A 57,479-nucleotide genomic window follows, 5' to 3' on the forward strand; every position below is an offset into this window, starting at 1 on the left:
CCGCGTCCCACAAGGACGCACACCACAGTAGGAGCCAACCATGGGCGTATTCGCGAGCACCGACGACCCGGTATCGACCGGTCACGAACAGGTCGTGTTCTGCCAGGACAAGCAGAGCGGCCTGAAGGCGATCATCGGGATCTACTCCACAGCGCTGGGCCCGGCGCTCGGCGGCACCCGCTTCTACCCGTACGCGAGCGAGGACGACGCCCTCGCCGACGTGCTGGACCTGTCCCGTGGGATGGCGTACAAGAACGCGCTCGCCGGGCTGGACCTGGGCGGCGGCAAGGCCGTCATCTGGGGCGACCCGGAGCAGATCAAGACCGAGGCGCTGCTGCGCGCGTACGGCCGCTTCGTGGAGTCGCTGGGCGGCCGCTACTACACCGCCTGTGACGTCGGCACGTACGTCGCGGACATGGACGTCGTGGCCCGGGAGACCCGCTACGTGACCGGGCGCAGCGTGGAGCACGGCGGTGCCGGCGACTCGTCGATCCTCACCGCCTGGGGTGTCTTCCAGGGGATGCGGGCCGCGGCCGAGCACGTGTGGGGCACCCCGAGCCTGCGAGGCCGGCGGATCGGCGTGGCCGGGCTGGGCAAGGTCGGCAAGTACCTCACCGGGCACCTGCTGGAGGATGGCGCCGAGGTGGTCGCCACCGACGTCAACCCGAAGGCGCTGGCGTGGGTGCGCAGCAACCACCCGCAGGTCACCCTCGTCGACGACGCCAGCGCCCTGGTCGCCGCGGACATCGACGTGTACGCGCCGTGCGCGCTGGGCGGCGCCCTGAACGACGACACCGTGCCGGCGTTGCGCGCCAAGGTGGTCACCGGGGCGGCGAACAACCAGCTCGCCCACCCGGGCATCGAGAAGCTGCTGGCCGACCGGGGCATCCTCTACACCCCGGACTACGTGGTCAACGCGGGCGGCGTGATCCAGGTGGCCGACGAGATCGAGGGCTTCAACTTCGACCGGGCGAAGCTGCGGGCGACGCGGATCTACGACACCACCCGCGAGATCCTGCACCTGGCTGACGCGGAGGGCGTGCCGCCGGCGGTGGCCGCCGACCGTCTGGCGGAGCGGCGGATGGCCGACGTCGGCCGGCTGCGCGCGATCCACCTGCGCTGAGCGTTCCCGGGGGCGGATCGACGAGATCCGCCTCCGGGCCCCGGTGCCGGGCGTCACTGGGTAAGCTGAGCCGGGGTCAAATTTGATGCGGTTTGTCCGGTGTCACGGGTGCTAACCGTTCCGCTCCTTACCCGGTACACTGGGTGACGGCCGGATCGACGCGACGCGCAGAGCCGGCTGACGGTAACCCGAGGTGCCGAACGATGGCATCCCCATGTACCGTAAGAGCCACGAGAGATGCCTGACGTCATCGGGGCCCGCCTTCGGGCTGCCCCGCATTCTGTGCGAGGGGGTCGAGCCATGGGGCGCGGCCGTGCTAAGGCCAAGCAGACTAAGGTGGCGCGGGAGTTGAAGTACCACTCCCCGAACACCGACCTCACCGCTTTGCAGCGCGAACTGGCGGGTGCTGGTAAGTCTGAGCACCACTTCGACGACGACTCTAAAGAGTTCGTCGACGACGATGATGAGGATCACGCGGACGACGATCCGGATCCCTGGGTCCGTCCGACCCGCTGACCTCTCGACGCAGCTGAGCACGCGGTAACCCCCGCGTGCTCACGCACGTCCTGTGCAGGTGCAGTCGCCGACGATCAGGGGCCTGGCCCGACCGGATCACTCCGGCCGCTCGACAGGCCCCTGACAACGGCTTCCTCAGCGCGGGCGATTGTTCCAGTTGTAGAACGTCGGGATGTTCTCGAAGTGGTTCCAGGCGCAGACCGCGCTGGAGCCCTCTCCGCCCGACACCTCCGAACGCAGCCGCCGTGCGTCCTCGGCCTCCTGAAGCAGTGCGACGAGCGCGGGAGCCGCGTCCCGCACCCGTTCGGTGACTCCGTCGTCCGCTTTGCGCTCAGGCCGCCGGTGACTGGTGGTCTCGGGCATGCTCCAACACTCCCTCCAATAGGCGGATCTTGCTGTTGCGGCAGTGCTCGGTCTCCGTACCGTCAAAACGCCCCAGCTCGAAGTAACGGTTGGCGGCATGGCCACCACCGCAGAAGCCGAAGTACGGGCAGGACGCCCGACACGCCTCCACCCCGGCCAGGAACTCCTTCACCCACGGCGTCGTCGCCGCGTTGCCGAGGATCTGCGCCAACGGGGTGGTCAGCACGTTGCCGCTGCTGAAGTCGCCGTAGCGGGGGTCGGTGAAGCCGGCCAGCTCCGGGGAGAGCACGATCACCGAGCCGTCGTGACCGATCGTCGGGATCGGGTCCAGGCGGCGGGGCAGCACCCCGTCCGCCGAGTTGTCGAGCACCGCCGCGGCGTAGCGCAACGACCACTCGATCTCGCGGAGGTGGATCCGGGGCTCCCGGCGCCACGCCCCGACCAACTCCGCCCAGAACGCGGACACCGCCGCCGGGTCGTGACGGTTGTCGCGGGTGTTGACTCCCTCGGTCTCCTCGATGTTGATGCCCAGCACGTCGCAGCCCAGCTCGAGGAAGTAGTCGTACAGCTCGGTGGCGAGCCCCGGCTCGGGCCGGGACACCACAGCCAGCGCGGAGAAGGGCAGACCGCGCCGGCGCAGCACCGAGATCCCGTGCAGGATCCGGTCGTACGCCGGCTGACCGCCCCGGTTGACCCGGTCGCCGTTGCGCGCCCGGGGCCCGTCGACGCTCACGCTCACCCGCATCTCGTGCCGGGCGAAGAAATCACACCAGTCGTCGTCGATGAGGGTGGCGTTGGTCTGCACATGGTGCTCGACCTCTGGCCCGAACGGGGCGATCAGAGCGGCCAGGTGCTCTCGACCGGCGGCCAGCGGCTCGCCGCCATGCCACACCACGGAGAACCGACCGTCCGCCGCCCACGGATTGACGGCGGCCGCGACCGCCTCGGCCACCGCCACCGGCATCCGGCGGTCGGCGGCGCGAAACGGCAGGTAGCAGTACGCACAGTCGAGGTTGCAGAGGGTGGTGGGCTGCATGACGACGTACGACGGGACGGCGGCCAGACCGCGCATCCCGCTGAACGACTGTCCCCGAGCAGCCATCGCCCTCCTCCGCCTAGCCTGAGGGTGCCCTTCAGGCTAGGCGGCATTGGCCACTCGGGTGAAGCCCTGATCAGGTGCCCGTACGATCACCGGAAAGTGATCATCCTCGGGTGTGCTGACCGACCATCTGCACGTTGCCGGTGCCTTCGATGATCTCGCCGGCCTGCCACGCCTCGACGCCACGGCCGGTCAGGGTGGCCAGCGCCCGGTCGGCGTCCTCGGCCGAGACGATCGCGAACATGCCGACGCCCATGTTGAAGGTCGACTCCATGTCGTGGTCGTCGATCCGACCCTTCGTCTGGATCAGGTCGAAGATCGGCTGCGGCTTCCAGGTGGACCGGTTGACCACCGCGTCGACGTGCTCGGGCAGCACCCGGACCAGGTTGCCGGGGATGCCGCCACCGGTGATGTGGGACAGCGCCCGCACCTCGGCCTCGGCGATCAGCTTGAGGCAGTCCTTGGCGTAGATCTTGGTCGGCGTGAGCAGTTCCTCGCCGAGGGTCCGCTGCCGACCGAAGTCGTCGATCACGATGTCCAGACGCATCCGGGCCGCGCCCAGCAGCACGTGGCGGACCAGCGAGTACCCGTTGGAGTGCAGGCCGGAGGAGCGCATGGCGATCACCACGTCGCCCACCTCGACCCGGTCGGGGCTCAGGATGTCGGCTTCCTCGACCACGCCCACGCCGGTCGCGGAGATGTCGTACTCGTCCGGACGCAGGACGCCGGGGTGCTCGGCGGTCTCCCCGCCCAGCAAGGCGCAGCCGGCGTAGCGGCAGCCGTCGGCGATGCCCGCGCCGATCTCGGCGACCTTGTCCGGCACGACCTCGCCGGTGGCGATGTAGTCGAGCAGGAACAGCGGCTCGGCGCCGCAGGCCACCAGGTCGTCGACGACCATCGCAACCAGGTCGATGCCGACCGTGTCGTGAATGTCCATCTGCTGGGCGATCACCAGCTTGGTGCCCACCCCGTCGGTGGAGGACGCCAGGATCGGGCTCTTGTACTTCTTCGTGTCCAGCCGGAACAGGCCGGCGAAGCCACCGAGGTCACCGAGCACCTCGGGACGGCGGGTCTGCCGCACCTTCGACTTGAGCAGCTCCACGGCGCGGTCACCCGCGTCGATGGAGACACCGGCGTCGGCGTACGAGACCGAGCGTTTGCGCGCCTGGCGGCCAGCACCGCCCGTCCACGGCTGGCGGTCGCCGCCGGCGCCGGTCGGGCTGCTTCCTGCGCCGCTGCGCTCGGACACGTGCGTCACGGTTCTCCCCTTTGGTTCTCGGTGCCGCCGGCGGTAGCCGGGCCGCGCCGGTTGGTGCTACGGGCGGTTTGCGGTAACGCCACCCGGAGTGGCGACGGACGAGCCGTTGGTGTGCGGGGCCTCCGGCGCCGAGTTGGCGACGCGTCGACCCACCCCTTCGAGCACGTGCTTGCCGATCAGGTTGCCGGCTGGCAACTCGATCGGGTACTCCCCATCGAAACACGCCCGACACAGCCTGGTCTTCGGCTGCTCGGTCGCGGCGATCAGGCCGGGAAGGGAAACGAAGCCCAGCGTGTCGGCGCCGATGGAGCGCCGGATGCCGTCGTTGTCCAACCCGTTGGCCAGCAGCTCCGCCCGGGTGGCGAAGTCGATGCCGTAGAAGCACGGCCAGCTGACCGGCGGGGAGGAGATCCGGACGTGCACCTCCAGCGCCCCTGCCTCACGCAACATCCGCACGATGGCGCGCTGGGTGTTGCCCCGCACGATCGAGTCGTCCACGACCACCAACCGCTTGCCGCGGACGTTCTCCCGCAGCGGGTTGAGCTTGAGCCGGATGCCGAGCTGACGCAGGGTCTGCGACGGCTGGATGAAGGTGCGACCCACGTACGGGTTCTTCATCAGGCCGGCGCCGTACGTGATCCCGGACGCCTCCGCGTACCCGATGGCGGCTGGAGTGCCCGACTCGGGCACCGGGATCACCAGGTCGGCCTCGACCGGGTGCTCCTTGGCCAACTGCCGGCCGATCTGCACCCGCGCCGAGTGGACGTTACGCCCGGCGATCGTGGCATCCGGGCGGGCGATGTAGACGTACTCGAAGAGGCAGCCCTTCGGCTCCGGCGCGGCGAACCGGGTGGAGCGCAGCCCGTTCTCGTCGATCGCGATCAGCTCGCCCGGCTCGACCTCACGCACCACGCTGGCGCCGACGATGTCCAGGGCGGCCGTCTCGCTGGCCACGACCCAGCCGCGCTCCAGGCGGCCGAGCACCAGCGGGCGGACGCCGTGCGGATCGCGGGCCGCGTAGAGGGTCGACTCGTCCATGAAGACGAAGCTGAACGCGCCGCGCAGCTGCGGCAGCACCTCCAGCGCGGCCGCCTCGACCGACAGATCCGGTCGGCTGGCGAGCAGCATCGTCACCAGGGAGGTGTCGTTGGTCGAACCGTCCGCGATGAGGCCGCGCTCGGCGACCTCCTTCTCCAGCTCGGCCGTGTTGACCAGATTGCCGTTGTGGGCCAGCGCGATGGTCGTGCCGGAGGTGGTCGACCGGATCGTCGGCTGGGCGTTCTCCCAGTTGGACGCACCGGTGGTGGAGTATCGGGCGTGCCCGATCGCCAGGTGACCGCGCAGGCTCGCCAGGGTGGGCTCGTCGAAGACCTGCGCCACCAGGCCAAGGTCCTTGTAGACCACCACGCCGGAGCCATCGCTCACCGCGATGCCCGCCGCCTCCTGGCCGCGGTGCTGCAGGGCATAGAGGCCGAAGTAGGTCAGATTGGCAACCTCTTCGCCGGGGGCCCAGACGCCGAAGACGCCGCAGGCATCCTGGGGGCCAGGTCGTTGGGGGTCAAGGTCGTGGCTCAGCCGGCCGTCGCCTCGGGGCACCTACCGCTCCCTCATGCTGGTCTGGACCGGCCGGGCGGGGATCACGGGCGGATCCACTCTCCTGTGCCGGGACCACTGTCATCGCCTGACAGTGTACGCGAATCGACGTCAATACAGAAAGTCACCATTCCCCTGCTCACCGTCACGGCGAGTGGGACATCGGGACGACTAGAGGGGCAGATACGCCGAGAGGTCCGCGCGGTTGCCACTCATCTGGACGCGACCGTCGGTGACCGCCTCCGCCCAGGCAACCCTGCCGGTAGCCAGCTCCAACCAGGTGTCCGGGGCCATCTCGACCACGTTTGGTGGATTTCCCCTGGTGTGTCGAGGCCCCGGTACGCACTGGATCGCCCCGTATGGTGGAACGCGCACCTCCACCGATCGGCCGGGGGCGCGCTCCGCGAGGACGGCCAACAACGACCGGACCGCCTCTCGGAACACCGGCCGTTCGGGCGTACGCCCCTCGTCGAGCGCCGACAACGCGGCCGTAACGGCAGCGGACTTACTGTGCGGAGAGGACACGACGGGACGATACGACCCCCAGGCCAGACACGCGACGCTGGCCCTGGGTCGCGCTCATGCAGTCGGACAAGGCATAGTTGCCGACGGCGTATTCGTACCGTGATGATCCCCGGCCCGGCGCCCCGCCGGTCAGAGGGAAGTCAGCCCGGAAGGCGGTGGACGTGTCAACACACCGACGTGCCTGGAAGCAGCGGGCCGGTGTGGTCGTAGCGCTGGTTGCCGGCGCTCTGCTCGCCGTCCCCGCCACACCAGCCATGGCCGCGAAGATCAGCACAGCTGACAACTCCGTCACGATTGATGCTGGCAAGAGCAGCACAGTCAGCGTGGTTGTTAGACCCGACGTCGGCGAAGAGTCCGCAGACATCGACGTGAATGGTCTTCCTGACGGCGTCACCTGCGGCGGGTGCGGCCCGATCACCTTCGACCAACCACTCGCGCCGAAGAACCTGACCCTGACCCTGTCCGCAGCGGCCAACGCGCCCGCAGCCAACGGCACTCAGGCGAGGATCACCGTAACGGGAGACTCCAACTCCCGCACTCTCCGCGTCACCGTCAAGGCAGCCGCCGCTCCGCCGCCGCCGCAGAACCAGACCGTGCGGTCGGTCGCCGGCAAGGTGGTCTCGCAGGCCGACGGCAAGGCCGTGCCGAACGCGTTCGTGGTCCTCCAGGACACCGCCGGTCACCGTTACGACGCCACGAGCAACGGCAGCGGCGACTTCCGTTTCACCGGCACCACCGACAAGCCGATCGCGCCCGGACGGATCGACCTGGGCGCGTCGTTCGACAACATCAAGGCGTTCAAGGTTTTGAACGCCAACGCCGGGCAGGCGGTCACCGGGCAGCGGCTCAGCCTCGCGCTCAAGGCCGAGGCGACGCCCAGCGCCACCCCGTCCGCCACCCCCGAGGCCACCCCCACCGACGAGGCGACCGAGGAGGGCACCGCGGAGGAGCCCACCGAGGAGGCCAGCCAGGGTGCTCCGGCGAATGCCGCCAACAACGAGGACGGCGGCGGCATCGGCTCGTACCTGATCATCCTGCTCGGTGGTCTCCTGGTCGCCGCCGGTGTCGGCACGATCGTGCTGCTCTGGATGAAGCGCAGGGAGAACGGCGACGACGACGACGCTCCGGCAGCTGCCGGTGGCGGCGGAGTGGTGCCGCCATCGCGCGGCGGGTTCCGCGGTCCCGACGACCAGACCCGGGTGGTCGGCGGTCGTCCCGGCGGTGGAGCGGACCCGACCATGGTCGGCGGCGCGGCGCTGAGCGAGGCGCCGACGATGATGCACCGACCGGTGGTCGACGACGTTCCGCCAGACCCGTACGGCGCGCCTGCCCAGGCGTACGGCGGCGCGGGTCAGCAGGGTTGGGGCGGCGCCGGCTACGGCGAGGAGCCAGCGTCCGCCGGGTACGGTGCCGGCGGCTACGGCAACGCCCCCGCTTCCGGTGGCGGCTACGGCACTCCGGCAAGCCCGGAGGGCGGGTACGGCGCCGGTGCGGCCGGTGACGGTTACGGTGCCGCGCCCGGTGCCGGTTACGGCAATGCTCCGGCGCCCGGTGCCGGTTACGGCAATGCTCCGGCCTCCGGTGCCGGCTACGGGAACGCTCCAGCCTCCGGTGGCGGCTACGGCGGTCGTGATTACGAAGCCCCGGGCGGTACCGCCGCCTACCCGCCGGCTCCCGCTGGCGGAGCGGCCTACGGCGAGCGGTTCGACGAGCCGACCGGCCGGTACACCGGCGACAGCACCCAGTACCCGGCTCCGGCCGACCCGTACGCCACCGGCGTCTACCAGCCGGAGCAGGGGCAGGGGTACGGCCAGCCCGATGCCGCCCCGTACGGCGGTCGCGCCGCCGAGCCGACCGCGGGATACGGCGCTCCGGAGGCTGGCGGGTACGACCAGGGTGGCTACGGTCAACCGGCCGGCGGATACGACCAGGGCGGCAACTACGGCCAGGAGCCCCCGCAGCAGCAGCGCGGCGGCTACGACGACCGGGGTTACGACCAGGGCGGCTACGGCCAGCCCGCCAGCGGCGGATACGACCAGGGCGGCAACTACGGCCAGGAGCCCTCGCAGCAGCAGCGCGGCGGCTACGACGAGCGGGGCTACGACCAGGGCGGCTACGGCCAGCCCGCCGGGCGGAACCGACCGGACACCCCGGCGCCGACCGAGCGCGGCGGTCGCCGCCTCGACTGGCTGGACGACTGACCCCACCACAGCACATGGAAACGGCCACCCGGAGATCCGGGTGGCCGTTTCGCTGCAAGACCCACTCGCGGTCAGTGAAGTCGGGCCATCCCGAAGACCTGGGCACCGCGACTTCCTGAGAACCGAGTTGATCACAAGGCGCGGGCCTGCGCGGTCAGACGCGGTCCCGGCGCAGTCAGGCGCGGTCAGGCGGCGGAGAAGACGCCCTGGTGGAGCACCGGGACGACGTCCGACACGCCGATCCGGACGGCGACGTCGACGTCCGCGGCGAAGCCGTTCTCGGTCAACTCCCGACCGGAGACGCTTCCGCGCACCGCAGCGGGCAGATCCGGAGTGCTCGCCAGCGCGGCGAGCGCCATGGCCGCCTCCACCGAGAGCCCACCCGGCACGCCGGAGAGGGCGTCCAGCACCGAGGCGGCGCCGAGTTGGTCCTCCACCGACGGTCGCAGCGACCCGTCCGGCCACCGCTCCCCTGAGGCGATCACGCCGATCGGGGCGTCCAGCGTTCCGTACCCCTGGCGGCGCAGCCAATGCCCGACGGCGCGCGCGTTGCGCAGGCACGCCGCGACCACCGGCAGGCCGGTGGCGCTGGCGGCGGCGCTGATGGCCGAGCCGTTCGGGGAGGGCAGCACGAGGTCCGCCACCACGGGTGCGCTGCTCAGCGCGGCGGGCGAGAGCGACCACGGATGTTCCGCGGTCGTCTGCCGCCGCCCGACCGCAGCGGTCGCACCGACCCGGACGGCGTACTCGGCGGCCTGCTCACCCCAGGGGAACGGGTGCACCCGCATGCCCCGGGCGACCGCCACCTCCACGGCGGTGGTGAACGAGAGGACGTCCACCACCACCAGCGCCGCGCAGACCCGGCCGAGTTCGGCCGCCCCGGTCAGCCCCCAGTCGAACCGGGCACCCGATCCGGGTTGGCCGTAGACGGCGGCCGTCAACGCCTCAGCGCTCGTCAGGCGACGGCTCGGTGACACCGGGGTCAGACTCGGACGCCCCGTCGGGCTGCTCCGACCCGATCGGCTCGACCGCGCCGGTCTCCGGGGAAGGACCCGAGGAAGCGATCGGCTCGGAGACCACCGCCGCCGCGTCGACCGGCTCAGCCTGCGCGACCGGCAGCGGGACGGCCTCGACCGCACCCGCCACACCGGCGGCCGGCGCGGGCACCTCGACGGCCGCCGAGCCCCCGAAGAGGCGCGGCAACGTCTCGGTGTGCGCGGTGCGCAGCTCGTCCAGGCCGATCCGGAACTGGCCGTGCACCTCGAGCGCCCCACCGGACGGGTCGGTGACGCCGATCAGCTCGAACGGCACACCCCGCTCGGCGCAGAGCGCCGCGAACGCCTTGTCGTGGCCGCGTGGCACCGAGACCAGCGCCCGCGTGGCGGACTCGCTGAACAGGTAGACGAACGGCATCGACCCCTCGGCGAACTGCTCCGGCACCGCGACCCGGGCACCGACGCCGCGCCGCAGGCAGGACTCGACCAGGCTCTGGGCGAGACCGCCGTCGGAGAGGTCGTGTGCGGAGGCCAGGTGGCCGACCCGGGCCGCCTCGGCCAGCAGCTCGGCCAGCGCCTTCTCGCGGAGAAGGTCGACCTGCGGCGGAATGCCGCCGAGGTGCTCGTGCGTCACCCAGGCCCACTCCGAGCCGGACAGCTCCACGTTCGTCTCGCCGAGCAGGTAGAGCTGGTCGTGGTCGCCACCGGCGCGCGGCACGAAGCCCATCGGCACCCGGTCGGCGACGTTGTCCAGCACGCCCAGCACACCGACCACCGGGGTCGGGTGGATGGCCGCGGCACCGGTCTGGTTGTAGAAGCTGACGTTGCCGCCGGTCACCGGGATGCCCAGCTCCAGGCAGCCGTCCGCCAGGCCGCGGACGGCCTCGGCGAACTGCCACATCACGCCCGGGTCCTCCGGGGAGCCGAAGTTGAGGCAGTCGGTGACGGCGATCGGCTTCGCGCCGGTCACCGCCACGTTCCGGTACGCCTCGGCCAGGGCCAGCTTGGTGCCGTTGTACGGGTCCAGCCTGGCGTACCGGCCGTTACCGTCCACCGACAGCGCCACACCCAACCCGGTCCGCTCGTCGATCCGGATCACGCCGCCGTCCTCCGGCTGGGCGAGCACGGTGTTGCCCAGCACGTAGCGGTCGTACTGCTCGGTGACCCAGGACTTGTCGGCCAGGTTGGGCGACGCGATCATGCGCAGCACGGTCTCCCGCAGCGCCTCCGGGTCGGCCGGGCGGGGCAGCGTCTCGGCCCGGTCGGCCTGGAGCAGGATCAGGTCGGCCGGCTCACGCATCGGTCGGGCGTAGACCGGGCCGTCGTCGACCAGCGAACCCGGGGGCACGTCGACGACAAGGTGGTCCTGCCAGGTGATCAGCAGGCGACCGGGGCGGCCGTCCGGCTCCGGTGCGGTGACCTCACCGATCGCGGTGGCGAGGACGCCCCACTTCTCGCAGGTCTTGAGCACCGCGTCGAGCTTGTCCGGCTCGACGACCAGCAGCATCCGCTCCTGCGACTCGCTGGCCAGGATCTCGTGCGGGTCCATTGAGGGCTCACGCAGCGGCACCCGCTCCAGCCAGACCCGCATGCCGGTGCCGGCAGCGGCGGCGGTCTCGGTGAGCGCGCAGGTCAGACCGGCGCCGCCGAGGTCCTGGATGCCGACGACCAGTTGGCCGTCGTACAGCTCGAGGCACGCCTCGATCAGCAGCTTCTCGGTGAACGGGTCACCGACCTGCACGGCGGGGCGACGCGCCTCGCTGCCCTCGTCGAAGGTGGCGCTGGCCAGCACCGAGACGCCACCGATGCCGTCGCGGCCGGTCTTGGCGCCCATCAGGACGACAACGTTGCCCGGGCCGGCGGCGGCCTTGTTCTGCAGCCGGCTGACCGGCAGCACGCCCAGGCAGAGCGCGTTGAGCAGCGGGTTGCCCTGGTAGGAGGGGTCGAAGACCAGCTCTCCACCGATGTTGGGCAGGCCCAGGCAGTTGCCGTAGCCGCCGACGCCGGCGACCACACCGGTGAGCACCCGGGCGGTGTCCGGGTGGTCCGCGGCACCGAAGCGCAGCGGGTCCATCACCGCGACCGGGCGGGCACCCATGGCGAGGATGTCCCGGACGATGCCACCGACGCCGGTCGCCGCGCCCTGGTAAGGCTCGACGAAGCTCGGGTGGTTGTGCGACTCGACCTTGAAGGTCACCGCGAGCTCGTCGGAGATCTGCACGACACCGGCGTTCTCACCGATGCCGGCGAGCATCCGGTCGCTGTGCGGGGCCTTCTCACCGAACTGGCGCAGGTGCACCTTGCTCGACTTGTAGGAGCAGTGCTCGCTCCACATGATCGAATACATCGCCAGCTCGGACTGCGTGGGCCGGCGGCCGAGGATCTGCCGGATCCGGTCGTACTCGTCGTCGCGCAGGCCCAGCTCGGTGTACGGCTGAAGCTCGCCCGGGGTGCCACCGGCGCGCGGCACGGTGTCCACGCCCTCGGTCCAGACGGCGGCGGCCGGCTGGGCGGGAGCGGTCGCCGGGGCGACCGGCTGCGCCGGGTTCGGCTCGGCCGGCTGCGCCGGGGCGGAGTACGCCTCCGGTGTGTCCCGTACCGGGTCCGGATGGGTGGTCATGACCTCTCCTCGCTGCGCTCGTGCCCGCCAGACCGGCGGTTGAGCTGACCGATGATCGTGCCGCCGGTCATGCCGGCGCCCCCACCAGGTGCTTGAGGACCGACGTGAAGAAGCCGAGGCCGTCCAGCGAAGGGCCGGTGAGCGCCTCCACCGCGTGCTCGGGGTGCGGCATGATGCCGACCACGTTGCCGGCGGCGTTGGTGATCGCGGCGATGTCCCGCTGGGACCCGTTGGGGTTGCCGCCGACGTAGCGGGCGACCACCCGACCTTCGGCTTCGAGCTGGTCCAGCGTCGCGGTGTCCGCGACGTAGCAGCCCTCGCCGTTCTTGACCGGGATGAGCACCTCCTGGCCGGGCTGGAACGCGTTGGTCCACGCCGTCCCGGCCGACTCGATGCGCAGGACCTGGTCCCGGTTGCGGAAGTGCAGGTGCTGGTTGCGGGTGAGCGCGCCGGGCAGCAGGTGCGCCTCGCAGAGGATCTGGAAGCCGTTGCAGATGCCGAGCACCGGCAGACCACCCCGGGCGGCGTCCACGATCGTCTCCATCACCGGCGCGAACCGGGCGATGGCGCCGCACCGCAGGTAGTCACCGTAGGAGAAACCGCCGGGCAGGACGACCGCGTCGACACCGTGCAGCTCCGGGTCGCCGTGCCAGAGCCGGACCGGCTCAGCGCCGGCGATCCGGACGGCCCGGGCCGCGTCCCCGTCGTCGAGCGAGCCGGGGAAGGTGACCACACCGACCCGGGCGGTCACGAGCGGGCGTCCGCAGTCTCGTCGGCCTCGACCAGGCGGACGGTGAAGTCCTCGATGACCGGGTTGGCGAGCAGTTTGTCGGCAATCTCCCGAGCGCGGTCCAGGTCCGGTTCACCGGTGAACTCGATCTCGATCCGCCTGCCGATCCGAACCGAGGCGACGTCACCGACGCCGAGCCGGGGCAGCGCGTTTGCGACGGCCTGGCCCTGCGGATCAAGGATCTCGGGCTTGAGCATGACGTCGACGACGACGCGAGGCACTGGGCACTCCTGACTGTGTACGCAGTTGGGTGCCGACCCACAATGGGCGAGCGCAGCCAGCGTACCTGGCAGATATCGCCGCGGACGCACCGGCCGGGTGCAGTTCAGGCAGTGATCGACATTACTGACGCCCAGTCGGACCTGTCAGGCACTACAGGTGGCCCTAGCAGGACATATACGGCGCAGCGGGTGGCCGAATCGTTACATTGGGCAACCTCGATCAACTCCTTGATAACGATCGCGTCGCGTCCTACTCTACATCGACGCAAGTCGATTCCGCCGGCTCCGGGAACCCCCGCCGCCCGGCACCATCCGCACCCGGCGACCCCGGGCCCGCCCCGTCCAAGGAGTCCACCCGATGCGCATCCGCCCCCTGCTCGCCGTACTCAGCACCGCGCTGGTCGGCGCCCTCGGCGTCACGTCCGCCGCGTCCGCCTCCCCGCCCAGCCCGAACATCATCGGCGGCGGCACCGTCTCGTCCGCCCCCTGGGCCGCCGCGGTGCTCAGCAACGGCTCGTTCACCTGCTCCGGCAGCGTCATCGCCGCGCAGTGGGTGCTCACCGCCCGGCACTGCATCAGCGGCACCATGTCGGTGCGCGTCGGAAGCGTGAACCGCACCTCCGGCGGGGTCACCCGCACGGTCAGCGCCACCTACACCCGCAACGACCTCGCACTCATGCGGCTCTCCAGCACCGTCAGCACCTCCGCGGTGAGCCTGGCCAGCAGCAACCCGCCGATCAACTCGACGAACTCGATCTACGGCTGGGGCATGACCTGCTACAGCGGCTGCTCGGCGTCCACCCAGCTGAAGACCGCCACCGTCCGGGTGACCAGCAACAGCGCCACCGACGCGTACGGCGGCCAGGCGATCCGCAGCACCCGGATCAACGGCAACGCCTGGCGCGGTGACTCCGGCGGTCCGCAGTTCTACAACGGTCAGCAGGTCGGCGTCGCCTCCACCGCCGACGGGTCGAGCATCCAGAACTACGGCAGCGTTGCGTACAACCGGGCCTGGATCACCTCGGTGGCCGGTGTCTGACGGTTAGCGCCCCGCTCGGCGCGGATGGTCGGCCACGTGCCGGCCGTCCGCGCCGCGTCGTTTTGCAGCATCCGATCAGGTGAACAATGCACACGATCGGGTCGCGCCACTCCTGACAGCATCGGAACCGTGCTGGTCGTGACGACAGAGCAACTGCCCGGCTACGAGATCCGCCAGATTCTCGGTGAGGTGGTGTCATCGATGGCCAGGACGCGCAACCCGTACCGCGAGGGTGTGAAGAACCTGCGCGGTGGCGCGTACGACCCGATGGCCCCGGACAACCTGACGCGGTGGCGCACCGACTCGGTGGCCCGCCTCGGCGAGGAGGCCCTGCGGCTCGGCGCGAACGCGGTGATCGGCATGCGGTTCGACAGCCGGGACTGCGGCGAGATGTGGATGGAGATCTGCGCGTACGGGACGGCAGTGGTCGCCGTACCCAAGATGCCCGAGGTCATGCCGGCCGACCAGCCGGCGGTCGCCGCGGAGACCGCGGAAATCGCGGGCTTCACCGAGTCTCCCGGCGGCATCGCCGAACCGGCCAGCGCCCCCAACCTGAGAACCGCCGCCGAAACCCCAACCGGCGAGTAACCCACCCACCCACCCCGTTGATCATGAAGTTATTGCCCTGCGCACCGGCGTGTCGCAGCAACAACTTCATGATCAACGCGCAGAGGGTGGGTGGGTGGGTTAGAGGATGGGGGGTGGGCTGTAGGTGGCGGCTTCCGGGTGGGCGGTCACCACAGTGGTGATGCGGCTTGTCACCGCTGCCACCTGGGCTTGGGCGGCACCTACGAAGGCGTTGCGGTCGGCGACCAGGGTGTCGATGTCGGCGCGGGACAGGCCGAGTCGGCCGTCCGCCGCCAGGCGGTCGAAGAGGTCGTTCTCCGGTGAGCCCTTCTCGCGCATCGCCAGGGCCACCGCCACCGCGTGCTCCTTGATCACCTCGTGGGCGACCTCCCGGCCGACGCCCCGCCGGACCGCCGCGACCAGGATCTTCGTGGTGGCCAGGAACGGCAGGAAGCGCTCCAACTCCCGGTTGATCACCGCCGGGTACGCGCCGAACTCGTCGAGCACGGTGAGGAACGTCTGAAACAGCCCGTCGGCGGCGAAGAACGCGTCCGGCAGTGCCACCCGACGGACCACCGAGCAGGACACGTCCCCCTCGTTCCACTGGTCACCGGCCAGCTCGCCGACCATCGACAGGTAACCCCGAATGATCACGGCGAAGCCGTTCACCCGCTCGGAGGAACGGGTGTTCATCTTGTGCGGCATCGCGCTGGAACCGACCTGACCCGGCTTGAAGCCCTCGGTCGCCAACTCCTGGCCGACCATCAACCGGATCGTGGTGGCCAGCGACGACGGCGCGGCGGCCGTCTGGGCCAGCGCGGCCAGCACGTCGAAGTCGAGCGAGCGCGGGTAGACCTGCCCGACGCTGTCCAGCACCCGGGAGAAGCCCAGGTGCTCGGCGACCCGTCGCTCCAGCTCGGCCACCTTGTCGGCGTCACCGTCGAAGAGGTCGAGCTGGTCGGCGGCCGTCCCGACCGGTCCCTTGATCCCCCGCAGCGGGTAGCGGGCGATCAACTCCTCCAGCCGCTCGTACGCGATCAGCAACTCCTCCGCCGCCGACGCGAAGCGCTTGCCCAGCGTGGTGGCCTGCGCCGCCACGTTGTGCGAACGACCCGTCATGACCAGCTCGGAGTGCTCGTGGGCCAGCCAGGCCAACCGGGCGAGGGTGGCCACCACCCGATCGCGGATCAGCTCCAGTGAGGCGCGCACCTGAAGCTGCTCGACGTTCTCGGTGAGGTCCCGGGAGGTCATCCCCTTGTGCACATGCTCGTGGCCGGCGAGCGCGCTGAACTCCTCGATCCGGGCCTTCACGTCGTGCCGGGTGACCCGCTCCCGCTCGGCGATCGAGGCGAGGTCGACCTGGTCGAGCACCCGCTCGTACGCCTCGACCACGCCATCCGGCACCGGCACGCCCAGGTCGCGTTGAGCGCGGAGAACGGCGAGCCAGAGCCGCCGCTCCATCCGGACCTTCTCCTCCGGGGACCAGAGGGCGACCAGTTCGGGCGAGGCGTACCGGTTGGCCAGCACGTTGGGGATCGTCGTCACGTACCTCATTGTCCCGCACCGGCTGGTCGACACCGGGACCGGGCCGGGGTCGACCAGCGGGACCGGGCGGGTTGGTCAGGCCGTCAGGGGCTGTTCAGCTCGTAGACGGTGACCGAGCCGGCGACCAGCCGGACCTGGGCCAGTGCGGCCAGCTCCGGCGACACCGCGCCCGCCCTGGCGTCGGCGAACAACCACCTGACCCCGTGCTCGGTGCGGAGCCGGTCCAGGTCAGCCTGGGTCGGCGTGCGGAACACCCCGTCGTTGAGCGCGAGCAGCGCCGGGTCGGGGAAGTCCTGTCGGGCGTACCCGAGGTTCTCGACGCCGTGCGCGGCCACTACCGCGTCGGTGTAGCTCCAGCTCTCCACCACAGTGCGGTGCCCACCGAGGCCGGTCACCCAGAACGCACGGGCGTCGCAGTGCGGGGTGGTCCGCACCGGCTGGCAGTGCACGTTGGTGGCGACCACGTCGTCGTCGGCGGCGTTGTCGTCCAGCCACAGCGCCGCGCGCATCTCGTCGGCGGTCAGCGCGTACGGCTGCGGCCCGGTGGCCGGCACCGGCTCGGTCAACACCGAGCGGACGGTCCCGCCCACGACGACGGCGGCGCTGGCACCGAGCATCGCCGCGGTGACCCCGGCCAGGGCGATCGTCACCGCCCGCCGACGACCTCCCGAGCCCGCCGCCGAAGCCGCCGGCGCCGGGACGCGGCGCCGCCAGCGGGCGGCCACCCCGACGGCGAGCGCGGCGGCCACCGCCACGAACAGCACGTACCGGGTGGCCGAGAGACCCAGCACCCGCAGCCACCCCTCGATGGTCGAGGTGGTGGGGGTGCCGGGGCGGCTGATCCTCGGCACGGCGAAGCCCACCACAGTGCCGGCCGTGGCGATCCCCGCCAGCGCGCCGGCCACGGCGGGCACCACCAGCGCCGGCCAGGGCGCTCGGGCCTGGGCGAGCGACCAGGTGGTCAGCACGACGCCGACCGGGATGACGCCCATCCAGAAGTAGATCTGACTGATCGACGGGTGCTGGAACACCCAGGTGGTGGCAGCACCGGCCAGGACCGTGCCGGCGAGCAGCCAGACGGCCGGGTCGGCCCGCTGCCCGCCGTCGGCGAGCAGGCTCATGCCCACCCACCGGGGCGCCTGAGCCAGCACCCACCAGGCGACCACAGCGAACGCCAGCAGCCACCCGACAAGGCCCCCGTCGTTGATGCCCGGTGGCAACGGGGCGCTCGGCCAGATTCCGTCACCCGTTCCGAGGGTCTCGGAGTACGGGGCGATGAAGTGCAGCAACGCCAACGCCTGCACGCGCAGCGTGCCGGCCCCGCCACCGGCGAACAGTCGGAAGCCGAGCGCCATCGCCGCCCCGAGGCAGGCCAGCGCCACCAGGGCGGGTCGCGGGACCTGTCGCTTCCGCCACCAGAAAACGACGGCGGTGAGACCCAGGCCGGCGATCAACGGCGGCAACGCGCTGGACTTCGCCCCCGCACAGATCAGCCCGAGCACCGGAACCAGCGGCCAGGCCCGGCCGAGGGAACGCCCTCGGACCACGTCGATGATGAGCCCGGCGAGCAGCAGCAACGGCACCAGCACGTACGTCTGGGAGGGGCTGGCGTACGACAGCGGCATCTCGCCGGACGCGCCCACCGGCGAGCCGAGCGTGACCCCCGCTCCGATGAAGGCGGCGAGGGCGGCCACCGGGCCGGCCCAGACGGACCCGCTCAGGTCACGGGCGAGCCCGGCTGCGAGCAGCGCCGCGGTACCGACCACGGGCACCAGCCAGAGTCGCAGCAGCACCACCGCCGGCGAGATTCCGGTGATCATGCTGCCACTGGCGATGTGCGCGTCGGACAGGTAGTGATAGCGCAGGGCCTCCCCGGCGACGTGCGGCAACTCGAACGGCATCGCCCGGGTCAGCTCCTGCACCAGACCCAGGTGGTAGAGCACGTCCTGGTAGTAGCCGCCGTACACGGGAGGCAGCGGGACCATCCGCCACTGGGTGTATCCCCAGGCGAGCACCACCAGCAGCGCCGCGCCCATCCCCCAGTGCCAGGCGACTGGCAGCGGACGGCGCTCTTCGACCCGCCAGTGCCGGCGCAGCCGGGGGACGGCGGCGAACGCGACGAGGACGGGCAGCGGCCACCATCGCAGCAGGGACTGCTGACCGGTCGCCGCAGCCAACGCCCAGGCGATGATCTCCAGCAGCAGACCGGTGGCCGCGCCGTAGCCGAGGTCCTCCGGGAGGTTGCCCCGGCTGCCGCGCAGCGCGCGGTGCACCAGGGTGCCGGGGAACACCAGCGCGAAGACCCAGTACGCGGAGAACCGCGCGAGGTCCGGGGCGGGCACACTGCCGCGGGACCAGACCAGGAGCAGCGCGGCGATCACGAGCACCCACGGGAGCGCGCTGAGGACCGACCCGGGACCGTTCCGACCCGGCGCCGGGGCCGGGGCGTCCGATCGCTCGGCCAGTAGGAGGTCAGCCACGGACGCCGACCGCCGAATCGAGGCTCGGCGTACCGGAGACGTCACAGTTCCGGGCGAGCGGCTCCGCGTCCGGGGCTTCATCCCGCGAGTCGAACCCGATGTGGAACGCGGGCCGGTTCTGCACTGTGGCGTAGATCCGGCCGACGTACTCGCCCAGCAGGCCGAGGCAGACCAGCTGCACCCCGCTGAGCAGCAGTAACGCCACGAACATCGAGGTCCAGCCGGGGATGGTGGTGCCGGAGACGTGGGCGACCATGCCGAACACGATCAGCGCGAGGCAGAGCAGGAAGCTCGACATCCCCAGCCAGGTGGCCAGGCGCAGTGGCGCGGCGGAGAAGTTCGCGGTGCTCTCCCAGGCCAGGGCCACCATCCTGCGCAGCGGATACTTCGTCTCGCCGGCGGCGCGGGCCTCGCGGTCGTAACGCACCTCGGCGCTGGGAAAGCCGAGCGACGGCACCAGCAGCCGGTAGACCGGGGAGCGTTCGGGCAACCGGCGCAGGACCTCGATCACGTCCCGGCTGAGCAACCGGAAGTCGCCGGCCTGCGCGGGCAGGTCGACGCCGACGAGCCGGCGCATCGCCCAGTAGTAGCCACGGGCGCTGTTGCGCTTGAAGACCGTGTCGGTGCTGCGGTCGGCGCGAACGCCGTAGACCACATCCACCCCGTCCTCGCGGGCCACCCGGAGCATCTCGGCGATGGTCTCCGGCGGATCCTGGAGATCGGCGTCGAGGCTGACCACCCACTGGCCGACGGCCCGGTGCAGGCCGGCGGTCAACGCCGCCTGGTGGCCGCTGTTGCGCCGCAGCCGGAGCACCCGCAGCTGTGGCCATTCCCGGCCGTGGTCGAAGAGCACCGACACGGTGTCGTCCCGGCTGCCGTCGTCGACGGCGACCACCTCGTAGTCGACGCCGAGCGCGTCGAGCACCGGCCGGAGCCGGGCGACCAGTGCCGGAATGACCGCGGTCTCATTGAACATCGGGATGACCACCGAGAGGGTGGTCGTCCGTGGAACGACGGACTCCATAGTGTTACGGCCCCGTTCCGCACGCAGGAGTGATCGAATCGCGCCGGGGGCGCGGCAACGATCACCATCGCGTGGTAAACCCTCCACCAGCGGACCAGCCGCTGAACGGTCCGTTAACGCCTGCTGGCAGTCACCCCGGTAAGGGACGATCTCGCGTTCAGCGCTCCAGGACGGCGGTCACGCCGTACGGGCTGTCGACTCAGGACGGGTGCCCGGTGGGGCCCGGTGGCCGTTTTGTCGCCCAGGGCGGTGCGCTACCAGCCGGTATCGGATCATGATTTCCGTCTGATCTCCGGCGACGCCGAATCCACCTTCTCGACAGAGGGCACGCATGCGTAGAAGATCCCTCGCCGGCCTCACCGCGATCGCGGTGACCGGCGGCACCCTGCTGGCCACCGGCACACCCGCCCAGGCAGCCGAACCTGAGGTTCTGTACGTCAAGCAGGCCGACGCGAACTGCTCCGACCAGGGGCCCGGCTCCGCGACCGCGCCGTTCTGCACGATCAGTGCAGCAGCCGCCGTGGTGACCGCCGGCACGACGGTTTATGTCGACGGCGGCACCTACGCCGAGCGCGTCACCATCACCCGCTCCGGCACTGTGGAATTGCCGATCTCCTTCATCGCCAATACCCCTCGTACCCCGGTGACGCTTGTCGGTCCGAACGCGGGCCTGGTCGTTGACGGCCAGCACGACATCTACATCCAGGAACTCAACGTCAGCGGGTCAGCCGATGTGCCCGCCCTCGATCTGCGTAACGCCTCGAACATCTTGGTCGCGGGCAGCAAATTCACCATGGCGAACGTCGCGACCGCGCCCGCCATCCGACTCGCCAATGTGACGGTGTCGGCGCTGGAACAGGTCATCGCCAGCGGGACGGCGCTTGCTGGCGGCTTGACCATGGATGCGTCCACCAGCGAGGTGATCATCGACGACACGTTGGTGTCGACCGACCCGAAGCACGCCCCCTCCGGTGGCGGCGTGGGCATTCGAATCGACGGGCCGCGCAACACGATCCTCAGTGGCGATGTTGCCGGCTTCTCCGGAGCTGCCATTTCGGTGGGCCCTGCCGCCTCCTCGACGGTGATCGCCAACAACCGGATCAAGGGCGGGATCGGATACGGCATCCACAGCCGCGGAGCCGTGGGCACGGCCATCGCCAACAACGACATCCAGGACCGCTGCCTGGGCGGCATCCGGGTGGACGGGGCGTCGTCCCAGGTATCGGTGCAGAACAACGTGCTCCGCAACAACGGCGCCTTCAACCAGGGCTACTGCGATCCGCAGGCTCCCGAGGGGGCCGAGATCGGGGTCTACGACGAGGCGCCGAGCGGCACTGTCATCGATTACAACAACACCTGGCACCAGTCCACGTCCGCGACCGGCTACTCCTGGAACGGCACCAGGATGGGTCTCACCCAGTTCCGCACCGTCTCCGGGCAGGCCGCACACGACCGGTACACGGCGGATGTCCGGGAAAATATCGACTCGGCGAACTCGACGGCGCCCGGCTACCAGGATCTCGACACCGACGGAAAGCCACGCCGGGACGATCCGGCCGTGGCGAACACCGGCGCCGGCCCGATCGCGTACGCCGACCGTGGCACTGCGGAAAGCGTCAAGCACCCGGTGGCGTCCTTCGACGCCACAGTGGATCTCGGCACGAGCACGGTCAGGGTGGACGCCTCCGCCTCCACGCCGGGCTTCACCCCGATCGACATGTACGAGTTCAGCTGGGGCGACGGGACCTCCGTCACCCAGTCCACTCCGATCGCCACGCACAAATACGCCACACCGGGCACCTATGACGTCACGGTCAGCCCCCGGGGGACCGACGGCCTGTCTGGCAGCAGCACCGAAAAGGTCAGCGTGCTGCGGCGGACCGCCTCCGTGGGTCTGCTCGCGCTCTCCACCCTGCGCTACGTCGGTGCCGCGCCCATGCGACCGAACCAGGCCGGCCTGACCGCTGCCGCGCAGTACGACCTGGCGGACGCCGGCAACGGACAGGTGGCCCTCGTCGCACGGGCCAACGGTCGATACGTCACCCAGTTGGCCAACGAATCGCTCAGCGCCGAAAGCCAGGCGGTCGGCGCCGCGGAGAAGTTCACAGTCGTCCGCAACAGTGACGGCACCGTCAGCCTCAAGGCGAGCAACAACCTGTACGCCACCGCCGATCCCAGCGGTGCTCTGACCCTGTCGGCGAGCCGGTCGACGATCAGCGCCCAGGAGAAGTTCCATCAGGTTCCGGTCGCCGACGCGAACAGGTCGCTGAAGGCCAGCGTGAACGGCCGTTTCGTGATTGCCGACGGTGCCGGTGTGAAGCCGCTGATCGCGAGCGCGGCGACCGCCGGCAGCTGGGAGCGGTTCGACTTCGCGGACCTCGGCAATGGGCAGATCGCTATCTTCGCCCGCGCCAACAACCGCTTCGTGTCCGCCGACGGCGCAGGCGCCAAGCCGCTGATCGCGAAAGCCTCGACGGCCAGCACCTGGGAGCGGTTCACCCTGGTCCGCAGCAGCGACGGCACGGTGAGCCTCAAGGCCGGCGTCAACAACCTGTACGTCAGCGCCGACGGCGCCGGCAGCAAGCCCCTGATCGCCAACCGCCCGACCATCAGCACCTGGGAGAGGTTCATCCTCGGCTGAGCCCTACCGCAGGATCGACTGAGCCCTACCGCAGGATCGACTGAGCCCTACCGCAGGATCGACGCCCGCCGGACCCTCGGGTCCGGCGGGCGTCGCCGTGCACACTCCGGTCAGCGCTCCAGGATGGCGGTCACGCCCTGACCACCGGCGGCGCAGATGGAGATCAGCCCGCGCCCACTGCCCCGCTCGGCCAGCAGCTTCGCCAGGGTCGCCACGATCCGTCCGCCGGTGGCGGCGAAGGGATGTCCGGCGGCAAGCGACGAACCGTTCACGTTGAGCCGGTCGGTGTCGATCGCGCCCAGCGGCGTGTCCAGCCCGAGCCGGTCCTTGGTGAACTCCGGCGACTCCCATGCGGCGAGGGTGGCCAGCACCTGCGACGCGAACGCCTCGTGGATCTCGTAGTAGTCGAAGTCCTGCAACGTCAGCCCGGCGCGGGCCAGCATCCGGGGCACCGCGTACGCGGGTGCCATCAGCAACCCCTCGTCGCCGTGCACGAAGTCCACCGCCGCTGTCTCCGACCAGCTGAACCAGGCCAGCACGGGCAGGTGGTGCGCCGCCGCCCACTCCTCGCTGGCCAGCAACACCGTGGACGCGCCGTCGGTGAGCGGCGACGAGTTGCCGGCCGTCATGGTGGCCTGCTCGGCGTCCGGGCCGCGGGTGCCGAAGACCGGCTTCAGCGAGGCGAGCTTCTCCAGGCTGCTGTCCGGGCGGAGGTTCTGATCCCGGGTGAGCCCCAGGTACGGCGTCATCAGGTCGTCGAAGAAACCCCTGTCGTACGCGGCCGCGAGGCGCTGGTGTGAGCGCAGCGCCAGCTCGTCCTGGGAGCGCCGGTCGATCTGCCAGCGCAGGGCGGTCCGGGCGGCGTGGTCGCCCATGGACAGGCCGGTACGCGGCTCGGCGTTGCGCGGGATCTCCGGCTTGAACGGCTGAAGTGGGCGCAGCTTCGCCGCGATCTTGAGCCGTTCGCCCAGCGTACGGGCCGAGTTGAGCTTGAGCAGCGTGCGGCGCATCTCCTCGTTGACGGCGAGCGGGGCGTCGGAGGTGGTGTCGACACCGCCGGCGATGCCCACGTCGAGCTGACCGAGGGCGATCTTGTTGGCGACCAGGATGGTCGCCTCCAGGCCGGTGCCGCAGGCCTGCTGGATGTCGTACGCCGGGGTGTGTGGGTCGAGCCGGGAGCCGAGGACCACCTCGCGGGTGAGGTTGAAGTCGCGGGAGTGCTTGAGCACCGCCCCGGTGACCACCTCGCCGATGCGTTGCCCGGCCAGCCCGTAGCGGGCGATCAGGCCGTCCAGCGCCGCGCCGAGCAGGTCCGCGTTCGACGCGTCCGCGTAGCGGGCGTTGGAACGGGCGAAGGGGATGCGGTTGCCCCCGATGATCGCGACCCGCCGGATGCTCTGCACGATCCGCCTCCTCGACATGTGTTGCTGGAACCCTACTCGCCAGTAGGCTACGCCCATGACCGACAGGTACGCGAGCTTCGTCCAATCGGCCGCCGGCCGCGCGCTGGTCAAGCGCCTCGGGCTGCCCGACCCGCCCCGACTGCGCCGGCACCACCCCGGCGACCCACTGCTGGCCGGCCCGGCCCTGCTCGGCGCGGCCACCGGCGGCCGGCTCGCCGAGCCGATCGCCAAGATCCTCACCGCCGCCGGGGTCGAGCTGGCCGACCCGGCCGCCGCCGCCCATTCGCACGGCGACGCCCCGCAGCGGTACGGGGCACTGCTGTTCGACGCCACCGGGATCACCGACTCGACCGAGCTGCGCCAGCTCTACGACTTCTTCCACCCGCAGGCCCGGGCCGTGCTGCCCAGCGGCCGGGTGATCGTGTTGGGCACCCCGCCGCAGGAGTGCCCGACACCCCGCGAGGCGACCGCCCAGCGCGCCCTCGAAGGGCTGGTCCGCAGCATCGGCAAGGAGTTCGGCCGGGGCACCACCGCGCAACTCGTCTACGTGAGCGGTACCGCGGCGGACGATCCAGCCCACTCCGCCGGGACGATCACGAGCCTCGAATCGACAATCCGGTTCCTGTTGTCCGGCCGGTCCGCGTACGTGTCGGGCCAGGTCATCCGGGTCGGCAGCGGCGCGGCGAGCGTCCCGGCCGACTGGGACCGCCCGCTGGACGGGCAGGTCGTGCTGGTCACCGGCGCGGCACGGGGCATCGGTGCGGCGCTGGCGAAGGTGCTGGCCCGCGACGGCGCGAAGGTGGTGGCCCTGGACATTCCGGCCGCCGGTGACGCGCTCGCCGCGGTGGCGAACGACATCGGCGGCACTGCCGTCCAACTCGACCTGACCGCGCCGGACGCGCCGACCCGACTCGCCGAGCACCTGGCCAGCCGGCACGGCCGGGTCGACGTGGTGGTGCACAACGCCGGCATCACCCGGGACAAGACGCTCGGCCGGATGGACGCCGACCGGTGGGACCAGGTGATCGACGTCAACCTCTCCAGCCAGGAGCGGATCAACGACGTACTGCTGGAGCGGGAGCTGATCCCGGCCGGCGGGCGAATCATCTCGGTCTCCTCGATCGCCGGGATCGCCGGTAACCGGGGGCAGACCAACTACGCCACCAGCAAGGCCGGCGTGATCGGGCTGGTCGACTCGCTCGCACCGGCCCTGCGGGAGCGCGGGATCAGCGTCAACGCGGTGGCCCCCGGCTTCATCGAGACCCGGCTGACCGCGCGCATCCCGCTGGTGGTCCGCGAGGCGGGCCGGCGGATGAACAGCCTGGCCCAGGGCGGGTTGCCGGTGGACGTGGCCGAGACGATCGGCTGGTTGGCCTGGCCGGCCAGCGGTGCGGTCAGCGGAAACGTGGTCCGGGTCTGCGGCCAGAGCCTGCTGGGGGCGTGATGGGCGCGCGGCCGGAGTCGGGCAGCCGTACCCCTGTCGAACTGCCCCGGATGCCAGCGGTCGGGGCGCTGCACCGACGGGCAATGCTCGGCGCGCTACCGGGCCTCGGCGGTGGGCGGCGCGGGCCCAACCTGCCGGCGGTCGAGTTGACAGTGGGCGGGGTGAGCGTCGACCGGGCGCAGCTGGCCGACTACGACCGGGTCTGCGGGTTCCGGCTCACCGACCGGTTGCCCGCGACGTTCCCGCACGTCATGGGCTTTCCGCTGGCCCTGCGCCTGATGACCGCACCGGACTTCCCCCTCCCGCTGATCGGCCTGGTGCACGTCGGCAACCGGATCACCAGGCACCGCCCGATCACCGCCGACGAGACCCTCGACTTCACCACGTACGCCGAGGACCTGCGCCCCCACGACCGGGGGCGGCAGGTGGACGTGGTGCTGGTCGGCTCGGTCGACGGGGAGGAGGTGTGGCGCGGCGTCTCGACGTACCTCGGTCGGGAGCGCAAGTCGGGCGGGCGCGAGGCCGGCGAACGTCCCGCGGCGCCGACGGCCACCGCCCGTTGGCGGGTGGAACCGCGTATCGGTACGGAGTACGCCCGGGTCTCCGGCGACCACAACCCGATCCACACCTCCCGACTCGGGGCGCGGCTGTTCGGCTTCCGCCGGCCGATCGCGCACGGCATGTGGAGCAAGGCGCGCTGCCTGGCGGCGCTGGAGGCCCGACTGCCGGACGCGTACACAGTCGAGGTCGCCTTCAAACTGCCGGTGCCGCTGCCGAGCACCGTGGGCTTCGCGCTCCTGCCGGACGGCGGGTTCGCCCTGCACGACTCCCGTGGCCGACCGCACCTGACCGGCCTCGTGCGCTGAGCGCACCTCACCGGGTTCGTGCGCTGAGCGCACCGCGCTACGTCGTGCGCTGAGCGCACCAGGCGGGTTCGTGCGCTGAGTTGCCCTTGGCAGGCGCGCACTTCTGCGCTAAGTTGTTCTCACAGCGAGATGTTCTCAAGGTGAGAGAGACGTGATGAACGAGCAGGAGTTCCTGGCCGCGTACGACCCCCGGGCCTATCCGTCGGTCGCCGTGACCGTCGACGTGGTGGCGCTGACCATCCGCGACGGCGCACTGCACCTGCTGCTGATCCGGCGCGGCGAGGCACCCTTCGCGGGGCACTGGGCGCTGCCCGGGGGCTTCGTCCGCCCCGACGAGGACCTGACCGCCGGCGCCCGACGGGAGTTGGCCGAGGAGACCGGGCTCGGCGGCGAGGCGCTGCGCCGCGTACACCTGGAGCAGTTGGGCAGCTACGGCGCTCCCGACCGTGACCCGCGCATGAGGATCGTCTCGATCGCCCACCTCGCGTTCGCCCCCGACCTGCCGGACCCGGCCGCCGGCAGCGACGCCGACGAGGCGATCTGGCTGCCGGTGACCGCGTTGACCAGCCGACAGCTCGCCTTCGACCACGGTCGGATCATCGACGACGCGTTGGAACGGGCCCGCTCCAAGCTGGAGTACACCCCGCTCGCCACCCGCTTCCTCGCCGCCGAGTTCACGATCAGCGAACTGCGCGCCGTCTACGAGACGGTCTGGGGGCATCCGCTGCACGCCGGCAACTTCCACCGCAAGGTGCTCTCCGTGCCGGGCTTCGTGGAGAGCACCGGCGCCAGCACCGAGCGCGGTGGTGCCCGGGGCGGCCCGCGCGCCCGGCTCTACCGGGCCGGCGACGCCCGCCTGCTGCACCCGGCGCTGCTGCGCCCCGCCCGTGAGGAGACGGTGCGGTGAGGGCCGCGGAGGCCATTCGCCTGGTCGCGGCCGCCCGCACCGACGCGGACCTGTTCGGCGCCGACCAGCCCGCCCGCCGCTACCGCGAGCTGGTCGCGGCCCTGCACCCCGACCGCCTGCCGACCGATCCGGCGGTACGCGCCGAAGCCATCGACGCGTTCATCCACGTCACCACCCGGTGGCAGGCACGGCAGACCACCGTCCTCGGCGACTACCGGCTCGGCGCGCTGGCCCACTCGGGTGACCTGGCCGACCTCTACGACGTCGGCGGCGACCGGCTGCTCAAGCTTCCTCGACGGCCCACCGACAACGATCTGATGGCCCGCGAGGCGCACTCCCTGCGCACCATCGCCGAGCGCGGCGACCCGCGGTACCTGCCGTACGTGCCCCGGCTCGTCGACGAGTTCCGGCAGCGGGACACCGCCACCGGCGCGGAACGGCGGATCAACGTCCTCGCCGCCGCACCCGGCCTGCACGACCTCGAGGAGGTGCGGCGCGCGTACCCCGACGGGCTGGACGCCCGTGATGTGGCCTGGATGTGGCGGCGGCTGCTGGTGGTGCTCGGCCTGGCCCACCGGGCGGGCGTGGTGCACGGCGCGGTACTGCCCCGGCACGTGCTGATCGAGCCGGACGCCCACGGCGTGGTGCTGATCGACTGGTGCTTCTCCGCTGCCGTCGGGAGCACAATCCCGGCGGTCGTACCCGGCCACGGCTGGGACCCGGAGGAGGTCCTCAAGAAGCAGCAGTGCGGGCCGGGCACCGACATCGCGATGGCCAGCCGCTGCATGAGCTGGTTGATGGGGCCGCGCGTACCCCGCGAGCTGCGCACCTTCGCGCAGGGCTGCCGGCAACGGTCCCTGGACGCCCGGCCCGACGACGCCTGGCGCCTGCTGCGCGAACTCGACCAGGTGCTGGACCGGCTCTACGGGCCACGCACCTTCCGACCCTTCACCCTCACCCCCTAAGGAGCTGTCATGGGCAGTGGAATCTGGTCCACCGACGTGTACGACGCCGCCGACCGCTACCGCCGGTCCACCGGCAGGAGCGCCTTCTCCTACAGCGACAGCGGGGCGCGCACCGTGCACCCCGCGCTCGACCCCAGGGACGCGACCCGCGAGAGCCGCGACTCCGACGAGCACCCCCGTTCGACGCCCGTCGCGGTGCTCTTCGACGTGACCGGCTCGATGCGCACGGTGCCGCGGGTCCTGCAGACCAAGCTGCCGCAACTGCTCGGGCTGCTGCAACGGCAGGGCTACGCCAGCGACCCGCAGATCATGTTCGGTGCCATCGGCGACGCCACCTGCGACCGGGTGCCATTGCAGGTGGGCCAGTTCGAGTCGGACAACCGGATGGACGACGACCTCGGCCGGATCGTGCTGGAGGGCGGTGGCGGCGGACAGATGAGCGAGTCGTACGAGCTGGCCATGTACTTCATGGCCCGGCACACCGTCACCGACAACTGGGAGAAGCGCGGCCGGCGCGGCTACCTGTTCATCATCGGCGACGAGCTGGCGTACCAGCGGGTGAAGGCCCGGGAGGTGGCCGGCCTGATCGGGGACGGCCTCTCCGAGGACGTGCCGCTGCGGCAGGTCGTCGACGAGGTGACCCGCCGCTGGGACACCTACTACCTGCTCCCCACCGGCAGTCACTACGCCGGCAACGCCAAGGTGCTCGACTTCTGGCGGGACCTGCTCGGGCAGAACACCGTGGTGCTCGACGACCTCGACGCGGTCTGCGAGACCATCGCGCTCACCATCGGCCTCGGCGAACAGGCCATCGACCTGGACGAGGGCCTGCGCGACCTGGACCGCGCCGGCTCCGGCGCCACCGGGACCGTGTCGAAGGCGCTGGCCCGCCTCGGCCGGGAACGGCGGGCCGAGGTGTCGACGCTGCCGGCGTTCACCGACACGGCCAGTGGGGTGACCCGGCTGTGAACCACGTGGCGGTGGTCGACCTCGGCTACGGAGACGCCGGCAAGGGCACTGTGGTGGACTGGCTCTGCGCCACCCGTCCCGTGCACACGGTGGTCCGCTTCAACGGGGGCGCGCAGGCGGCACACAACGTCGTGCTGCGCGACGGGCGGCACCACACGTTCGCACAGTTCGGCGCCGGCACGTTCCGTCCCGGTGTGCGTACGCACCTGTCCCGGCACGTGGTGGTGGACCCGCTGGCGTTGGCCGCCGAGGCCGACCACCTCGTCACGGTCGGGGTGCCCGACGCGCTGGACCGGCTGACCGTCGACGGGGACGCACTGCTCGCCACTCCGTACCACCGGGCCGCCAACCGGGCCCGCGAGATCGCCCGGGGAGCCGACCGGCACGGCTCCTGCGGGCTGGGGGTGGGCGAGGCCGTCGCGTACGGTCTCGCCCACCCCGACGACGCGCCCAGGGTCGCCGACTGCCATCACCCAGCACTGCTGCGCCGCAGGCTGACCATCCTGCGGGACCGGCTGACCGCCGAGCTGGGCCCGCTGGACGCGCCACCCATCGAGGACTGCCTGCCCGCGTACACCGGGTTCGCCGACCGGGTCGCGATCGTCGACGGCAGTTGGCTCGCCGGGGCGCTGCGCACCGGGACCTGCGTCTTCGAGGGCGCGCAGGGAGTGCTGCTCGACGAGTGGCACGGCTTCCACCCGTACACCACCTGGAGCACCACGACGTTCGCCAACGTCGACAGCCTGCTCGCCGAGGCGGGCCGGCCCGGCGACGTGACCCGGATCGGGGTGCTCCGCGTGGTCACCACCCGGCACGGGCACGGCCCGCTGGTGACCGAGGACCCGAGCCTGCCGTTCGCCGACGCGCACAACGCCACGAACCCGTGGCAGGGCCGGTTCCGGTTCGGCCACTTCGACGCGGTCGCCCACCGGTACGCCCTCGCCGCGGCCGGCGGCGTCGACGGCCTGGCCCTGACCCACCTCGACCTGGCCGGCCCCGACCTGCGGATCTGCCGCCGCTACGACTCCACCGACCGGCTCACCCCGGGCCCGCCCGGGGACCTGGACCGCCAGGCCGCGCTCACCGCCCGCCTGCTGCGATCCCGCCCGCTGTACGACGATCCGCCGCAGGACTGGCCGGCAGCGGTACGCGCGGAGCTGGACACCCCGGTGGTGCTCACCTCGCAGGGCCCCACCGCCGACGACAAGACCCCACACGGCCCGCTGCTGGCCACACCGGCCCTGGCTCGCACGGCCTGACCCACCCCGCCGATCTTGCACTTTCGGTAGTTGTTCTGCGGCTTTTGCAGGGGTTGGTTCGGGCACAAAGTGCAAGATCGGCGCGGGGCGAGGTGGGGGTCATCCCGCAGCTTCGGCCACCGGGCGGGTCGCACCCGGCGAGCATGGAGGCATGGACTCGGCGCTCGACCTGCTCCGACAGCTGGTCACCTCACCGTGGGTGTACCTGCTGATCTTCGGGCTCACGGCGGTCGACGCGTTCTTTCCGGCCGTACCCGGCGAGGCTGCCGTCATCACCGCTGCCGTGCTCTCCACCAGCGGAAATCCCAAGCTGGCGGCGGTGATCGTCGCCGCCGCGCTGGGCGCCTGCGCCGGTGACCACGTCTCGTACGCCATCGGGCGCGGTGGCGGCGCGAGACGCCTCGCCGGGTTTCCCGACGGCAGCCGCCGACGAGCCAGCTCGGAGTGGGCCCGGCGCGCGCTGAACCGGCGCGGCGGGCTGATCCTGACCACTTCCCGGTATCTGCCGGGCGGGCGGACCGCCGTCACCCTCACCATGGGCGCGGTGCGCTATCCCCGCCGGTCGTTCCTGCTGTACGACGCGATCGCGACGGTCACCTGGGCCCTGTACTGCGGGCTGCTCGGCTACTTCGGTGGGCTGGCCTTCGAACGGCACCCCGTCAAGGGCGTCCTCGCCGGGATCGGCCTGTCGGTGATCGTCACGCTGGGCATCGAGGGCATCCGTTGGCTGCGCCACCGGGCGCGCCGCCGCGCCGCCGCCACCACCGACCGGGCCGGATCGACCTGACACCCGTCACAGCAGGTCGGCGTCGTACACCAGGATGGCCAGCTGCACCCGGTTGCCCGCGTGGAGTTTCGCCAGCGCCCGGCTGACGTGCGCCTTGACGGTGGCCTCGCTCATCGTCAGCCGCCGGGCGATCTCCGCGTTGCCGTGCCCGCGCGCCACCTCCCGGACGATCGCCAACTCCCGCTCGGTCAGCGGTGCGAGCCGCTCACGGGCCGCGTCCCGGCGGGCCGGACCACGCTCGGCGAACGAGCTGATCAGGCGCCGGGTCACCGTCGGGGCGAGCATCGCGTTACCGGCGGCCACCGTACGAACGGCGGCGGCCAACTCGCGGGGTGGGGTGTCCTTGAGCAGGAAGCCGACCGCGCCGGCCCGCAGCGCCCGGTGCACGTACTCGTCGAGGTCGAAGGTGGTCAACATGATCACCTTCGGGCCGACGGCGACCACGTCGGGCGCCACGGTCAGCCCGTCGACGCCCGGCATCCGCACGTCGAGCAGCACCACGTCGGGGCGTAACCGCTGGGCCTGCTCCAGCGCGCCGGCGCCGTCCGCTGCCTCACCGACGACAGTGATGTCCTCCGCCGCCTCGAGGATCAGCCGCAGCCCGGCCCGGACCAGCTGCTCGTCGTCGACCACCACCACCCGGATCACGCCGCACCCGCCAGCGGGATCAGGGCCCGGACCAGGAAGCCGCCGTCCACGGGAGCTGCCTCCAACCGGCCGCCGAGCAGCTCCACCCGCTCACGCAGCCCGAGCAGCCCCTGCCCGGCACCCGGCAGCGTCGACCCGCCCTCGGACGGGCCGTTGCGGACCAGCACCTCCAGCCCGTCGGGCAGGTAGCGCAGGCAGACCGTCGTCTCGGCGTCGGCCGCGTGCTTGCGCACGTTGGTCAACGCCTCACGGACCACCCGGTACGCGGTACGCCCCAGCGTCGCCGGAAGTGCCGTCGGCACACCCTCGTCCTGCCGGGACACCCGCAGCCCGGCGGCACGGGACTCCCCGATCAACTCGTCCAACGTGTCGAGCCCCCGCTCCGGTGTCACGGCCGGCCCGGCCTGGCGCAGCACACCCAGCACCTCGCGCAGGTCGGTGAGCGCCTGCCGGCCGGTCGTCCGGATCAGCGCGGCGGCCTCGACGGTCGCCGGGTCCACGGCGGTCACCTCCAGCGCCCCGGCATGCACCACCATCAACGAGACCCGATGCGCCACCACGTCGTGCATCTCCCGGGCGATCCGGGTCCGCTCCTCGGCGCGGACCCGGTCGGCGCGGGCCTCCTGCTCGCGTTCCAGCCGCTCGGCCCGGTCCCGCAGGGCGGCGAGTGTGTCCTGACGGGCCCGCACCCAGAGGCCGAAGACCAACGGAAGCCCCACCAGACAGGCGGCGAGCAGCAGCACGTTGCCGGTGCTGGCGGTGGTGATCCGGCGTACGCCACCCACCGCCAGCCCGACCAGCACCCCACCGGTCAGCACCAGGGCCACCCCGGCGAGGTAGCCGGCGAGTTGGCGACCGCGCAACCGCAGACCCGCCTGGTACGAGGCCAGCACCCCGGCGGCCGCCGCGGCGAGCACCAACCAGCCGACCGCCGCAGCCAGGAACAACGGCCAGCGGCGGGTCCGGACCGTGGCGGCGGCCCACGCCGAGCCCAGTGCGATCAGCAGCACGACCACGCTCGGGAGCGGCGAGCGGACCCCGATGTCACCGGTCGCGCTGGCCCACACGGCCGCGGCGACCAGGACGGCGAGCAGCGGCGGGGCGTACCGATGGACGACCCGCCGGAGGGCGACGGCGCTGGAGGCCACGCAGCGAGCCTAGGGCTCAGCCGACGCATCGGGTCGCCCCGCGGCGCCGTACCCGGGTGAGGTGGGGGATGACCCCGATGCACAGTCCGGGCCGGCCGCTACCTAAGTAGTGCCGCCCACCTGACCACTGGCCGATGTCGGGAGCCGCCGCCCCGACCAGCATCGGGATCATGGATCTGCTCGACCTGCTGCACGACACGATGTCCTCGCCCTGGGTGTACCTGGCGATCTTCGCGATCGCGGTGCTCGACGGCTTCTTCCCGGTGGTGCCGAGCGAGACGGCGGTGATCACCGCGGGGGTGTTCGCGGCCTCCGGAGCGCCGTACCTGCCGGCGGTGATCCTGGTGGCCGCCGCCGGGGCGCTGGTCGGCGACCACATCTCGTACGCCATCGGGCGGGGTGGCGGCACCCGGCTGCTCGACCGGCTGCCGCCCGACGGTCGACGCCGAGCCGCCATCGACCGGGCCCGTCGGGGGATCGCCACCCGGGGCGGTCTGATCCTCACCGTGGCCCGCTACATCCCGGGTGGTCGGACCGCTGTCACCCTCACCATGGGTGCGGTGCGCTATCCACGGCGACGGTTCCTGGCCTTCGACGCGCTGGCCGCCGGCTCGTGGGGGCTCTACTCGGCGCTGGTCGGCTACGTCGGCGGGCTGGCCTTCGAGCAGGACCCGCTGCGTGGTCTCCTGCTCGGTCTGGGCCTCGCCCTGACGGTGACGGTGGTCGTCGAGGTGGTCCGCTGGCTCCGCAACCGCCGCCGTACCGCGCGGGCCGGCGAGCCGGACACCGACGCGCTTCCCGCCGGGGCCGTCAGTCGACCGGCGGACGCCAGGTGACGCCGTGCAGCAGTTGGGCGGCACCGAGCCAGGCCACGTTCATCATCCGGGTGGCCGTCTTCTCCGGGTCGGCGTCCGGGTGGTCCGCGAGCCAGTCGGCCAACGACTCGGTGGCGCCGACCAGGGCGTACGCGACGACCTCCAGGTCGATGGCGGCGATCTCGCGGCCCTCGGCGCGCAGCGCGTGGTCGAGCATTCCGGCGACCACCTCGACCAGCCGGGCCCGCATGGTGGCCAACTCGCCGGCGAACGGCTGCTCGCCCCGGGCCTGCCGGTAGAGCACCGCCCAGCCGTCCCGGTGGGCGCCCACGAAGCCGAAGAACGCCCTCAGCCCGCGCCAGAGCCGCTCATCGGCCGGCAGGTCGGGGGCCGCCGCCCCGGCGATGGCCTGCATCATCCGGGTGCCCTCCCGGTGCAGGCAGGCGACGAAGAGCTCCTCTTTGGTGCCGAGGTAGGCGTACACCATGGGTTTGGAGATGCCGGCGTCCTCGGCGATCTCGTCCATGCTGGCGGCGTGGAAGCCCCGTCGGGAGAAGACCTTGACGGCCGCGTCGAGCATCTGCTGCTCGCGGACGGCGCGAGGCAGGCGCTTGAATGCGGGGACGCTGGACACCTTGCGAGCATACCTACTCGTGCGTAGGGTTACGCGCGAGTAGCCAATCTTCCGGAAGGCGCACCTGATGACTGACTTCGACCCGGCCACCTTCGCCAACGTGGGCCCCAAGGAGTTCGCCCAGCTGGTCAAGTCCACCCCGGACGACAAGATCGCCCAGGTGATGTCCGGCGACATGCGCGACAAGGTCCTGGGCGAGGTGTTCGGCCGGATGCCGTCGCTGTTCCGCGCGGACCGGGCCGGTTCCACCAACGCGGTCATCCACTGGATCATCACCGGTCGCCCCGACGGCGGCAGCGACACCTACGAGGTGGTCATCGCCGACGGCACCTGCGCCGTGAACGAGACCCCGCAGCACGACCCGAAGCTGAGCCTCACCATGGGCCCGGTCGAGTTCCTGAAGATCGTCTCCGGTGGCGCCAACCCGGTGATGATGTTCATGACCGGCAAGTTGAAGGCGAAGGGCGACCTCGGCCTCGCCGCCAACATCGCCAACCTGTTCGACATCCCCAAGGCCTGACATGGCTGAGTTCTCGCTCGACCTGAACGAGGAACAGCGGGATCTACGCGACTGGGTGCACGGCTTCGCCGCCGAGGTCGTGCGCCCAGCCGCCGCCGAGTGGGACGAGCGCGAGGACACCCCGTGGCCGGTGATCCAGGAAGCCGCCAAGGTCGGCCTCTACGGCTTCGAGTTCCTCGCCACCTGCTGGGCCGACCCGACCGGGCTCTCCCTGCCGATCGCCAGCGAGGAACTCTTCTGGGGTGACGCCGGCATCGGCCTGAGCATCTTCGGCACCTCGCTCGCCGTCGCCGCCATCTACGGCGCCGGCACCCCCGAGCAGTTGGTCGAATGGGTGCCACAGTGCTTCGGCGACGTCGACTCGCCGGCCGTCGCCGCCTTCTGCACCAGCGAGCCGGAAGCCGGCTCCGACGTCGGCGCGATGCGCACCCGGGCCGTCTACGACGAGGCCACCGACGAGTGGGTGCTCACCGGCCAGAAGGCGTACGCCACCAACGGCGGAATCGCCGGAGTGCACGTGGTCACCGCCTCCGTCGATCCCGCGCTCGGCTCCCGGGGTCAGGCGGCGTTCGTCGTACCGCCGGGCACCCCCGGCCTGGCTGCCACCCGCAAGCTGCGCAAACTCGGCCTCCGCGCGTCACACACCGCCGACGTCTTCCTCGACGGGGTACGCGTACCCGGCCGCTGCCTGCTCGGCGGACGGGACGCCCTGCTGGAACGCCTGGACCGGGCCCGCTCCGGTCAGCGGGCCACCGGCCAGGCCGCGATGCGCACCTTCGAGCTGTCCCGACCCACTGTCGGCGCCCAGGCGCTCGGCGTGGCCCGGGCCGCCTACGAGTACGCCCTCGACTACGCGAAGGACCGGGTCCAGTTCGGACGCCCGATCATCGAGAACCAGGCGGTCGCATTCGCGCTGGCCGACATGCGGATGGAGATCGACGCGGCGCGGCTGCTGGTCTGGCGGGCCTCGTGGATGGGCCGCAACAACCGCCCGTTCACTGCGGGCGAAGGGTCGATGTCCAAGCTCAAGGCCGGCGAGGTGGCCGTGTCGGTCACCGAGAAGGCAGTGCAACTGCTCGGCGGAGCCGGCTTCCTGCGTGACCACCCGGTCGAGCGCTGGTACCGGGACGCCAAGATCTACACCATCTTCGAGGGCACCTCGGAAATCCAACGACTGGTCATCTCCCGGGCGATCTCCGGGATGCAGATCCGCTGACCACCGTCGGCCCGGCCCCTCCTCGACCGGGGTCGGGCCGACGGTGGCCCGGATTCCACGATCTGTGCCGACTTCGTCACCCCACGCCGACGCCAACTGGGCCTTCAGCCGCGCCCAGTGCATGATCAAGGAAAGAAGCCCTGATGGACGGGCAGGCGACCGCCCGTCCGCGCACCACCCCGAGGAGGTCTGCGGCATGGACCTGCCGTTCATCGTTGCCACGCTGACCCGTCGCGGGCTGCTCACCCCCGGCAGCCCGATCCGGGTCGCCTCGCAGCTCAACGCGTTGCGGACGTGGGGGTGGAGCCTGGCAGGCGAGCTACGCCAAGCAGCCGCCCGGGACCCGGGCCGTCCCGCTGTCATCGATGAGAACGGCGTCGAGCTGACCTACCACGACCTGCTCGACCGGGCCGAACGGATGGCCCGCTCGATGCGGGCCGGGCTCGGCGTACAGGCCGGCGACCGGATCGGCGTGCTCTGCCGCAACCACTCCGGGCTGATCGAGACGATCGTCGCCGCCACCCTGCTCGGTGTCGACGCGGTGCTGGTCAACACCGGGCTCAGCGCCGCCCAGTTGGGCACCGTCGCCGAGGAGCAGCGGCTGCGGCTCCTCGTGCACGACGACGAGTTCGCCGAGCGGGTCCTCGGCCTCCCCGCCGAGCTGTCCCGGCTCGACGAACGCGCGCGCGAGGAGTTGGTGGCCGGGGCACTGCCGGGTGACCTGCACCCGCCCGAGCGCGACGGCCGGATCATCGTGCTCACCTCCGGCACCACCGGTACGCCCAAGGGCGCCCGCCGGCCGACGCCCAGCGGCTTCGGCCCACTGGTGTCCATCATCGACCGCATTCCCCTGCACGCCCGGGACCGGGTGATGATCGCCGCGCCGATCTTCCACACCTGGGGATTCGCCGCCCTCCAGGTCTGCCTGGCACTACGGGCCACCATCGTGCTGCACCGACGCTTCGACCCGGCCGCCACGCTCGCCGCCCTGACCGCGCACCAGTGCAACGCGCTCTTCGCCGTACCGGTGATGGTGCAACGGCTGATGGAGGTGCCCCCGCCGGACCCGCGCCCCCCGCTCACTGTCGTCGCGGTCAGCGGCTCCGCCCTGCCCGGCGGGCTGGCCCCGAAGTTCATGGACGTCTACGGAGACGTCCTCTACAACCTCTACGGGTCCACCGAGGTCTCCTGGGCCTCCATCGCCGGCCCGCAGGACCTGCGTCAGGCACCCACCGCCGCTGGTCGTCCGCCGCACGGCACCCGGCTGGAGCTGCTCGACGACGACGGCCGTCCCGTACCGGACGGACGGGTCGGGCGGATCTTCGTCGGCAACGAGATGCTCTTCGAGGGCTACACCTCCGGTGCCAACCGGGAAACCCGCGACGGCCTGCTCGACACCGGCGACCTCGGCCGGCTCAACGCCGACGGGCTGCTCTTCGTCGACGGCCGGGCCGACGACATGATCGTCTCTGGCGGCGAGAACGTCTTCCCGTCCGAGGTGGAGGACCTGCTCGCGCAACTGCCACAGGTCCGCGAGGCGGCCGTGATCGGCGTGCCCGACCCCGAGTACGGCCAGCGCCTCTCCGCGTTCCTCGCCCTGCACCCCGGAGAGACGCTCGACCCCGAGGCGGTCCGCGAGTACGTCCGGCACTTCCTGGCCCGCTTCAGCGTCCCCCGAGACGTGATCTTCGTGAAGTACCTGCCCCGCAACGCCACCGGAAAGGTGCTCACCCGAGAACTGCGCCGCTACTACGGCTGACGGTGGCGTGGCGCGTCGCTCACGGGTACAGGTTGAAACCCGGCCACCGGCCAATGGTCACCAACTGGTCCTCGGTCAGCAACAGGTCGTCCACTGACGCACCGGGCTGAACCAGCTTGACCGTCACCGACGTCCCATCGGGACGCAGCACCGTCGCCGCACGCGAGCCGGCACCGGCCGAGTCGACATCGGTACCCGACACCGCCTCGCTGCCGTCCGGAAAATGATCGATAGAGCAGTCGTTGTCGGACGGGCCGAGCGGGCATCCGGAAACCGCCCCGAGGGTCGGCTTCATCGCGATTACCAGATCGCCACGGACCTCATCCCGGGACAGCTTGACCGTCACCGTGTATTCGTACCCCGTCACCGTGCGCTCGTACGACAGCTGGGGTAGCGGACACCCGGGCACCCCCGAATCGACAGTCAGCTCCCGAGGCAGGTTGACGCTCAGGGCGGTGCGCAGCGCCACTGTCAGCCGGACCGCCGCGTCGGCCGGCTGCTCCGACGGGAACGGGGGCGCCGATCCGTACCGCTCGAACGGCGACGCGGACTCGCTGGGAGACGCGTGCAGCGGGGCACAGAGCGAGGGGCCGGTGTTCGCCGTCGGCTCCCGCGAGTCCCGGTACGGCCCGGTGACCACTGTCGACGTCAGTGCGATCACTGCCACCGCCACGCCGGAGCCGGTCAACGCCCACGCCCGGTGCTGGCGGCGACGCCGGTCGGCCACTATCAGTTCGTCCAGGTCGATCCGGGTCGGCGGCGCCTGGGCGACCGCCGCACGCAGCTGGTCGTAGAGATCATCCATCGTTGCGTACCTCCTCGACTCGATCCGGCATCGGGGCGAGGCGGGCTCTCATCGCCTCGATGCCACGCGCCGACTGGCTCTTGACGGTGCCCGGAGTACAGCCGAGTTCCCGCGCGGTCTCCTCGACGGACAGGTCGCAGAAGTAGCGCAGCACGAGGACCGCGCGGCGGCGCGGCGGCAGCTCGGCCAGCAGGGCGAGAAGGGTCAGTCGATCAGCCGCGCCGTCGGTGCCGGTGGCCGCGACCGCGCGATCGGGCACCTCGGCCCAGGCAGCCTCCCGCCGCCAGGGCCGACGCCGCTCGTCCAGCCAGACCCGCAACAGGATCCGCCTGGCGTACGCGTCCGGGTTGTCCATGACGGACACCCGTGACCAGTGCCGGAGCAACTTGACCAGCGTCGCCGACACCAGGTCGTCGGCCGTGTGCCAGTCACCGCAGAGCAGGTACGCCGTACGGCGCAGCGGCTCCAGCCGCGCACCGACGTAGTCGCGGTAACCCTCGACATCGACCGGCATTCCGGCCACCCCCTCGTCTCATCGCTCAAACGGCAGCGGGGTGGCCAGGGGTTGCCTGAGTTCAGCCGGGAATCGTGATCCGATCCTCGATCGCGGCGGTGGCGATGTCGGTGCGGTGCTGCGAGCCTGCCAACTCCACCCCGTCCACCAGCGCGTACGCGGCGTCCCGTGCGGCGGCCAGGTCGGCGCCGGTGGCCGTACCGCAGAGGACCCGGCCGCCGGCGGAGAGCAACGCGCCGTCGCTGGCCCGACGGGCGGTGCCCGCGTGGATGATGCCCGGACGGTCCGCACCGGTGATCACGTCGCCGGTGCGCGGCGCGGCCGGATAACCCGCCGAGGCGAGCACCACTGTCACGGCGCTGCCGTCCCGCCACCGCAGCGGCGGGTGCTCGGCCAACGTGCCGGTGGCCGCGGCGTGCAGCAGCCCACCCAGCGGGGTCTGCAGCAGCGCGAGCACCACCTGGGTCTCCGGGTCACCGAAGCGCGCGTTGAACTCGATCACCCGAGGGCCGGCGGCGGTGATCGCGAGCCCGACGTAGAGCAGGCCGGCGAACGGGGTGCCCCGGCGACGCATCTCCGCCAGCGTCGGGTGCACCACATCGCGCATCACGTCGTCGACCAGGCCGGACGGGGCCCAGGCCAGCGGCGCGTACGCCCCCATGCCACCGGTGTTCGGCCCGGTGTCGCCGTCGCCGAGCCGCTTGAAGTCCTGTGCCGGCAACAACGGCAGCGCCGCCTCGCCGTCGGTGACCACGAAGAGGCTGACCTCCGGGCCGTCGAGGAACTCCTCGACCACGACCCGTCCACACTCGTTTGCGTGCGCCAGCGCGGCGGCCCGGTCGTCGGTCACCACCACGCCCTTGCCGGCGGCGAGCCCGTCGTCCTTCACCACGTACGGCGCGCCGAACTCGTCCAGCGCCCGAGCCGTGCTCTCCTCGTCCGCACAGACGTACGCCCGCGCGGTCGGCACGCCGGCGGCGGTCATCACGTCCTTGGCGAACGCCTTGGAGCCCTCCAGCTGCGCGGCCGCACCGGATGGACCGAACACGGCGATGCCCTTGGCGCGTACCGCGTCGGCGACCCCGGCGACCAGCGGCGCCTCGGGCCCGACCACCACCAGGTCGGCCGCCACCTCCACGGCCAACGCGGCCACCGCGGCCGGATCTGTCGGAGTGACCGCTCGCAGCTCAGCCACGCTGGCGATCCCCGGATTACCCGGCGCCGCAATCAGCGCGGAAACCCCCGAATCCGCTACCAGACCAAGCGCAAGCGCATGCTCCCGCCCACCACCACCCACCAAAAGAACCCGCACGCCCGAGATCCTACTGTCCCCCACCCCAACCCCCGCCCCCGTAGGGCCTCGGTGATCAAGAGGTTTGCGTCAGCAGGGGACTCGTCTTTGACGGAAACCTCTTGATCACCTTGGCCGGGCGACCGCGACCGCGATTGCTTGGCGGACCGTGTGGGGGATGTAGCTGGGGTGGAGGGTGTCCTGCCAGGTGAAACGGAGAATGGTCCAGCCGGCGTTGACCAGGCGGTTCTGGCGACGGCGGTCGGCGTAGGCGGCCTCCGGGGTGCCATGCGCGTCTCGGCCGTCCGCTTCGGCGATCAGCCTTGGGCCGCGCCAGCCCAGGTCACCGATGCCGAGCAGATAGCCGTCATCGTCGCGCACTTCCAACTGCAGCGTGTCCGGCGGCACCCGGCCGTCCACGCACCGCAGCCGACTACGCGTTTCCAGCGGCGACTGCGCGCGCCCGTCCGCCTCGGCGAGAAAGGCGCGTGCCATGATCGCGCCCCGACGTCCCCGGATCAGATTCGGAATGGCCGCCAGCTGCGCCGGATCGATGCGGCCCTGGTGCAGAGCTGAGTCGAGGACCGAGACCGCTGGATAACGATCAACCCGCAGGATGACGTCCGAGACGGTGCGAAGCGGAGAGGTCGCCGGAATGCCTGCAACGGTGACGATGTCGCCGGGGCCGACGGTCACCTGATGCACCGTCAACCACGGCACCAGGGAGCGCTGGGGTCGGGGTCGATCGACTGGCACCGAGACGTGGACCTGCGCTGTCCGGCGAAGACCCGCGATGCCGTGCAACTCCAACGCTGAGTCCAGAACAGCGAAGGCGCCTGGGCCGAGGCTCACGACAGCAGCGCGGATTCGCGCCCGCCGACGCGTCGAATCACTCAACTCCGCTTCTGGAACGAAGCAGCCACGGAGAAGCCGCTGCCACCTGCCGGACCGGTGCAACTGTCGGATCTGGTCCCTGGTCAGGCCGGCACGCAATGCCTGGCCCAGGGTGACCATGCCGTCCTGCCCGGCCGCAATGTGGCGAAGAAGTTGATGTGCACCCACATCCACACCCTGCCCACCCGCCCCGCCCGAGCGAAGCCCCTGTGGACAACCCGCAAACCCCTGTGGATAACCCACCGCCCGCCTCGGCGATCAAGAGCTTTGCGTCAACTTCGCGGGGAAATCTGACGCAAACTTCTTGATCACCGAGGTGATCGCCTAGGCGGCGGGGTCGTGATCGGGTGGGGTTTGGGGGGTCGGGTTAGGGGAGGAGGGGGTGGAGGACCACGTTTTCTTCTCGGCCTGGGCCTACGCCCACGACGCTCACCCTCGTGTTGCAGAGTTCTTCGACCCTCGCGATGTAGCGGCGGGCGTTCTCCGGGAGGTCGTCGATGGTGCGGGCCTTGGTGATGTCCTCCCACCAGCCGTCGAGTTCCTCGAAGACGGGCTTGGCGTGGTGGAAGTCCGTCTGGCTCATCGGCATGTCGTCGACCCGGACGCCGTTGATCTCGTAGCCGACGCAGATCGGCACCTTGGGCAGGCCGGTGAGCACGTCCAGCTTGGTGATGACCAGGTCGGTGACGCCGTTGAGGCGGCAGGCGTACCGGGCGACGACCGCGTCGAACCACCCGCACCGGCGCTCCCGCCCGGTGGTGGTGCCGTACTCCGCGCCGATCTTGCGAAGGTGGTCACCGTTGGCGTCGAACAGCTCGGTCGGGAACGGCCCGGCACCCACCCGGGTGGTGTACGCCTTGCTCACCGCGATGACCTTGTTGATCGCGGTCGGCGGGATGCCCGCGCCCACGCAGGCCCCACCGGCCGTCGGGTTGGACGAGGTCACGAAGGGGTAGGTGCCGTGGTCCATGTCGAGCATGGTGGCCTGGGCGCCTTCCAGCAGCACCGTCTCGCCCCGGTCCAGGGCGTCCCAGAGCATCGCCCGGGTCTCCGCGATGTACGGCTTGAGCCGCTCCGCGTACGCCAGGTACTCCTCGACGGTCGCCTCGAGGTCGATCGCCTTGCGGTTGTAGACCTTGAACAGGATCTGGTTCTTCTCGCGCAGCGCGAGTTCCAGCTTCTTGCGCAGGATGCCCGGGTCGAGCAGGTCCTGGAGGCGGATGCCGATCCGGGCGACCTTGTCGCCGTACGCCGGGCCGATGCCGCGGCCGGTGGTGCCGATCCGGGACGAGCCGAGGTAGCGCTCGATGACCCGGTCCAGCGCCCGGTGGTGCGGCATGATCAGGTGCGCGTCACCGGAGATCCGCAGCCGGGACACGTCGACACCGCGCTCCGCCAGGCCGTCGATCTCGGCGAGCAGCACCTTCGGGTCGACCACCACACCGTTGCCGATGACGATCATCGCGTCCGGCGAGAGCGCGCCGGACGGCATCAGGTGCAGCGCGTACTTCTGGCCGTCCGGGGTGATCACCGTGTGCCCGGCGTTGTTGCCGCCGGAGTAGCGCACGACGTAGTCGACCCGCTCACCCAGCAGGTCGGTAACCTTGCCCTTGCCCTCGTCGCCCCACTGAGCGCCGATGAGCACGATCGCTGGCATCTTTTCCGCCTCCAGAAGGCTCGGGTGCCAGGTGGCGACCGCTCGGCGAGCCCGGGGTGTCAGGTTAACAAGTAGTGACGGCGTGGCCGGCAGGGGTCGCGTCGAGAGGCAGGAGGCTCCTTCCGTGTACGACGTGGTGCTGCTCACCCTCGGTTCGGAGCGGGACGCTCCCGGGGGCTGTGGCAGCGGCGGGGCCTGCTGCGGCGGCGCGACCGGGGACGACACCGCCCCGACGAGCCAGACCGACACCGGCCAGGCCGACACCGACCAGGCCAGCAGCGGCCAAGCCAGCAGCGGCCAGACCGACACCGAGCAGTGCGCGACGGAACGGCCACGGGTGCCGGTGCTGGCGTGCGCCGACGCGCTGAACGCCCGGGGCGCCCGGGTGGAGACGGTCACCGCCCGCTCCGACGCCGAGATCGACGCGGTGCTGGCCCGGCTCGACGGCCCGGCCCGCCCGGACGGCCTCACCTGGCCGGACCCGGACAGCAAGACCCGGCTGGTCGTCGCCACGGCCAGCGACGGGCAGTTGCGCGCCGTGCTGCGCCGGCTGGTCAAGCGGTACGCCCCGGCGCCGAGCAAGCGCCCGGCGGATCTGGCCGGCAACCGGACCTTGCCCGACCTGCCGCCGGTGGCCGTACTCCCGCTCGACCCGGCCCGTGGCGGCACCCACCGGGACCTGGCCGCGCAGCTCGGGCTGCCCCGCGACCCGGCGGCGGTGGCCGCCGCGGTGCTGGACGGCACGCCGCGCCGGCTGGACCTGCTGCGCAACGACGGCGGCTCGGTGACCCTGGACGGCGCGCTCCTCGGCGCGGCCGACGACGCCGGCCGGCCGCTGCACTGGCGCGCCCGGGTGGAGGTCGACGACACCATCCTCACCGACGGTGCGGAACCGCTGCTGGCCTGCGCGGTCGGCAACGCCGGCGGGTACGCGACGCTCAACGACGTGGCGCTGCTGACCGCGCCGGACCCGGCCGACGGCCAGGTCGAGGTCGCGGTGGCCGTGCCGGTGGTCGTCCGCTCGGCGTGGGGGCGCAAGCGGGTGCGCCTCGAAGTCCGGCGGGCCCGTGGGCGGGCGGTGTCGGTGCTGCCCAGGGAGGGCAAGGTGCCGTACCTCGACGATGGTGTCGAGGGCGAGCTGACCCGTAAGCGTTCCTGGTGGGTCGAGCCGGGCGCCTGGGCGGTCTGGTCGATCTGACCTCGACCGGCATCGACCGGCCGACCTGCCTGCGCGATCGGCCCTGTTGGGCGATTGGGCCTATCCTCGCAGGAGGACTGGGGAGGGCCGTAATGGACGAGAACGCCGACCGGGCGCAGGTGCGCGGCCAGCAGCCGGTGCCGGAGCGGGACGTCGAACCACTCTGGCCGCCAGATCCGGGCGACCGGGGCGCGGTGCCGCCGTGGGCTGCGGTCGCCGAGCAGCGTGGTGGACCGTCGTCGGTCACACCACCGGTCACGCCACCGGTGGCCGCGCCGCCGATCGGGCGACCGCCGGTTCCCGGCCAGCCCGGCGCTGCGGCTCAGCCGCCGCCTTCGCCGTCGGACTACCCGTCGCTCACCGGCGCCGTCCCGGCGCCCGGGGGGTGGGGGGCCAGCGGCCCGTCCGGTGCCGGGTCGGGTTGGGCGCCGGCGCAGCCGAGTTGGCCGCCGCCGACCGGCCCGGCCGCCGCGTCACCGCCCGCTCCGCCAGCGACCGGTGCCCAGCCGGCGCCGCCGTCGGCCGGCCCGGGGAGCAACGGTGGGCCAGCCGCCCCCGGCGTCTCCGCCGCCGCGACACCGAGCACCACCTCCGCGCCGAGGGACGGCCGGCCCGCCGCGGGCAGTGCCGCGCCCGATGCGGCCACCCAGGCCGGCGAGGCGGCGCAGGTACAGCCCGGCGGCCCTGGTCCGAGCGCCGTGCCGATCACCCCGGGCGGCGTCGACCTGAACCTGCCGTTCACCCTGGACCATCCGACCGCCGCCGCCGCCGCCACCGACCGCCCCGCCGCGTCGGCACCCGCCGACCGCCCCACCACGGCCGCAGCCACCGACCGGCCCATCCCAGCGGCCACCGCGTCCGCCGCCGGCCCGAACGCCACCGACAACCCGACGGCCGCCGGCCCCGCGCCGGCAGACCCCTCGGCCGCAGCCCTCGCGGCGGGCGGGCCGGCACCGCAGCCTGGTGGGCCCGTGCCCCAGGCTGGCGGGCCGACACCGCAGAGTGGCCGGCCGACACCACAGAACGGCGGGCCGACACCACAGAACGGCGGGCCGACACCACAGACTGGCGGGAACGCGCCGCAGGCTGGTGGGCCGGCACCACAGCCCGGCCAGCCGGTGCAGCAGGCTGGTGGGCCCGGTGCGGACGGGCCGGCTGACGGGCCGGCGAGGCCAATTGCCGAGTCGCCGTGGGCGTACCCGCCGCAACGCCCGGCCGGCACGGCCGCGCCCGCTCAGGACGAGGCCGGCGCGACGCCTCCGGTTCCGCCTCCGCCGGTCGTCCCGCACGCCGGTCCCGCGCAGGCACACCCCGGGCAGCCGTTCACCCCGACCATCCCCGGCCAGGCCCCGGCGCAGATTCCGCCACCGCCGGACGTGACGCAGTTCAGCAACCCACCGCACGGCGTTGCCGCACCGCAGCCCGCTCCTGGGCAGGCCGGGCCGGCGACCTCGCCACCCGGGCCGTTCCCGCCCTCGCCGGGTTGGTACCCACCGCCCTGGCAGCAGGGCTCGCCCGGCGGCACGCCCGGGCAGCCGTACCAGGAGGCCGACGGGGTGACCCGGATGCCGGCCCCCGCATACCCGGACGCGACCGCGTACCCGGACGCGAGCTGGACACCGGACACCACCGCGGCGCCGACCGCCGAGGACTTCGCCCGACGCCGCCAGGTTCGACCTGCCGACCCGGTGGCGACCATGGGTGTACGCGCGGTGGTCAACAAGATGGGCCTGCTCCGGCTCTCTCCGGGGCGGCACGAGCAGGAGCTCAAACGGGACATCGAGATGGTCCGGCGCAACTTCGGCGGTCTGCGGCAGGTGACCGTGGTCAACCCGAAGGGCGGTGCCGGTAAGACGGTGGCCATTCTGCTGCTCGCGATGACGTTCGGTCAGAAGCGCGGCGGCTACGTGCTGGCCTGGGACAACAACGAGACCCAGGGCACCCTCGGGATGCGCGCCCAGCAGGACTTCCACTCCCGCACGGTGCGGGACATGCTGCGTGACCTCGGGCAGTTCCAGGGCGCGCACGGGCGGGTCGGCGACCTGTCGCAGTACGTCCGCTCGCAGGGCGAGGGGATGTTCGACGTCCTGGCCTCGGACGAGTCGGCCACCGGTGGCGAGATGTTGACGGCTGCCGCGTTCGCCGAAATCCGTGAGGTGGTCAGCCGGTTCTACAAGTTGATCTTCGTGGACACCGGGAACAACGTCCGGGCGCAGAACTGGCAGGCGTCGATGGACGCCACCGACCAGTTGGTGGTCACCATGTCGGCCCGTAACGACTCCGCCGAGACCGCCGCCCGGATGCTCGACCACCTGGAGCAGAGCGGCCGGCAACGGCTGGTCCGTCAGGCCGTGACTGTGGTGTCGATGCCGCCGTCCCGCAAGGAGATCGACCTGCCGGCCATCCAGGAGCACTTCGCGGCCCGCACCCGGGCAGTGCTGCTGGCCCCGTACGAGCGGCTCATCGACAGTGGCGAGCCGATCCGGTACGGCGGGCTCTCCTCGGCCACCCGGGACGCCTGGCTGAAGATCGCCGCCGCGGTCGCCGAAGGGTTGTGACCCGCCGACGGCCGGCCCGATGTCGGGCCGGCCGTCGGGACGGGGTCAGTTGCTCGCCAGCGCGTCCGCCGCTTCCGGGTCGCAGTCGCGCAGGAACTGGGCACAGCGGGCCGCCTCGTCGGCCTCGCCGATCTCGTCCGCCGCGCGGGACAGCACGTAGAGGCAGCGGAGGAAGCCCCGGTTGGGCTCGTGTGACCACGGCACCGGGCCGTGCCCCTTCCAACCACTGCGGCGCAGCTGGTCGAGGCCCCGGTGGTAACCGGTGCGGGCGTACGCGTACGCCGTCACCACCTGGCCCTGCGCGAACGCCCGCGCCGCGAGCTCCGCCCAGGCCGCGCTGTAGGTGGGGAAGCCGGCCGCCACGTTGGCGTACGCCTCATCGGTGCCGGCCTCGTCGGCGGCGGCCAGGGCGGCGTCGGCCTCGTCGTTCACGGGCAGGCGGGTGGCCGGTGGCTCTGGCAAAAGGTTCTGCATCGCCCCATTCAACCCGCTGGACAGGGCGACACGCGAGCGGGTCGGCCGACGTGTCCCGCTGAACGGCTGAGGAGTTGGTCACGCCTGCGGCCTATGCCGCTGCCTGGTGTTTTCCACTACAACTAATGGTCCGGAGCCTCCCCAGGAACCGGTTATGCAGGAGCCCGGTGGCCACGACCACCGGGCTCCTGTCGGTTCCACCCCTGGCCCGAGGTTTGACCGGCCCTGGTGGAGGGGCAGGATGGCCGGGTGCCGACCCCACCTCCCGCGGACGTCATCGAGCCGCACCTGCACGCCGGTGAGATCCAGACCCGGGCCGAGTTCGACCAACAGCTGACCATGGGTCGGCTGACCGGGCTGACCGTGCAGGGCCTGCGGCTCGACCTCGCGCCGGTGCCCGACCTGACCAGCGTCGACGTCGCCGGCACCCTCTTCGTCGGTTGCCGCTTCGCGTCCCGGGACGTGGGCGCCGACCTGGTCCGGCGCGGCGCGAACGTGGTGCCGCCGTTCTCCGGGTTGCCGTACCCGACCCAGCCGACGCACCTGTACACCCCGGACGACCTGGCCGCCGGGTTCGCCGAGGGCGGGTTCACCGGGATGTACGACACCCGGGTGTACGACCACTACCGGGCGCACGGCGGCGCGTTGCCGGACGTCAAGGAGGCGCTGGGTCAGCGGCTGCACGACCACGGCGTGGACAACGCGCTGGCCGACGCCACCCGGGTCTGGTTGGCCGCACACGGGCCGCAGTCGGTGGTGGGCATCATGGGCGGGCACGCGGTGCGGCGCGGCAGTCCCGCGTACCGGATGGCGGCCGTGCTGGGTTGGGAGCTGGCGCGGGCCGACCGGCTGGTGGTGACCGGCGGCGGCCCGGGTGTGATGGAGGCCGCGAACCTCGGCGCCTACCTGGCGGACCGGCCGGCGACCGATGTGACGGCCGCGATCGACCTGCTGGCCACCGCCCCCGACTTCACCGACCACCACCGGTACACGGCCACGGCCCTGACGGTCCGCCAGCGGTACGCGGGGGTGCCCCGGCAACGTGGCGACGACCGGGACTGGGCGCGTGCGGGTGGTCTGGCCATTCCGACCTGGCTGTACGGGCACGAGCCGGCGAACCTGTTCGCCGGGCGGATCGCCAAGTACTTCTCGAACGCGATCCGGGAGGACACCATCCTGCGGCTCGCCCGGGGCGGCATCGTCTTCGCGCCGGGGCGGGCGGGCACCGTGCAGGAGGTGTTCCAGGCGGCCACCAAGACCTACTACGGGACCGACGGCGCCAGCGGGGCGTACATCTTCCTGGACCGCGCCTACTGGACCGTCGAGCTGCCGGTGGAGGCGCTGTTGCGTCCGCTGCTGGCCGCGTCCCCGTTCGGTGACCTCTCGTCGACGATTCACCTCACCGACGACGTTCGCGAGGCCGTACGCCTGCTGACGACCTGACGACGACGGCCGACTCCCCGTGCGGGGAGCCGGCCGTTAAGTGGGACGTCGTTACTTGGTCATCGTGGTGCCGGTCGAGCGCAGGTGCTCGCAGGCCTCGACGACCCGGGCGGCCAGGCCGGCCTCGGCGGCCTTGCCCCAGGCGCGCGGGTCGTACTGCTTCTTGTTGCCGACCTCGCCGTCGATCTTCAGCACGCCGTCGTAGTTGCGGAGCATGTGGTCCGCGACGGGCCGGGTGAAGGCGTACTGGGTGTCGGTGTCGATGTTCATCTTCACCACGCCGTAGTCCAGAGCCTCGCGGATCTCGCTCAGCAGGGAGCCCGAGCCGCCGTGGAAGACCAGGCTGAGCGGCTTGTCCTTGCCGTACTTGGCGCCGACGGCGTCCTGGATCTGCTTGAGGATCTCCGGACGCAGCTTGACGTTGCCCGGCTTGTAGACGCCGTGCACGTTGCCGAAGGTCAGCGCCGCCATGTAGCGGCCCTTCTCGCCGAGGCCGAGCGCCTCGACCATGGCCAGGCCGTCATCGGTGGTGGTGTAGAGCTTGTCGTTGATGGCGTTCTCGACGCCGTCCTCCTCGCCACCGACGACGCCGACCTCGATCTCAAGGACGATCTTGGCCTTGGCGGCCTCGTCGAGCAGCTGCGCGGCGATCTCAAGGTTCTCCGCGACCGGTACGGCCGAGCCGTCCCACATGTGCGACTGGTACAGCGGCTCCTCGCCGCGCTTCACCCGCTCCTGCGAGATGCCCATCAGCGGACGCACGAACCCGTCCAGCTTGTCCTTCGGGCAGTGGTCGGTGTGCAGGGCGATGTTCACCGAGTACTTCTTGGCGACCTCGTGGGCGTACGCGGCGAACGCGACAGCGCCGGTGACCATGTCCTTGATCGAGGGGCCGGAGAGGTATTCGGCGCCACCGGTGGAGACCTGGATGATGCCGTCGCTCTCCGCGTCGGCGAAGCCCTTGAGCGCCGCGTTCAGCGTCTGGGAGGAGGTCACGTTGATCGCGGGGTACGCGTACCGGCCAGCCTTGGCGCGGTCCAGCATCTCCGCGTAAGCCTCGGGGGAAGCGATGGGCATGTGATGTGCTCCTTACTTACCACTCTCGGCCGTGCTGGCCGCTGTTCTTCATTTGTGCGCCGGACCGCGCTGTCCTCCGCCCGGAAGTATCCCGTAGGTGAGGTGCGCCGGAACAACCGACCCGGGTGCTAGCCGTTCATCGGCGGTCCAGGTTGTCCGGCACGATGACGCTGATCAACCAGGTCACCACGGTCATCACGATGGCTCCCCAGAACGCCGGCCAGAATCCGTCCACCTGGAACGGCAGGTCGAGCCCGCGGGCGATGCGGTCGGTGAGCAGGAACAGCAACGCGTTGACCACCAGCGCGAACAGGCCCAGGGTCAGCAGGTAGAACACGCAGCCGACGACCCGGATCACCGGCTTGAGCACCGCGTTGATCACGCCGAAGATCAGGGCCACCACGATCAGGGTGAGGACGGTGTTGCCACCCGAGCGTCCATGCACGTCGACGCCGGGCACGATCAGCGTGGTTATCCACAACGCGACCGCGGTGATCGCCAGTCTGATGAGGAAGCCCACGGCACCATCCTGGCACCGGGTCGCGTCGCAGAGGGCTGATTCCGCCTACTCCGCTTCCGGGCGGTGCGCCGGCCCAACCCGTACGGTGGGTGGGAACCGTGCCCCGAGACCCCCGGGAGGGATGATGGGTCAGCCCGACGAGGACTTCACCCCCGGCGACCACCTCGCGCCCGACGAACGCGACCCCGAGGCGGACCCGGCCGACGCGGTCGAGCAGGCCACGGTCGCCGGCCCGGCCGACGTCGACAGTGAGCCGCACCGCGGCCTGGAGGTCGACGACTGGGACGCGATGGAGCAGGCCCGGGTGGTCACCGGGGACGAGGACGACTACCGCTGATTCCGTCGCGGGGTCGGCTGCCCGTTGCGACAGGGGTGTTCAGCCGTTCGGGTCATTGGACAAATATCGATCCGAAGGGGTTACCGGAGGAGTCGGGGCGTCCCTAGGTTGGACGAGCGCCACCTGTATCCCCACGGGAGGACCCCCATGCTCAAGCACTCGCTCCGCTGGCTGACCGGGCTCGGCGCCGCCGGCGCATTGGTCGCCGCCTCCGCCACCCCCGCCGTCGCCGCGGCCGCAATCGAGCCGTACTTCCAGGACACCACCCTGGCCGTCGGCGCGGAGCCGACCACCCGCGCCCTGTTCCTGTACACGGACGAGCCGACGACGCTCACCAACCTCTCCGTGCGGTACGACTACCGCTCCCTGGCCAACAAGATCACCCTCGCTCCCGAGGACGGCCAGCGGTGCACCGCCCCGGAGCCGGGCGTTCTCGCCTGCACGGAGGCCTTCGATGTCGTCCTGAGCGAGATGCCACCTCTGGGCAGCGGGGTCTACCGCAACACGGCGAAGAGGGTAGACATCGGCCTCACCGAAGATGCGCAGCTCGGTGACTCCGGGGACATCGTGGTCAGTTTCCGGGCGGCCGGCGGGCGGCAGGGCAGCTACACGTCCCGAATCCGGGTCGGCGAGGGGGTCGACCTGGCCGGAGGGCCGTTCACCACCGTCTCGTCCAAGCCGGGTGGGAAGTTCACGGTGCCGCTGGTCGTGGCCAACGCCGGCGACAAGACGGTCGAGGGGTTCGTCGCGGTCTTCGACCTCGCCTACTCGATCCGGACCAGGGATCGGTTCAGCAACTGCCGCTACTCCGACGACCACCTGGTCTCCTGCGAGTTCGACGAGGAGATCCCGGTGGGCACCGGGCTGGCCACCACGCTGAACCTCGAACTCGCCAAGGACACCTACGCGCCGACCAACCAGTCCGGCTACGCCCAGTTCATGACCACTGCCGACTTCGAGGACCTGACCCGGGTGCGGGAAGCAGTCGGCGCCCGGGCTGCCACTCCCGGCACCGGCCCGAAACTGACTCTGGCCAAGGCACCCGGCGCAACGCGGCAGGCCGACCAGACCGACGTCGGCCCGGGCAACGACTACACCGGGTGGACCATCAAGGCCACCGGCACGAACGGCACCGACCTCGCGGCGATCGGCGCCACCCTCAAGGGGACGGCCGGTGCCGTCGTCACGGCCACCGTCGGCTTCCGGAACAACGGCCCGGCGACGCTCGACAATGTGAGCGAAGAGTACGAGGCCGTCACCCACACCGACGTCGAGCTACCGCCGGGCACCACCGCCGTCGAGGTCCCCGGCAACTGCTGGTTGCGCCAGGACACCACCCGCACGTACCTGTGCGCCTCGGAGATGCTCCTGGTGGCCGGGCAGACGTACACCATGAAGTTCCGGCTGCGCATCGACAAGGTCATCCCCAACGCCCGGGGCGCGGTCCGGGTCAACGCGCCGTGCGAATGCCCCGCCGGCGGCAGCTTCCAGGGCGACATCAAACCGGCCAACGACAAGGCCACCATCGTGGTCAACGCGGCCCAGGGCGGCGGTGGCCAAGGTGATGGTGACGGTGGCGGCGGTGGCGGTGGTTCGCTGCCCATCACCGGTGCCCCCACCAACCTGATCGCCGGCATCGGCGCCCTGCTGCTCGTCACCGGTGTGGGCTGCTACCTGCTCGCCCGACGCCAAGGCAGCCGCTTCACCGCCTGACCCACCCGACCGACCGACGCCCCGCCGTCCGTACCCGGCCGGCGGGGCGTCGTCGCGAACTCCCCGTCCGTCACCGGACGGGATTGACCTGCTCCGGGTGCTGCGCCACCCACTGCGCCAACCGATCCTCGCGCAGCGCGGCGAGGAACTCCGGGCCCTGCTTCGGGTCCAGCGGCAGCCGCGAAGCGTTGCCCACCGGGGTGCCGACCGGCAGGCTGAGCCCCACCGGGTCGACGCTCTCCAGCTCGGGTAGTACCGCCACCAGCCTGGTCAGCGACAGGCCGTCGTCGTCGACCGCCAGACCCTTACCGGGGGCCGCCAGCAGCGCGGTGAGCCGTACCGGATTGGTCAGCACGTCCTGGGCGACCACCCGCCGGACCAGCCCGGCGACGTAGCGCTGGGCGTTGCGGTCCCGGTCCAACGCGCCGTCGGGCAGGTACCGCCGTTGCCGCAACAGGTCGACCGAGGCAGCACCGTCGAGCCGCTGACAGCCGGCCGGGAAGGTCCGGCGGGTGTGCCAGGACCGAACCTCCTTCGGGAGACACACCTCCACCCCGTCGACCGCATCGGTGATCCGGCGCAGACCGGCGAAGGTCAGCACCGCGCCAGCGTCGACGCGTACCCCGGTCAGGTCGGCGACCACCCGGCGGGTCAGGTCGTAGCCGGCGTCCAGGTCGGGCCGGGGCTCGCCGGCACCGCTGTAGAACGCGCTGTTGAGCTTCTCGCTCCCACGGCCGGGGATCGAAACCTCCAGGTCGCGCGGCAACGAGATGAGGTACGGGCGGCTCCGATCGGCCGGGACGTGCACCAGCAGGACGGAGTCCGCCAACCGGTACGGCGGTTGCTCGCCGAAGCCGTCCACCCCGAGCAGCAGGACGTTCAACGCCCCGGACCGCCCGACAGCCGGTTGGCCGGACGACGCGGGGCCCTCCGCCGGCCGATCGGGGCGCAGTTGCGGCACCCCGACTCCGAGCGCGCCGAGCAGGGCGAGCGTGACGCCAGCGGCCTGGAACCGCTGCCGGCGGCGACGGCGGACAGCGGCGAGCCGGTCGATCGCGACCCGTAGCGGGCCGGTCGACGGGGTCAACGTCTCGTGCCGGGCGAACGCGGCACGCAGGTCGTCCTCGATCATGTTCACGCCTCCACGTACTCGGCCCGAAGCGTGGCCAGGGCCCGGGAGATGGACGAACGGACGGTCCCGACGGCACAGCCGAGGATGTCGGCGATCTCGACGTCGGGCAGGTCCTCGTAGTAGCGCAGCACCAGAGCAGCCCGCTGCCGACGTGGCAGCCGGGACAACCAGGACCAGACCTGGTCGCGGTCCACGGCGGACTGGGCGTGGTCGGTGGGCACCGGCACCGACGCGTCGGGCTCCCCGCGCAGCAGCACCCGGCGCACCCACGAGCCGCGCCGCCAGTCGACGTACTGGTTGGTGAGCATCCGGCGTACGTAACGCTCTGGCGAGTCCGCGCGGGCGACCCGACGCCAGTTGAGCTGGACCCGGACCATGGTCTCCTGGACCAGATCCTGAGCCTGGTGTGGTTCGCCGGTCAGCATCACCGCGTACCGCAGTAGCGGGGCCAGCCGCGCGTCGGCGAACTCCTCGTACGTCACTGCACCTCCCGGGGGCTCCTGCCTCAGATGACGGAAGCGGACCGACCGAACGTTGCGGTGACTCTGATCAACCGTTTGGTTCGTCTTATCCAGTGGGCGGTTCCGAGGGCTGCAATCAGCCTTAGCGATTCCTTAAGATCCGCAGGCTCCACCTGATCCCCCAACTGGAGGAACCCCCTCATGCTCACCCACTCCACCCGGCGTTGGCTCGCCGGACTGGGCGTAGCAGGCGCGTTCGTCGCTGCCTCCGCCAGCCCGGCCGTCGCCGAAGAGCCCTCGAACGAGGTCTTTCTTTACGCCAACAACGCGCTCATCGCATCCGGCGGCGAGGCCAAGGCGGTCACCCTGCAGGCCTTCACCGAGGCACTGCCCGAGAACTTCACCATCACTGTCGACCGCACGGCCGTGAAGGACTTCGCCGAGGTCACCCTGACCGACTCGCTGCCGGGCTGTTCGGAGGCCGGATCGGTCATCACCTGCACGCTCAAGGGCGCCGACACCATCGACTACGTCCTCGATCTGACCGTCAAGGCCAAGGACTCCGCATCGGTCGGGAAGAAGGGTGACCTGACCCTCACCCTGGCGGCGAAGGACAGGGCGAACGTCACCACCAAGTCGACCATCGAGGTCGGCGAGGGTGTGGACCTGAAGGCTGACGAGACTCTCGAAGTCTCGGGCGCACCGGGGTCGACGTTGAAGGCGCCACTGCGGGTCGCGAACGTGGGTGACAAGCCCACCAACGGCGCCGTCCTCCTCATCACGTCCACTCCCGGTATCGCCACCTCGCGGCACTCGAACTGCTCATACCTGCAGGCATTCGGGACGAACTTTGCGCAGTGCTCGTACGACCAGAAGATCGAGCCTGGCGCGGTCCTGCAGTTGGACTCGTCGTCCACGCTGAAGATCGCCGCAGACGCCTGGGCGCCGGGCCTGCAGTACGGCTCAGGTTGGTGGTTCGCCGATGGAGACTGGGCCGAGTTCCTCGCGGACTTCCCGATCCCGGTCGACCAGTGGGAGAAGGGGACCGGCGCTGAGCTGACCCTGGTGCCGGCACCGAGCGCACAGGCCCACCGGCTTCGGCAGACCGACAAGGACTCCAGCAACAACGCCACGGCGATCCTGGCAACCGTGACCGGCAGCCAGGGTGCCGACGCGGCCGCCACCGGGGCCGAGGTGAGCGGCGCCGTCGGCAAGACGGTGAACGCCAAGGTCGGGTTCGTCAACAACGGCCCGGCGATGATCAACTCCTACTCTCCCGATGAGCTGGTCACCACCGCAGAGATCACGATCCCGGCCGGTGCCACCGCCGTGAAGGCGCCGGAAGAGTGCGTGCCGGTCAAGGACGGCGAAGAGTTCGGCGGGTACGGCGAGCCGGGCGCTCGCCTCTACTTCTGCGAGTGGTACGAGACGCTGCACAAGGGTGACAGTGCGGTGTTCGAGTTCGGTCTGCGCATCGACAAGCTGGCTGGCGCACCGGGTGCTGTTCACCTGCGGCACTTCAACCTGGACGGAAATGGCTCGACCGTGGCCGACCTCGACTCGAAGAACGACACTGCGGCCTTCGTGATCAAGGGCGCCGCCAACGGTGGCGACGGTGGCACGGGCGGCGGTGACGGCGGCACGCTGCCGATCACCGGTCAGTCCACCGGGCTGATCGCCGGCCTCGGCGCGTTGCTGCTCGCCGCGGGCGTCGGCGGCTACCTGGTGGCCAAGCGCCGCCGGACCCGCTTCGTCGCCTGACCCACCCCGCACCACCGGTGCCCCGTCGACCACCACGGTCGGCGGGGCACCGTCGTTGGAACCCACGACGCCGGGACTCTGTCGTTGGACCCCACGGCGCGGGCGGGTGGTGACGGGCCGGTCCGGCGCGGCCGGGGCCCCGGGCTTCGGTACCCTTTGTGGCCGTGGACACAGCTGAGAAGACCCGCGCTCTCGTGGAGAGCGTCGCCCTGAACCCGCTCGATCCCAAGGATCTGTTGCAGACCTTCGGGCTGATCGGCGTGTGGGTGATCCTCTTCGCCGAGACCGGCCTGCTGGTGGGCTTCTTCTTTCCGGGTGACTCGCTGCTGTTCCTCGCCGGGGTCGCCTCGTCACCGGTGGCGGACGCGATCTTCGGCGACGGCACCCGCCTCTCCCTTGCCGGCCTGCTGATCGGTGGGCCGATCTGCGCGATCGTCGGCGCCCAGCTGGGGCACTGGCTCGGCGCGCGGTACGGCCGGCCGATGTTCGAGCGGCCGAACTCCCGGCTCTTCAAGAAGGAGTACGTGGAGAAGGCCGAGTACTACTTCCAGAAGTTCGGCCCGGCGAAGGCCGTCGTGCTGGCGCGCTTCATTCCGATCGTCCGGACGTTCCTCAACCCGGTCGCCGGCGCGCTCGGCATGCCGGCCAGGAAGTTCCTGCTCTGGAACATCGTCGGCGCGGTGCTCTGGGTGGACGGCATCCTGCTGATCGGCTACCTGCTGGCCGAGCAGATCTACCAGGCCATCGGCGACAAGATCGACCACTACATCCTGCCGGTGGTGGCCCTGATCATCCTGATCTCGGTGCTGCCGATCTTCTTCGAGTTCCTGCGCGACCGGCGGGCTCGTAAGCGCGGCGAGGCGGTGGCGGTGGTCGCGGCGGCCAGTGCCGCCGGCGCCGTGGAGGCGGCCCGCGAGGCGTTCGACCACGACGGGCACCAGCACGGCCGTCAGCGCCCGGAGCACGGTCAGGATCGTTGAGCGGTACGACGACGGCCGGCCCCCTGGCAAGGGGGTCGGCCGTCGGCATGTCGAACCCGGCCTCCGGTGGTGCGACCGGGGACGAGCAGGTGTCAACCACCGGTGGCGCCACCCCTGGCTCGCCACCGGACGCCGCCCCGGCTCGGAACGGCGTGTAGTGCCTAGGTCAGCGGGCCTTCTTGGTGGCCCGCTTACGCGGCGGGGTCAGCAGGTCGGCGATCGTCGCGATCGCACTCGGGACCAGGCTGTAGTACGCCCAGACACCGCGCTTCTCCCGCTGCAACAAGCCAGCCTCGGTGAGGATACGCAGGTGATGACTGACCGTCGGCTGAGAGAGGCCGAGCGGCGCCGTCAGGTCACAGACGCACGCCTCGCCCTCGGGGGCCGACTGGATCAGGCTGAGCAGCCGCAACCGAGCAGGATCAGCAAGGGCCTTGAGGACCCCGGCGAGACGCTCGGCATCGGCACGTTCGATCGGCTCGCCGTTTAGCGGCGAGATCTGAGGCATAGTCATTTCGGCCAACGCAGTTCCCACGTATTCCATCCTTCCACCAGCAGCATCGATCCGCCTGCATATCAGCAGATCCGAATCGGCAGACTTTTACGCCACAAGGCCGAGGTCAGCCAACGTATAGGCCGCCCGGTACGGCAATCCGGCGGCTCGCACCGCGTCGCCGGCGCCTCGATCAACAATAACCACCACGCCCACGACTTCCGCCCCGGC

Annotated in this window: 52 protein-coding genes and 1 pseudogene (1 of these 53 cut by a window edge); 24 read left to right on the plus strand and 29 right to left on the minus strand. The window is 71.4% G+C overall.

The features are described 5' to 3' along the window. Positions 1-40: 40 nt before the first annotated feature. Positions 41-1,123, plus strand: a complete 1,083-nt coding sequence (locus tag GA0070561_RS05910) for a Glu/Leu/Phe/Val family dehydrogenase (protein ID WP_091396032.1) — start codon at positions 41-43, stop codon at positions 1,121-1,123. Positions 1,124-1,423: 300 nt separating this feature from the next. Then, positions 1,424-1,639, plus strand: a complete 216-nt coding sequence (locus GA0070561_RS05915) for a DUF3073 domain-containing protein (protein WP_030332207.1) — start codon at positions 1,424-1,426, stop codon at positions 1,637-1,639. A gap of 135 nt (positions 1,640-1,774) precedes the next feature. Here the strand turns inward: GA0070561_RS05915 and amcA are convergent, their stop codons facing one another. The 5 genes from amcA to GA0070561_RS05940 all read right to left on the minus strand — a co-directional run bounded on the left by amcA (position 1,775) and on the right by GA0070561_RS05940 (position 6,477). Then, the gene (amcA, locus tag GA0070561_RS05920) at positions 1,775-2,002 is read right to left on the minus strand and encodes a multiple cyclophane-containing RiPP AmcA (protein ID WP_091396035.1); all 228 of its coding nucleotides are present in this window, start codon (positions 2,000-2,002) and stop codon (positions 1,775-1,777) included. After that, positions 1,971-3,074 carry a cyclophane-forming radical SAM peptide maturase AmcB gene (amcB, locus tag GA0070561_RS05925; RefSeq protein ID WP_341844862.1) on the minus strand — a complete coding sequence of 368 codons (1,104 nt, stop codon included), beginning with the start codon at positions 3,072-3,074 and terminating at the stop codon, positions 1,971-1,973. Before amcB ends, amcA begins: the two co-directional genes overlap by 32 nt. Before the next feature lie 130 nt (positions 3,075-3,204). Next, complete coding sequence (purM, locus tag GA0070561_RS05930; protein WP_091396042.1) at positions 3,205-4,359, minus strand: phosphoribosylformylglycinamidine cyclo-ligase; 1,155 nt, start codon at positions 4,357-4,359, stop codon at positions 3,205-3,207. 57 nt (positions 4,360-4,416) lie between these two features. Beyond that, a complete protein-coding gene (gene purF, locus GA0070561_RS05935; RefSeq protein ID WP_091396045.1) occupies positions 4,417-5,955 on the minus strand; it encodes an amidophosphoribosyltransferase in 1,539 nt (512 codons plus the stop codon). 168 nt (positions 5,956-6,123) lie between these two features. Further along, entirely contained in the window at positions 6,124-6,477 is a 354-nt protein-coding gene (locus tag GA0070561_RS05940; protein WP_244166071.1) for a sterol carrier family protein, read from the minus strand. 161 nt (positions 6,478-6,638) lie between these two features. On the opposite strand from GA0070561_RS05940, the gene GA0070561_RS05945 reads away from it, so the two are divergent. Beyond that, a complete protein-coding gene (locus GA0070561_RS05945) occupies positions 6,639-8,678 on the plus strand; it encodes a carboxypeptidase-like regulatory domain-containing protein (RefSeq protein ID WP_091397469.1) in 2,040 nt (679 codons plus the stop codon). A 185-nt stretch (positions 8,679-8,863) separates the two neighbouring features. Here GA0070561_RS05945 and GA0070561_RS05950 read toward each other — a convergent pair whose 3' ends face one another. The 4 genes from GA0070561_RS05950 to purS form a co-directional block, all read right to left on the minus strand. Further along, positions 8,864-9,619 (minus strand): 2-phosphosulfolactate phosphatase, encoded by a 756-nt coding sequence (locus GA0070561_RS05950; RefSeq protein ID WP_091396049.1) that lies wholly within the window; start codon positions 9,617-9,619, stop codon positions 8,864-8,866. Positions 9,620-9,623: 4 nt separating this feature from the next. Then, positions 9,624-12,293 carry a phosphoribosylformylglycinamidine synthase subunit PurL gene (gene purL / locus GA0070561_RS05955; protein WP_091396052.1) on the minus strand — a complete coding sequence of 890 codons (2,670 nt, stop codon included), beginning with the start codon at positions 12,291-12,293 and terminating at the stop codon, positions 9,624-9,626. 67 nt (positions 12,294-12,360) lie between these two features. Continuing rightward, complete coding sequence (purQ, locus tag GA0070561_RS05960; RefSeq protein ID WP_091396055.1) at positions 12,361-13,044, minus strand: phosphoribosylformylglycinamidine synthase subunit PurQ; 684 nt, start codon at positions 13,042-13,044, stop codon at positions 12,361-12,363. Next, the gene (gene purS, locus GA0070561_RS05965; RefSeq protein WP_030491392.1) at positions 13,041-13,304 is read right to left on the minus strand and encodes a phosphoribosylformylglycinamidine synthase subunit PurS; all 264 of its coding nucleotides are present in this window, start codon (positions 13,302-13,304) and stop codon (positions 13,041-13,043) included. The genes purQ and purS overlap by 4 nt, the downstream gene beginning before the upstream one ends. 358 nt (positions 13,305-13,662) lie before the next feature. Between purS and GA0070561_RS05970 the strand changes: the two genes are divergently transcribed. Continuing rightward, entirely contained in the window at positions 13,663-14,343 is a 681-nt protein-coding gene (locus GA0070561_RS05970; protein ID WP_091396058.1) for a S1 family peptidase, read from the plus strand. Between the two features lie 24 nt (positions 14,344-14,367). Then, the gene (locus tag GA0070561_RS05975) at positions 14,368-14,931 is read left to right on the plus strand and encodes a YbjQ family protein (RefSeq protein WP_091396061.1); all 564 of its coding nucleotides are present in this window, start codon (positions 14,368-14,370) and stop codon (positions 14,929-14,931) included. Positions 14,932-15,030: 99 nt separating this feature from the next. Here the strand turns inward: GA0070561_RS05975 and purB are convergent, their stop codons facing one another. The 3 genes from purB to GA0070561_RS05990 all read right to left on the minus strand — a co-directional run bounded on the left by purB (position 15,031) and on the right by GA0070561_RS05990 (position 19,959). Then, on the minus strand, positions 15,031-16,455 hold the full coding sequence (gene purB / locus GA0070561_RS05980; RefSeq protein WP_091396064.1) for an adenylosuccinate lyase: 1,425 nt from the start codon (positions 16,453-16,455) through the stop codon (positions 15,031-15,033). An 83-nt stretch (positions 16,456-16,538) separates the two neighbouring features. Beyond that, positions 16,539-18,935 (minus strand): hypothetical protein, encoded by a 2,397-nt coding sequence (locus tag GA0070561_RS05985; protein ID WP_091396067.1) that lies wholly within the window; start codon positions 18,933-18,935, stop codon positions 16,539-16,541. Beyond that, entirely contained in the window at positions 18,928-19,959 is a 1,032-nt protein-coding gene (locus tag GA0070561_RS05990) for a glycosyltransferase family 2 protein (protein ID WP_091396070.1), read from the minus strand. The genes GA0070561_RS05985 and GA0070561_RS05990 overlap by 8 nt, the downstream gene beginning before the upstream one ends. A gap of 331 nt (positions 19,960-20,290) precedes the next feature. Here GA0070561_RS05990 and GA0070561_RS05995 point away from each other — a divergent pair, with 331 nt between their 5' ends. Beyond that, the gene (locus GA0070561_RS05995) at positions 20,291-22,600 is read left to right on the plus strand and encodes a right-handed parallel beta-helix repeat-containing protein (RefSeq protein ID WP_091396074.1); all 2,310 of its coding nucleotides are present in this window, start codon (positions 20,291-20,293) and stop codon (positions 22,598-22,600) included. Positions 22,601-22,710: 110 nt separating this feature from the next. Here GA0070561_RS05995 and GA0070561_RS06000 read toward each other — a convergent pair whose 3' ends face one another. Next, on the minus strand, positions 22,711-24,003 hold the full coding sequence (locus GA0070561_RS06000; protein ID WP_091396077.1) for an acetyl-CoA C-acetyltransferase: 1,293 nt from the start codon (positions 24,001-24,003) through the stop codon (positions 22,711-22,713). 55 nt (positions 24,004-24,058) lie between these two features. Between GA0070561_RS06000 and GA0070561_RS06005 the strand changes: the two genes are divergently transcribed. The 7 genes from GA0070561_RS06005 (at position 24,059) to GA0070561_RS06035 (ending at position 31,200) form a co-directional block, all read left to right on the plus strand. Continuing rightward, positions 24,059-25,447, plus strand: coding sequence for a 3-oxoacyl-ACP reductase (locus tag GA0070561_RS06005; RefSeq protein ID WP_091396082.1), 1,389 nt, complete (start codon positions 24,059-24,061; stop codon positions 25,445-25,447). Beyond that, positions 25,447-26,313, plus strand: a complete 867-nt coding sequence (locus GA0070561_RS06010) for a MaoC/PaaZ C-terminal domain-containing protein (protein ID WP_091396085.1) — start codon at positions 25,447-25,449, stop codon at positions 26,311-26,313. Before GA0070561_RS06005 ends, GA0070561_RS06010 begins: the two co-directional genes overlap by 1 nt. Before the next feature lie 154 nt (positions 26,314-26,467). Then, complete coding sequence (locus GA0070561_RS06015; protein ID WP_091396088.1) at positions 26,468-27,220, plus strand: NUDIX hydrolase; 753 nt, start codon at positions 26,468-26,470, stop codon at positions 27,218-27,220. Beyond that, entirely contained in the window at positions 27,217-28,185 is a 969-nt protein-coding gene (locus tag GA0070561_RS06020; RefSeq protein ID WP_091396091.1) for a BUD32 family EKC/KEOPS complex subunit, read from the plus strand. Before GA0070561_RS06015 ends, GA0070561_RS06020 begins: the two co-directional genes overlap by 4 nt. Positions 28,186-28,194: 9 nt before the next feature. Next, positions 28,195-29,154, plus strand: a complete 960-nt coding sequence (locus GA0070561_RS06025; protein WP_091396094.1) for a hypothetical protein — start codon at positions 28,195-28,197, stop codon at positions 29,152-29,154. Next, positions 29,151-30,413 (plus strand): adenylosuccinate synthetase, encoded by a 1,263-nt coding sequence (locus GA0070561_RS06030; RefSeq protein ID WP_091396097.1) that lies wholly within the window; start codon positions 29,151-29,153, stop codon positions 30,411-30,413. The genes GA0070561_RS06025 and GA0070561_RS06030 overlap by 4 nt, the downstream gene beginning before the upstream one ends. A gap of 151 nt (positions 30,414-30,564) precedes the next feature. After that, positions 30,565-31,200, plus strand: a complete 636-nt coding sequence (locus GA0070561_RS06035) for a DedA family protein (protein ID WP_091396100.1) — start codon at positions 30,565-30,567, stop codon at positions 31,198-31,200. A gap of 6 nt (positions 31,201-31,206) precedes the next feature. Here GA0070561_RS06035 and GA0070561_RS06040 read toward each other — a convergent pair whose 3' ends face one another. Together GA0070561_RS06040 and GA0070561_RS06045 are read right to left on the minus strand one after the other, a co-directional pair. Further along, positions 31,207-31,848: a response regulator gene (locus tag GA0070561_RS06040; protein WP_091396102.1), complete on the minus strand. Its 642-nt coding sequence runs from the start codon at positions 31,846-31,848 to the stop codon at positions 31,207-31,209. Beyond that, positions 31,845-32,996: a sensor histidine kinase gene (locus GA0070561_RS06045; protein ID WP_091396105.1), complete on the minus strand. Its 1,152-nt coding sequence runs from the start codon at positions 32,994-32,996 to the stop codon at positions 31,845-31,847. Before GA0070561_RS06045 ends, GA0070561_RS06040 begins: the two co-directional genes overlap by 4 nt. Positions 32,997-33,166: 170 nt before the next feature. Between GA0070561_RS06045 and GA0070561_RS06050 the strand changes: the two genes are divergently transcribed. Then, positions 33,167-33,832 carry a DedA family protein gene (locus tag GA0070561_RS06050; protein ID WP_373861910.1) on the plus strand — a complete coding sequence of 222 codons (666 nt, stop codon included), beginning with the start codon at positions 33,167-33,169 and terminating at the stop codon, positions 33,830-33,832. Here GA0070561_RS06050 and GA0070561_RS06055 read toward each other — a convergent pair. Then, entirely contained in the window at positions 33,807-34,445 is a 639-nt protein-coding gene (locus GA0070561_RS06055) for a TetR/AcrR family transcriptional regulator (RefSeq protein WP_091396106.1), read from the minus strand. The two genes, GA0070561_RS06050 and GA0070561_RS06055, sit on opposite strands and share 26 nt — an antisense overlap. 67 nt (positions 34,446-34,512) lie before the next feature. On the opposite strand from GA0070561_RS06055, the gene GA0070561_RS06060 reads away from it, so the two are divergent. The 3 genes from GA0070561_RS06060 (at position 34,513) to GA0070561_RS06070 (ending at position 37,940) form a co-directional block, all read left to right on the plus strand. Beyond that, positions 34,513-34,965, plus strand: a complete 453-nt coding sequence (locus GA0070561_RS06060) for an SCP2 sterol-binding domain-containing protein (protein WP_091396109.1) — start codon at positions 34,513-34,515, stop codon at positions 34,963-34,965. A gap of 1 nt (position 34,966) precedes the next feature. Next, entirely contained in the window at positions 34,967-36,181 is a 1,215-nt protein-coding gene (locus GA0070561_RS06065) for an acyl-CoA dehydrogenase family protein (protein WP_091396111.1), read from the plus strand. Positions 36,182-36,377: 196 nt separating this feature from the next. Further along, on the plus strand, positions 36,378-37,940 hold the full coding sequence (locus GA0070561_RS06070) for an AMP-binding protein (protein WP_091396114.1): 1,563 nt from the start codon (positions 36,378-36,380) through the stop codon (positions 37,938-37,940). A gap of 19 nt (positions 37,941-37,959) precedes the next feature. Here the strand turns inward: GA0070561_RS06070 and GA0070561_RS06075 are convergent, their stop codons facing one another. The 6 genes and pseudogenes from GA0070561_RS06075 to GA0070561_RS06095 all read right to left on the minus strand — a co-directional run bounded on the left by GA0070561_RS06075 (position 37,960) and on the right by GA0070561_RS06095 (position 43,101). Continuing rightward, positions 37,960-38,745 carry a hypothetical protein gene (locus GA0070561_RS06075; protein WP_091396117.1) on the minus strand — a complete coding sequence of 262 codons (786 nt, stop codon included), beginning with the start codon at positions 38,743-38,745 and terminating at the stop codon, positions 37,960-37,962. After that, positions 38,738-39,259, minus strand: coding sequence for a SigE family RNA polymerase sigma factor (locus tag GA0070561_RS06080; protein WP_091396119.1), 522 nt, complete (start codon positions 39,257-39,259; stop codon positions 38,738-38,740). The genes GA0070561_RS06075 and GA0070561_RS06080 overlap by 8 nt, the downstream gene beginning before the upstream one ends. Positions 39,260-39,320: 61 nt before the next feature. Further along, complete coding sequence (gene purD, locus GA0070561_RS06085) at positions 39,321-40,571, minus strand: phosphoribosylamine--glycine ligase (RefSeq protein WP_091396122.1); 1,251 nt, start codon at positions 40,569-40,571, stop codon at positions 39,321-39,323. A gap of 105 nt (positions 40,572-40,676) precedes the next feature. After that, the gene (locus GA0070561_RS34075) at positions 40,677-41,246 is read right to left on the minus strand and encodes a PDDEXK family nuclease (protein ID WP_244166073.1); all 570 of its coding nucleotides are present in this window, start codon (positions 41,244-41,246) and stop codon (positions 40,677-40,679) included. Between the two features lie 234 nt (positions 41,247-41,480). Then, a pseudogene (locus GA0070561_RS34595) lies at positions 41,481-41,687 on the minus strand (type IV toxin-antitoxin system AbiEi family antitoxin domain-containing protein); the annotation flags it as partial. A gap of 124 nt (positions 41,688-41,811) precedes the next feature. After that, on the minus strand, positions 41,812-43,101 hold the full coding sequence (locus GA0070561_RS06095) for an adenylosuccinate synthase (protein ID WP_091396127.1): 1,290 nt from the start codon (positions 43,099-43,101) through the stop codon (positions 41,812-41,814). 124 nt (positions 43,102-43,225) lie between these two features. Here GA0070561_RS06095 and GA0070561_RS06100 point away from each other — a divergent pair, with 124 nt between their 5' ends. Together GA0070561_RS06100 and GA0070561_RS06105 are read left to right on the plus strand one after the other, a co-directional pair. Then, positions 43,226-44,299 (plus strand): diacylglycerol kinase family protein, encoded by a 1,074-nt coding sequence (locus tag GA0070561_RS06100; protein ID WP_091396129.1) that lies wholly within the window; start codon positions 43,226-43,228, stop codon positions 44,297-44,299. 698 nt (positions 44,300-44,997) lie between these two features. Then, positions 44,998-46,857 (plus strand): MinD/ParA family ATP-binding protein, encoded by a 1,860-nt coding sequence (locus tag GA0070561_RS06105; RefSeq protein ID WP_425255886.1) that lies wholly within the window; start codon positions 44,998-45,000, stop codon positions 46,855-46,857. 45 nt (positions 46,858-46,902) lie between these two features. Here GA0070561_RS06105 and GA0070561_RS06110 read toward each other — a convergent pair whose 3' ends face one another. Next, on the minus strand, positions 46,903-47,331 hold the full coding sequence (locus tag GA0070561_RS06110; protein WP_091396135.1) for a DUF3151 domain-containing protein: 429 nt from the start codon (positions 47,329-47,331) through the stop codon (positions 46,903-46,905). A gap of 249 nt (positions 47,332-47,580) precedes the next feature. On the opposite strand from GA0070561_RS06110, the gene GA0070561_RS06115 reads away from it, so the two are divergent. Beyond that, positions 47,581-48,774, plus strand: coding sequence for an LOG family protein (locus GA0070561_RS06115; RefSeq protein WP_167362342.1), 1,194 nt, complete (start codon positions 47,581-47,583; stop codon positions 48,772-48,774). Between the two features lie 51 nt (positions 48,775-48,825). On the opposite strand, the gene fbaA is transcribed toward GA0070561_RS06115, so the two are convergent. Both fbaA and GA0070561_RS06125 read right to left on the minus strand, forming a co-directional pair. Further along, positions 48,826-49,851 (minus strand): class II fructose-bisphosphate aldolase, encoded by a 1,026-nt coding sequence (gene fbaA / locus GA0070561_RS06120; RefSeq protein WP_091396140.1) that lies wholly within the window; start codon positions 49,849-49,851, stop codon positions 48,826-48,828. Positions 49,852-49,987: 136 nt separating this feature from the next. Next, positions 49,988-50,371, minus strand: coding sequence for a phage holin family protein (locus GA0070561_RS06125; RefSeq protein WP_030491363.1), 384 nt, complete (start codon positions 50,369-50,371; stop codon positions 49,988-49,990). Between the two features lie 124 nt (positions 50,372-50,495). Between GA0070561_RS06125 and GA0070561_RS06130 the strand changes: the two genes are divergently transcribed. Next, entirely contained in the window at positions 50,496-50,708 is a 213-nt protein-coding gene (locus GA0070561_RS06130; RefSeq protein ID WP_091397476.1) for a hypothetical protein, read from the plus strand. A gap of 147 nt (positions 50,709-50,855) precedes the next feature. Next, positions 50,856-52,421: a hypothetical protein gene (locus GA0070561_RS06135; RefSeq protein ID WP_091396143.1), complete on the plus strand. Its 1,566-nt coding sequence runs from the start codon at positions 50,856-50,858 to the stop codon at positions 52,419-52,421. A 70-nt stretch (positions 52,422-52,491) separates the two neighbouring features. On the opposite strand, the gene GA0070561_RS06140 is transcribed toward GA0070561_RS06135, so the two are convergent. Then, positions 52,492-53,553: an LCP family protein gene (locus GA0070561_RS06140; RefSeq protein ID WP_091396145.1), complete on the minus strand. Its 1,062-nt coding sequence runs from the start codon at positions 53,551-53,553 to the stop codon at positions 52,492-52,494. Positions 53,554-53,555: 2 nt separating this feature from the next. After that, complete coding sequence (locus GA0070561_RS06145; RefSeq protein WP_091396148.1) at positions 53,556-54,035, minus strand: SigE family RNA polymerase sigma factor; 480 nt, start codon at positions 54,033-54,035, stop codon at positions 53,556-53,558. Positions 54,036-54,215: 180 nt separating this feature from the next. On the opposite strand from GA0070561_RS06145, the gene GA0070561_RS06150 reads away from it, so the two are divergent. Further along, complete coding sequence (locus tag GA0070561_RS06150) at positions 54,216-55,775, plus strand: LPXTG cell wall anchor domain-containing protein (protein WP_091396151.1); 1,560 nt, start codon at positions 54,216-54,218, stop codon at positions 55,773-55,775. A 158-nt stretch (positions 55,776-55,933) separates the two neighbouring features. Next, on the plus strand, positions 55,934-56,755 hold the full coding sequence (locus GA0070561_RS06155; protein ID WP_091396153.1) for a DedA family protein: 822 nt from the start codon (positions 55,934-55,936) through the stop codon (positions 56,753-56,755). 166 nt (positions 56,756-56,921) lie between these two features. Here the strand turns inward: GA0070561_RS06155 and GA0070561_RS06160 are convergent, their stop codons facing one another. Both GA0070561_RS06160 and pyrE read right to left on the minus strand, forming a co-directional pair. Beyond that, a complete protein-coding gene (locus GA0070561_RS06160; protein ID WP_030332125.1) occupies positions 56,922-57,299 on the minus strand; it encodes an ArsR/SmtB family transcription factor in 378 nt (125 codons plus the stop codon). 57 nt (positions 57,300-57,356) lie between these two features. Continuing rightward, a protein-coding gene (gene pyrE / locus GA0070561_RS06165) for an orotate phosphoribosyltransferase (RefSeq protein ID WP_091396156.1) crosses the window boundary here: on the minus strand, positions 57,357-57,479 show its end. 417 nt of this gene lie beyond the right edge of the window; the window shows 123 of its 540 coding nt (coding positions 418-540); the start codon falls outside the window, past its right edge; its stop codon occupies positions 57,357-57,359.

The sequence above is a fragment of the Micromonospora saelicesensis genome (assembly GCF_900091575.1).
Taxonomy (GTDB): Bacteria; Actinomycetota; Actinomycetes; order Mycobacteriales; family Micromonosporaceae; genus Micromonospora; species Micromonospora saelicesensis.

What these genes read in the sequence shown, in the direction of transcription:
- fbaA (WP_091396140.1), bottom strand. Translation starts at nt 49,851, where the DNA reads ATGCCCATCGCTTCCCCCGAGGCTTACGCGGAGATGCTGGACCGCGCC.
- GA0070561_RS06005 (WP_091396082.1), top strand. Translation starts at nt 24,059, where the DNA reads ATGACCGACAGGTACGCGAGCTTCGTCCAATCGGCCGCCGGCCGCGCG.
- GA0070561_RS06065 (WP_091396111.1), top strand. Translation starts at nt 34,967, where the DNA reads ATGGCTGAGTTCTCGCTCGACCTGAACGAGGAACAGCGGGATCTACGC.
- amcA (WP_091396035.1), bottom strand. Translation starts at nt 2,002, where the DNA reads ATGCCCGAGACCACCAGTCACCGGCGGCCTGAGCGCAAAGCGGACGAC.
- GA0070561_RS06095 (WP_091396127.1), bottom strand. Translation starts at nt 43,101, where the DNA reads ATGCCAGCGATCGTGCTCATCGGCGCTCAGTGGGGCGACGAGGGCAAG.
- GA0070561_RS06080 (WP_091396119.1), bottom strand. Translation starts at nt 39,259, where the DNA reads ATGCCGGTCGATGTCGAGGGTTACCGCGACTACGTCGGTGCGCGGCTG.
- GA0070561_RS06015 (WP_091396088.1), top strand. Translation starts at nt 26,468, where the DNA reads ATGAACGAGCAGGAGTTCCTGGCCGCGTACGACCCCCGGGCCTATCCG.
- GA0070561_RS05990 (WP_091396070.1), bottom strand. Translation starts at nt 19,959, where the DNA reads ATGGAGTCCGTCGTTCCACGGACGACCACCCTCTCGGTGGTCATCCCG.
- GA0070561_RS06150 (WP_091396151.1), top strand. Translation starts at nt 54,216, where the DNA reads ATGCTCACCCACTCCACCCGGCGTTGGCTCGCCGGACTGGGCGTAGCA.
- GA0070561_RS06135 (WP_091396143.1), top strand. Translation starts at nt 50,856, where the DNA reads ATGCTCAAGCACTCGCTCCGCTGGCTGACCGGGCTCGGCGCCGCCGGC.
- GA0070561_RS06070 (WP_091396114.1), top strand. Translation starts at nt 36,378, where the DNA reads ATGGACCTGCCGTTCATCGTTGCCACGCTGACCCGTCGCGGGCTGCTC.
- amcB (WP_341844862.1), bottom strand. Translation starts at nt 3,074, where the DNA reads ATGCGCGGTCTGGCCGCCGTCCCGTCGTACGTCGTCATGCAGCCCACC.
- GA0070561_RS06075 (WP_091396117.1), bottom strand. Translation starts at nt 38,745, where the DNA reads ATGGATGATCTCTACGACCAGCTGCGTGCGGCGGTCGCCCAGGCGCCG.
- GA0070561_RS06160 (WP_030332125.1), bottom strand. Translation starts at nt 57,299, where the DNA reads ATGGAATACGTGGGAACTGCGTTGGCCGAAATGACTATGCCTCAGATC.
- GA0070561_RS06060 (WP_091396109.1), top strand. Translation starts at nt 34,513, where the DNA reads ATGACTGACTTCGACCCGGCCACCTTCGCCAACGTGGGCCCCAAGGAG.
- GA0070561_RS06025 (WP_091396094.1), top strand. Translation starts at nt 28,195, where the DNA reads ATGGGCAGTGGAATCTGGTCCACCGACGTGTACGACGCCGCCGACCGC.
- GA0070561_RS05910 (WP_091396032.1), top strand. Translation starts at nt 41, where the DNA reads ATGGGCGTATTCGCGAGCACCGACGACCCGGTATCGACCGGTCACGAA.
- GA0070561_RS06140 (WP_091396145.1), bottom strand. Translation starts at nt 53,553, where the DNA reads ATGATCGAGGACGACCTGCGTGCCGCGTTCGCCCGGCACGAGACGTTG.
- GA0070561_RS05975 (WP_091396061.1), top strand. Translation starts at nt 14,368, where the DNA reads ATGGTCGGCCACGTGCCGGCCGTCCGCGCCGCGTCGTTTTGCAGCATC.
- GA0070561_RS05995 (WP_091396074.1), top strand. Translation starts at nt 20,291, where the DNA reads ATGCGTAGAAGATCCCTCGCCGGCCTCACCGCGATCGCGGTGACCGGC.
- GA0070561_RS06010 (WP_091396085.1), top strand. Translation starts at nt 25,447, where the DNA reads ATGGGCGCGCGGCCGGAGTCGGGCAGCCGTACCCCTGTCGAACTGCCC.
- GA0070561_RS06130 (WP_091397476.1), top strand. Translation starts at nt 50,496, where the DNA reads ATGGGTCAGCCCGACGAGGACTTCACCCCCGGCGACCACCTCGCGCCC.
- GA0070561_RS06110 (WP_091396135.1), bottom strand. Translation starts at nt 47,331, where the DNA reads ATGCAGAACCTTTTGCCAGAGCCACCGGCCACCCGCCTGCCCGTGAAC.
- GA0070561_RS05915 (WP_030332207.1), top strand. Translation starts at nt 1,424, where the DNA reads ATGGGGCGCGGCCGTGCTAAGGCCAAGCAGACTAAGGTGGCGCGGGAG.
- purL (WP_091396052.1), bottom strand. Translation starts at nt 12,293, where the DNA reads ATGACCACCCATCCGGACCCGGTACGGGACACACCGGAGGCGTACTCC.
- GA0070561_RS05970 (WP_091396058.1), top strand. Translation starts at nt 13,663, where the DNA reads ATGCGCATCCGCCCCCTGCTCGCCGTACTCAGCACCGCGCTGGTCGGC.
- GA0070561_RS06035 (WP_091396100.1), top strand. Translation starts at nt 30,565, where the DNA reads ATGGACTCGGCGCTCGACCTGCTCCGACAGCTGGTCACCTCACCGTGG.
- GA0070561_RS06050 (WP_373861910.1), top strand. Translation starts at nt 33,167, where the DNA reads ATGGATCTGCTCGACCTGCTGCACGACACGATGTCCTCGCCCTGGGTG.